46 protein-coding genes and 1 CRISPR repeat array are annotated in these 57,671 nt (G+C 39.0%); of the genes, 32 read left to right on the top strand and 14 right to left on the bottom strand.

What is annotated here, in order from left to right:
* Positions 1 to 23 precede the first annotated feature (23 nt).
* The gene (locus I8748_RS15160) at positions 24 to 743 is read right to left on the bottom strand and encodes a PP2C family protein-serine/threonine phosphatase (RefSeq protein WP_225896423.1); all 720 of its coding nucleotides are present in this window, start codon (positions 741 to 743) and stop codon (positions 24 to 26) included.
* Positions 706 to 1,962, bottom strand: a complete 1,257-nt coding sequence (locus tag I8748_RS35110; RefSeq protein ID WP_225896422.1) for a CHASE2 domain-containing protein — start codon at positions 1,960 to 1,962, stop codon at positions 706 to 708. Before I8748_RS35110 ends, I8748_RS15160 begins: the two co-directional genes overlap by 38 nt.
* Positions 1,963 to 2,551: 589 nt before the next feature.
* Here I8748_RS35110 and I8748_RS15155 point away from each other — a divergent pair.
* From I8748_RS15155 to I8748_RS15120, 8 genes are all read left to right on the top strand, one after another.
* On the top strand, positions 2,552 to 3,469 hold the full coding sequence (locus I8748_RS15155) for a protoglobin domain-containing protein (protein ID WP_198125405.1): 918 nt from the start codon (positions 2,552 to 2,554) through the stop codon (positions 3,467 to 3,469).
* A 4-nt stretch (positions 3,470 to 3,473) separates the two neighbouring features.
* Entirely contained in the window at positions 3,474 to 3,944 is a 471-nt protein-coding gene (locus tag I8748_RS15150; RefSeq protein ID WP_198125404.1) for an STAS domain-containing protein, read from the top strand.
* A complete protein-coding gene (locus I8748_RS15145) occupies positions 3,904 to 4,308 on the top strand; it encodes an anti-sigma regulatory factor (RefSeq protein ID WP_198125403.1) in 405 nt (134 codons plus the stop codon). Before I8748_RS15150 ends, I8748_RS15145 begins: the two co-directional genes overlap by 41 nt.
* 271 nt (positions 4,309 to 4,579) lie before the next feature.
* Positions 4,580 to 5,179 (top strand): SpoIIE family protein phosphatase, encoded by a 600-nt coding sequence (locus tag I8748_RS15140; RefSeq protein WP_198125402.1) that lies wholly within the window; start codon positions 4,580 to 4,582, stop codon positions 5,177 to 5,179.
* Entirely contained in the window at positions 5,176 to 6,483 is a 1,308-nt protein-coding gene (locus tag I8748_RS15135; protein WP_198125401.1) for a PP2C family protein-serine/threonine phosphatase, read from the top strand. The genes I8748_RS15140 and I8748_RS15135 overlap by 4 nt, the downstream gene beginning before the upstream one ends.
* 176 nt (positions 6,484 to 6,659) lie before the next feature.
* Positions 6,660 to 7,250: a DUF6272 family protein gene (locus I8748_RS15130; protein ID WP_198125400.1), complete on the top strand. Its 591-nt coding sequence runs from the start codon at positions 6,660 to 6,662 to the stop codon at positions 7,248 to 7,250.
* A 66-nt stretch (positions 7,251 to 7,316) separates the two neighbouring features.
* Positions 7,317 to 7,670 carry a slr1659 superfamily regulator gene (locus tag I8748_RS15125; RefSeq protein ID WP_198125399.1) on the top strand — a complete coding sequence of 118 codons (354 nt, stop codon included), beginning with the start codon at positions 7,317 to 7,319 and terminating at the stop codon, positions 7,668 to 7,670.
* A 115-nt stretch (positions 7,671 to 7,785) separates the two neighbouring features.
* On the top strand, positions 7,786 to 9,426 hold the full coding sequence (locus tag I8748_RS15120; RefSeq protein ID WP_198125398.1) for a mechanosensitive ion channel family protein: 1,641 nt from the start codon (positions 7,786 to 7,788) through the stop codon (positions 9,424 to 9,426).
* Here the strand turns inward: I8748_RS15120 and I8748_RS15115 are convergent.
* A complete protein-coding gene (locus I8748_RS15115) occupies positions 9,409 to 9,666 on the bottom strand; it encodes a hypothetical protein (protein ID WP_214662581.1) in 258 nt (85 codons plus the stop codon). The genes I8748_RS15120 and I8748_RS15115 overlap by 18 nt on opposite strands.
* A 479-nt stretch (positions 9,667 to 10,145) precedes the next feature.
* Here I8748_RS15115 and I8748_RS15110 point away from each other — a divergent pair, with 479 nt between their 5' ends.
* Positions 10,146 to 10,907 carry a phosphatase PAP2 family protein gene (locus tag I8748_RS15110; RefSeq protein ID WP_198125396.1) on the top strand — a complete coding sequence of 254 codons (762 nt, stop codon included), beginning with the start codon at positions 10,146 to 10,148 and terminating at the stop codon, positions 10,905 to 10,907.
* Positions 10,908 to 11,109: 202 nt separating this feature from the next.
* Here the strand turns inward: I8748_RS15110 and I8748_RS15105 are convergent, their stop codons facing one another.
* Positions 11,110 to 11,763 (bottom strand): hypothetical protein, encoded by a 654-nt coding sequence (locus tag I8748_RS15105; protein WP_198125395.1) that lies wholly within the window; start codon positions 11,761 to 11,763, stop codon positions 11,110 to 11,112.
* A gap of 511 nt (positions 11,764 to 12,274) precedes the next feature.
* Here I8748_RS15105 and I8748_RS15100 point away from each other — a divergent pair.
* Complete coding sequence (locus I8748_RS15100; RefSeq protein WP_198125394.1) at positions 12,275 to 13,111, top strand: sulfite exporter TauE/SafE family protein; 837 nt, start codon at positions 12,275 to 12,277, stop codon at positions 13,109 to 13,111.
* Between the two features lies 1 nt (position 13,112).
* Positions 13,113 to 13,679 carry a DUF1634 domain-containing protein gene (locus tag I8748_RS15095; RefSeq protein ID WP_198125393.1) on the top strand — a complete coding sequence of 189 codons (567 nt, stop codon included), beginning with the start codon at positions 13,113 to 13,115 and terminating at the stop codon, positions 13,677 to 13,679.
* A gap of 73 nt (positions 13,680 to 13,752) precedes the next feature.
* On the opposite strand, the gene I8748_RS15090 is transcribed toward I8748_RS15095, so the two are convergent.
* The 3 genes from I8748_RS15090 to I8748_RS15080 all read right to left on the bottom strand — a co-directional run bounded on the left by I8748_RS15090 (position 13,753) and on the right by I8748_RS15080 (position 15,038).
* Complete coding sequence (locus I8748_RS15090) at positions 13,753 to 14,022, bottom strand: hypothetical protein (protein WP_198125392.1); 270 nt, start codon at positions 14,020 to 14,022, stop codon at positions 13,753 to 13,755.
* A gap of 274 nt (positions 14,023 to 14,296) precedes the next feature.
* Positions 14,297 to 14,680: a hypothetical protein gene (locus tag I8748_RS15085; protein WP_214662580.1), complete on the bottom strand. Its 384-nt coding sequence runs from the start codon at positions 14,678 to 14,680 to the stop codon at positions 14,297 to 14,299.
* Between the two features lie 118 nt (positions 14,681 to 14,798).
* Positions 14,799 to 15,038, bottom strand: coding sequence for a hypothetical protein (locus I8748_RS15080; RefSeq protein WP_214662579.1), 240 nt, complete (start codon positions 15,036 to 15,038; stop codon positions 14,799 to 14,801).
* Between the two features lie 8 nt (positions 15,039 to 15,046).
* Positions 15,047 to 15,523: direct repeats of the CRISPR family, unit length 37 nt; unit sequence GTTTTAATCCCTTTACGGGGAGTTAGTAATTGGAAAC.
* 979 nt (positions 15,524 to 16,502) lie between these two features.
* Here I8748_RS15080 and I8748_RS15075 point away from each other — a divergent pair.
* Complete coding sequence (locus tag I8748_RS15075; protein WP_198125389.1) at positions 16,503 to 16,964, top strand: hypothetical protein; 462 nt, start codon at positions 16,503 to 16,505, stop codon at positions 16,962 to 16,964.
* 70 nt (positions 16,965 to 17,034) lie between these two features.
* On the opposite strand, the gene I8748_RS15070 is transcribed toward I8748_RS15075, so the two are convergent.
* Together I8748_RS15070 and I8748_RS15065 are read right to left on the bottom strand one after the other, a co-directional pair.
* On the bottom strand, positions 17,035 to 17,844 hold the full coding sequence (locus I8748_RS15070; RefSeq protein WP_198125388.1) for a prohibitin family protein: 810 nt from the start codon (positions 17,842 to 17,844) through the stop codon (positions 17,035 to 17,037).
* 361 nt (positions 17,845 to 18,205) lie between these two features.
* The gene (locus tag I8748_RS15065; protein ID WP_198125387.1) at positions 18,206 to 19,036 is read right to left on the bottom strand and encodes an ADP-ribosylglycohydrolase family protein; all 831 of its coding nucleotides are present in this window, start codon (positions 19,034 to 19,036) and stop codon (positions 18,206 to 18,208) included.
* Between the two features lie 418 nt (positions 19,037 to 19,454).
* Between I8748_RS15065 and I8748_RS15060 the strand changes: the two genes are divergently transcribed.
* On the top strand, positions 19,455 to 20,339 hold the full coding sequence (locus I8748_RS15060) for an SMP-30/gluconolactonase/LRE family protein (protein WP_198125386.1): 885 nt from the start codon (positions 19,455 to 19,457) through the stop codon (positions 20,337 to 20,339).
* 93 nt (positions 20,340 to 20,432) lie between these two features.
* Here the strand turns inward: I8748_RS15060 and I8748_RS15055 are convergent, their stop codons facing one another.
* Positions 20,433 to 21,251: an alpha/beta fold hydrolase gene (locus tag I8748_RS15055; protein WP_198125385.1), complete on the bottom strand. Its 819-nt coding sequence runs from the start codon at positions 21,249 to 21,251 to the stop codon at positions 20,433 to 20,435.
* Between the two features lie 549 nt (positions 21,252 to 21,800).
* Here I8748_RS15055 and I8748_RS15050 point away from each other — a divergent pair.
* The 4 genes from I8748_RS15050 to I8748_RS15035 all read left to right on the top strand — a co-directional run bounded on the left by I8748_RS15050 (position 21,801) and on the right by I8748_RS15035 (position 28,604).
* On the top strand, positions 21,801 to 22,520 hold the full coding sequence (locus tag I8748_RS15050; RefSeq protein WP_225896421.1) for a PEP-CTERM sorting domain-containing protein: 720 nt from the start codon (positions 21,801 to 21,803) through the stop codon (positions 22,518 to 22,520).
* A gap of 317 nt (positions 22,521 to 22,837) precedes the next feature.
* On the top strand, positions 22,838 to 24,670 hold the full coding sequence (locus I8748_RS15045; protein WP_214662577.1) for an ABC transporter substrate-binding protein: 1,833 nt from the start codon (positions 22,838 to 22,840) through the stop codon (positions 24,668 to 24,670).
* A 182-nt stretch (positions 24,671 to 24,852) separates the two neighbouring features.
* Positions 24,853 to 26,946, top strand: coding sequence for a hydantoinase/oxoprolinase family protein (locus tag I8748_RS15040; RefSeq protein WP_198125383.1), 2,094 nt, complete (start codon positions 24,853 to 24,855; stop codon positions 26,944 to 26,946).
* 101 nt (positions 26,947 to 27,047) lie between these two features.
* Entirely contained in the window at positions 27,048 to 28,604 is a 1,557-nt protein-coding gene (locus I8748_RS15035; protein WP_198125382.1) for a hydantoinase B/oxoprolinase family protein, read from the top strand.
* A 334-nt stretch (positions 28,605 to 28,938) separates the two neighbouring features.
* Here the strand turns inward: I8748_RS15035 and I8748_RS15030 are convergent, their stop codons facing one another.
* Positions 28,939 to 30,207: an NACHT domain-containing protein gene (locus tag I8748_RS15030; RefSeq protein ID WP_198125381.1), complete on the bottom strand. Its 1,269-nt coding sequence runs from the start codon at positions 30,205 to 30,207 to the stop codon at positions 28,939 to 28,941.
* Positions 30,208 to 31,155: 948 nt separating this feature from the next.
* Here I8748_RS15030 and I8748_RS15025 point away from each other — a divergent pair.
* The 14 genes from I8748_RS15025 to I8748_RS14960 all read left to right on the top strand — a co-directional run bounded on the left by I8748_RS15025 (position 31,156) and on the right by I8748_RS14960 (position 50,940).
* A complete protein-coding gene (locus tag I8748_RS15025; RefSeq protein ID WP_225896420.1) occupies positions 31,156 to 32,031 on the top strand; it encodes a helix-turn-helix domain-containing protein in 876 nt (291 codons plus the stop codon).
* Between the two features lie 370 nt (positions 32,032 to 32,401).
* Positions 32,402 to 33,817, top strand: coding sequence for a PDC sensor domain-containing protein (locus tag I8748_RS15020; protein ID WP_198125380.1), 1,416 nt, complete (start codon positions 32,402 to 32,404; stop codon positions 33,815 to 33,817).
* Positions 33,818 to 33,904: 87 nt separating this feature from the next.
* The gene (locus I8748_RS15015; protein WP_198125379.1) at positions 33,905 to 36,511 is read left to right on the top strand and encodes an amino acid permease; all 2,607 of its coding nucleotides are present in this window, start codon (positions 33,905 to 33,907) and stop codon (positions 36,509 to 36,511) included.
* Between the two features lie 88 nt (positions 36,512 to 36,599).
* A complete protein-coding gene (locus I8748_RS15010; protein ID WP_198125378.1) occupies positions 36,600 to 37,379 on the top strand; it encodes a MinD/ParA family ATP-binding protein in 780 nt (259 codons plus the stop codon).
* Positions 37,369 to 38,592 carry a DUF7005 family protein gene (locus I8748_RS15005; protein WP_225896419.1) on the top strand — a complete coding sequence of 408 codons (1,224 nt, stop codon included), beginning with the start codon at positions 37,369 to 37,371 and terminating at the stop codon, positions 38,590 to 38,592. Before I8748_RS15010 ends, I8748_RS15005 begins: the two co-directional genes overlap by 11 nt.
* A 3-nt stretch (positions 38,593 to 38,595) precedes the next feature.
* The gene (locus I8748_RS15000; RefSeq protein WP_198125377.1) at positions 38,596 to 39,696 is read left to right on the top strand and encodes a cyclic nucleotide-binding domain-containing protein; all 1,101 of its coding nucleotides are present in this window, start codon (positions 38,596 to 38,598) and stop codon (positions 39,694 to 39,696) included.
* Positions 39,697 to 39,948: 252 nt separating this feature from the next.
* A complete protein-coding gene (locus I8748_RS14995; protein ID WP_198125376.1) occupies positions 39,949 to 40,149 on the top strand; it encodes a type A2 lantipeptide in 201 nt (66 codons plus the stop codon).
* A 570-nt stretch (positions 40,150 to 40,719) separates the two neighbouring features.
* Positions 40,720 to 40,935, top strand: coding sequence for a type A2 lantipeptide (locus I8748_RS14990; RefSeq protein WP_198125375.1), 216 nt, complete (start codon positions 40,720 to 40,722; stop codon positions 40,933 to 40,935).
* A gap of 149 nt (positions 40,936 to 41,084) precedes the next feature.
* Positions 41,085 to 42,146: a radical SAM protein gene (locus I8748_RS14985; RefSeq protein WP_198125374.1), complete on the top strand. Its 1,062-nt coding sequence runs from the start codon at positions 41,085 to 41,087 to the stop codon at positions 42,144 to 42,146.
* Positions 42,147 to 42,196: 50 nt separating this feature from the next.
* Complete coding sequence (locus tag I8748_RS14980; RefSeq protein ID WP_198125373.1) at positions 42,197 to 43,222, top strand: hypothetical protein; 1,026 nt, start codon at positions 42,197 to 42,199, stop codon at positions 43,220 to 43,222.
* 51 nt (positions 43,223 to 43,273) lie between these two features.
* Positions 43,274 to 44,722 carry an NHLP bacteriocin system secretion protein gene (locus tag I8748_RS14975; RefSeq protein WP_198125372.1) on the top strand — a complete coding sequence of 483 codons (1,449 nt, stop codon included), beginning with the start codon at positions 43,274 to 43,276 and terminating at the stop codon, positions 44,720 to 44,722.
* The gene (locus I8748_RS14970) at positions 44,709 to 46,985 is read left to right on the top strand and encodes an NHLP family bacteriocin export ABC transporter peptidase/permease/ATPase subunit (RefSeq protein WP_198125371.1); all 2,277 of its coding nucleotides are present in this window, start codon (positions 44,709 to 44,711) and stop codon (positions 46,983 to 46,985) included. Before I8748_RS14975 ends, I8748_RS14970 begins: the two co-directional genes overlap by 14 nt.
* A gap of 161 nt (positions 46,986 to 47,146) precedes the next feature.
* Positions 47,147 to 50,026 carry an NHLP bacteriocin export ABC transporter permease/ATPase subunit gene (locus tag I8748_RS14965; protein ID WP_318781229.1) on the top strand — a complete coding sequence of 960 codons (2,880 nt, stop codon included), beginning with the start codon at positions 47,147 to 47,149 and terminating at the stop codon, positions 50,024 to 50,026.
* A gap of 128 nt (positions 50,027 to 50,154) precedes the next feature.
* The gene (locus tag I8748_RS14960) at positions 50,155 to 50,940 is read left to right on the top strand and encodes an IS4 family transposase (RefSeq protein WP_214662576.1); all 786 of its coding nucleotides are present in this window, start codon (positions 50,155 to 50,157) and stop codon (positions 50,938 to 50,940) included.
* Positions 50,941 to 52,290: 1,350 nt separating this feature from the next.
* Here I8748_RS14960 and I8748_RS14955 read toward each other — a convergent pair.
* Entirely contained in the window at positions 52,291 to 52,893 is a 603-nt protein-coding gene (locus tag I8748_RS14955) for a chromophore lyase CpcT/CpeT (protein WP_198125369.1), read from the bottom strand.
* Between the two features lie 254 nt (positions 52,894 to 53,147).
* On the opposite strand from I8748_RS14955, the gene I8748_RS14950 reads away from it, so the two are divergent.
* A complete protein-coding gene (locus I8748_RS14950) occupies positions 53,148 to 54,395 on the top strand; it encodes a tetratricopeptide repeat protein (protein ID WP_198125368.1) in 1,248 nt (415 codons plus the stop codon).
* A gap of 114 nt (positions 54,396 to 54,509) precedes the next feature.
* Here the strand turns inward: I8748_RS14950 and I8748_RS14945 are convergent, their stop codons facing one another.
* Positions 54,510 to 55,778: a glycosyltransferase gene (locus I8748_RS14945; RefSeq protein WP_198125367.1), complete on the bottom strand. Its 1,269-nt coding sequence runs from the start codon at positions 55,776 to 55,778 to the stop codon at positions 54,510 to 54,512.
* 580 nt (positions 55,779 to 56,358) lie between these two features.
* A complete protein-coding gene (locus I8748_RS14940) occupies positions 56,359 to 57,618 on the bottom strand; it encodes a glycosyltransferase (protein WP_198125366.1) in 1,260 nt (419 codons plus the stop codon).
* Positions 57,619 to 57,671: the final 53 nt, after the last annotated feature.

The raw sequence follows: 57,671 nt of genomic DNA, 5'->3' as shown, positions 1-57,671 counted from the left end.
GATGGGGATTGGGGACTTTGGTCTTAATTATCAGGAACTTCTTGCTGTCGCTTAAACACTAGCAATGTGATGTCATCAAATACTTTTTGTTTGCCAATGTGTCGCCGTACATCTGAAATTACCGCATCTTTAATTTCTGATGCTGATTGATGCCAGTTTTGGCTGATAATTTCACATAACTGTTCAATACCGTATTGATTCTTATTGATGTCTTTGGCTTCGGTAATGCCATCGGTGTAGAGGACAACCCCATCGCCAGGTTGTAATTCTAGGGTTGTGGAGCTAATAAAATCGGCAATGTCATCATCTAAAGCAATGGGGAAACCCAAGTCCATGGTGTCAATGCGCTCAATTTCTCCACCGTTGCGGACGATAATTGTTTCTTCGTGCTGTCCACTGATACTTATTTCTCCTTGAGTATAGTTAAGAATTACTAATGTCAAACTCTTGTCAGAGTTCATCCGTTGCACGTTTTTGTAGAGAGTGCGGTTGAGTGTGTCAAGGAAGCGCACTGAGTCAGATTCGCAGATTTCTCTGAGTAGGCGAACTGCGGTTTGCGTCATTAGCATTAATAATCCACTTTCTAGTCCATGTCCAGTCACGTCTCCAATGCCAAGAGTTACTACTCCATCGGTGTAGAGTACATCGTAGTAATCGCCGCCGACTTCATCGGCTGCTTCCATAAAGCCGGCAATATCCAATCCTTCAATGACTTCTAATTCTTCTGGTTTTGGTAGAATCATCTGCTGCATTTGCCGGAGTATATCGAGTTCGGCACTCATACGGAGAAAATCTCCGCATGAGTTTTTCATTGAGGAGACTAATTTCTTCGTTAGCTGTGGCGAGTTCAGCAGTGCGTTCTTGAACTTTAATTTCGAGATTGCGGGCATAATCTTCTAATTTTCGATAATAAATCATCAGATTTTGCCAAAGAACGTGAACAATAGTAACTATGGTTGCACTGACAACAGTTAATATAGGTGCAAACACAGGAATTATCCAGCCGCTAAGAAAGGCAATGTAAGCACTGCTAACAATAATGACTACAGCCAGGAATAAACCACCTATGGTCAGCCGACGTTTTTTGATATACATGGAGCCAAAGGTGGCGCTGTATCCAGACCAGAAGAAGATGAGCAACCAGTTGAAGGGTTTAACTGTGGCTTGCAACATCGGGCGGCCATCTATAGCGGCGCTAAGGATTTGGCTACTAATATTTGCGTGAACTACTACTCCAGGGATTAGCTCTGTGGGAACAAATAAATTGTTATTGTAAGGGGTACTATAGTTATCATTCAAACTGGGAGCTTTTGCACCGATCAAAACTAGGCGATCGCGCATAAAATCAGCAGGTATGCGATTTTCTAAAACATCGGTCATGGAAATATGCAAAAAGCTCTCTAGCCCACCTCGGTAATTGATTAAAACTTGGTATCCTCCCATATCAGCTTCGTTGTATTCTCCATCATTGCTAGATAGAGGTACAAACTTAGCTTTGCCTAAACCGTAGATTTGTTTACTGGCGTTGATTTCTTTTAATTCAATGCCTGCTTTTTCTAAATACATTAAGGCTAGGAGTGAAACTAGCCCTTGCGCCAAGCTTTGATCAGGTTTACCTAATAAAATAATCCCGCGCCGAATTTTACCATCTGTATCTAAGAGTAAGTCGTTGGCGGCTACTTGACCTTGTTTGGCTAGAGTTGGTGGTGGTGCAATTGGTTTGCCGGCAACTTTTTCAATACCGATAAAATTGGGAGTATTTTGAAATTCTTTGACGAGTTCTGCGTGTCCTGGTTCTACAGGTAAATCTCGATAGATATCGATGGCGATCGCTCTTGGTTGTTGTGCTTTGATGTTACGTATCATTTTAGCCATGACGCGATCGGCCATTGGCCATTGCTTGACATATTGAATATCTGGCTCATCAATTGCGACAAGCGATTTGTGCAAAGTGGTCAGCAATGGTAATTTTGGGCTTGACCTTCACGCCTTCCTTGGGCTTTACTCTACTTTTACTATGACTTTACCATTAATGCCCGATCGCTTATCCTTCATCCCACATGCCTTGGTATAAGCCTTGTCGCGCTTACATTGCTGCCAAAATACTTAATTTAGTATTTATGTACTATATTGAGATGCGTTTGCCCTGATATTTAGCAAGCTTTTTGGCTTTTTTTAACCGTCGAACTCACGTTAATTCAGAAAATATTAAATATTATTGTATTTTTTTTGAAATTGTATATAAATGTTTACTTAATTAATACCAATTTAAAAAATGATTGCGATAGATGGATTTACAGAACCTAAATACAGAAGGCAATTCCTAATCTAAAATCCAAAATAGTATAAGCAGTCTAGAGATTGAGAAAAGTAAAAAAAGTAAGAAAAGTAAGAAAAGTAGTTTTTAGAAAACGTTGACTAACTTGATAATATATTGTAAGTTGATGTCTTAAATAAGTAGGTAGGCACGATTAAACCGAACTATATCAACTTATATAAAGCACCACAAACGCTTAAAAAATTGAAATACGTAATTCAAGGGAAAATACAAATGAATTTTCAGGCAAACTATCTCAATACTGCTGGTGATGTCAGAGATGCCTTATCATTACGGCAGTTGTACGAGATTTCTGACAGAGATTTACAAGAAATCACATCTCTGGAACCCTTGATGCTGCCGCAGATGGATAAGATGGTGGATGGTTTTTATATATGGCTAAAAGAGCAGCCTGAGTACGAACAGTTTTTTTCTGATTCAAACCTGCTCAAGCATACTCAAAAAATGCAGCGCATCTACTGGGAAAAATTTTTAGCTGGCAAGATAGATGATGAATACGTCTATCATCGGCGAGTAATTGGGGAAACTCACGCCCGTATTGGACTCTCCATGACGATGTTTTTTGCCGGCATGACCATATTTAATAACCTGGTTTCTGAAATTATTCAAGAAAAAGATGCTAATGCTAAAAATCAGGTGGCAACAACAGATGCAGTAGCGAAAGTAATACATTTGGATACGGGCATAGTTTGTGAAGTTTACTCCATTATGTCCAACGAGATGATCGCCGTCCAAAGCAAATCATTGATGGAGATGTCTACTCCTGTTACCCAAATTTGGGACGATATTTTGCTGTTACCTTTGGTAGGAGTAGTAGACTCAAAACGGGCTTTAGATATTAGAAATGCTGTATTAAGTGCAATCTCTCGTACTCGCGCTCGTGTCTTTATTTTAGATATTAGTGGTGTAGCTGTGGTAGATACAGCTGTCGCCAATCACTTAATCAAAATTGCTAAAGCTACTCGTTTGATGGGTTGTGAATCAACTCTAAGTGGTATCTCTCCTTCCATTGCTGAAACTATGATTGAACTTGGTATTGATATTGGTACACTGAAGACTACAGCTACCATGATGGATGCATTGGAAGGAGCCTTCCAACGTTTAGGGCTGCGAATTACAAAGACGAATTAAAAATATGAATGTTAGTAATGTTCAGCGCATTCCCTTGCAATTATCGCAAGGTTGTATTTTCGCTTCTATCCAAATAGATTTGACTGCGGAGGTACTTCAGCAGTTCCGCCAAGATATCCTAGATTGGCTACATACTAACAGAGCCAGAGGTATCATTGTGGATCTCTCAGGTGTAGAGATTATGGATCTTCAAGACTTTGAAACTTTGCGGCGTACTTTATCAATGGCAGCAATGATGGGAGTTGAAACTATCCTCACAGGTTTTCAACCAGGGGTAGTATCTGCTTTAGTAGATTTAAATGCTAATGTTGATAGTATTTATGCTGCCTTAGATATTGACGATGCTTTGCAATTAATGAATAAACTGCGACCTTTAAATCAGGATGTAGAGTTATTACCTGAAACCTTTAATCAAGAATATTCACAGGAAATAAATGAATCATCCCAACTCAATTTGGATTCCGATCAAGAGTGAGTCAGATTTAGTGCGCTCAATTATAGATGCAAAAAGAATAGCTAACGAAATCGGCTTTGATAATAATGCTTGTCAAATGATTGCGACTGCTGTTTCGGAATTATCTCGCAATATTCTTAAATATGTAGGGAAAGGCGAAATTATTATCTCTTTTATACAACAAGGTTATCGGGTTGGGATTGAAATTACTGCCCAAGATCGAGGCCCTGGGATTGCTGATGTAGAGCAGGCAATGACTGATAATTTTAGCTCTAGCGGCACTTTGGGATTAGGATTACCAGGAGTGAAGCGAATGATGGATGAATTTGAAATCAATTCTGGACTGGGAAAAGGAACACGAGTGACCATTAAGAAATGGCGTTGAAGAATATTAATTATATATTAATAAAATTTTGATAAATATCAACAGCAAAAAGACGAAATTAGTAAGAAAATCAACGTGATTGGATTTAGTAATTTATTTAATAAGTTCTGTTATTCGTGCAATTTGCCGATGAGTATTAGCTACTTTAGTATTTGCTTTTCTAATTGCGATCGCTTATCACCAAACACTTGCCGTCAACCAACCTACTTTAGCTAGTTTAATTCCTGGAATTGTCCATCTTCTTCACTATAAAATCTATGGATAATCATAAATGTCTACAAAAATTTCTGATCATTTAGATTGTGCTTTCTTTGGTCGCCCTTGCTTTGGCGAACGCTTTAGTGGAGACACAGTAATTATTGACAAGCGAGAAGAACTATTTTTTGTAGCTATTGTTGATGTACTCGGACATGGATACGATGCTTACATTGTTGCTCGTCAAATTGAAGATTTTCTCAAAGAAAATTGGAGTAATGATGTATTGGCAACTCTACATCAACTCCACGCAGAAATTAGAGAAACTCGTGGTGCAGCCGCAGGTTTAAGTGTGCTAAATTTAGAAACGAGCGAGTTATCTTATACAGGAGTGGGCAATACAGTTTTTAGAGTTTTTGGTAGTCGCTCATTTCGACTCTGTTCCACAGAAGGCATAATTGGTAGCCATCTTCGCACACCTATAAAACAAAAAGTTGAGTTAACTAAATCAGATATTATTGTACTTTATACTGATGGCATTAAAGAGCATTTTGAAATAAATGATTATCCCCAGATTCTCTATGAAAGCTCTAACACAATTTCTAGAAACTTGGTGCGACGATTTGACAAACTCTATGATGATGCAACTTGTGTAGTTTTAAGGTATAAAAAATGATTACATTAGGTAGCATTTTTATTAATCAGCATTCGTCTCTAAATGAGGTACGCAAAAAAGTTCTTACTATCGTTAAGCTGCTATCAGAAGAAACTATTGTGGCTACGCGAGTAGCTACCGCAACTTCAGAAATGTGTCGTACTCTCTATAAATTATCTATTATCTTTGAAATTGAGTTTGCTCTGAACACAACTATTAATCATTCTGCATTGTGGTTAAATTTTACAGCTAATCAATCTTTGCCAGGAATCAATTTATTAACTCCTTTTTTTGATCAGGTTCAGGTCTTGACATTAGAAAACAATTTGTATAGGGTACAAGCTATGCTTAGTTTACGTGATCAGCAAATTTTTAGTAATGATGCGATCGCCCAAATTAAGTCTATCATCCAGCAAAAAAGCCGCAATGAATTAATGACAGAACTGGAAGATAAAAACCGCGAACTATATCAATCTCTGGAAGATTTAAAGCTAACAACCCTAATGAAAGAAAAACTGCAAGAGCAAAATCTGCGGATGGGAGCAGAATTGAATGTTTCCCGGATGCTCCAACAGATGATTCTCCCGAAACCAGAAGAATTAGTAATAGAAAAACTTGATATTGCAGGATTTATGGAACCTGCTGATGAAGTCGGTGGAGATTACTACGATGTCTTATACACAGATGGCGTAGTCACGTTAGGTATTGGAGATGTAACCGGACACGGATTAGAAAGTGGTATCTTAATGCTGATGGTTCAAACCGCCGTTCGTACTCTCAAGGAAATTCGGGAAGTTGATCCAGTCAAATTTTTAGATGCGCTAAATCGCACAATGTATAAAAATGTGCAGCGAATGAACTCTGAGAAAAGCTTAACCCTTGCAATTATCAACTATGCTGATGGAGAAATTAGTATTAGTGGACAGCATGAAGAAATTCTGATTATTCGCAATAACGGTAAAGTTGAACGAATTGACACAATGGACTTAGGTTTTCCAATTGGTTTAGATAGTGAAATTGCTGATTTTATCAATCATATTACATTGAATTTGCAGCCAGGTGATGGAGTAGTACTTTATACTGATGGTATTACAGAGGCAAAAGATATTAATAAAGTCCTATACGGAATAGAAAGACTTTGTGAAGTAATTAGCAAGAATTGGTACAAATCCGCCCAGGATGTCAAAGATGCAGTAATTACTGATGTACGGCGACATATTGGCAAGCAAAAAGTATTTGATGACTTTACATTACTAGTGCTTAAGCGTGAAAGTGATATTTATCAAGAAATGCCACAACACTCAGAACCAAAACTAAAAGCATGAGTTTTCTTCCTCATGAAAAATTAGTAAAATAAAACTAATTAAAAAATTTACATATCTAAAGTTAAAAATCGATTTAACAATTTTCGTTCTTTTCTGATAAAGCTGCGGTGTACAAAAAACTAAAAAATTACTTTCCGGGATAATTAATTATTTATTTACTTGAGAGGTCTATCAAAATGGCTGAATTATTTGGCGAGTTTATCAGCAACTTTTCTCTAGAGCAAGATTTTCTTCAATTAACTTTTACTCCTAGCTCTCGCCCAATTAAGCAACGCTGGAAAAATAATCGCCTTTCTGCTCACTTCGTTGCTGATTACATGGCTAACTTTATTCCAGTTGATGAAGAAGATCCAACTAGTGAAAGACGTATTAAAGAAAGTAAAAGTGCCGTTAGCTATGTGGCGAACGAGTTACTTGAGAATGCTATCAAGTTTAATGACGAAAATTTAAAATACAGAGTGAAATTTGGCATTTACTTTATAGAAAATTCAGATAACGTTACAGCTGTAATATTTGCTACTAATAGCATTAAGTCAGAAGGTGTAGATAAATTAAAAACATTTATCGAACAGTTGCTTTCCTCTGATCCCAATGATATGTATATTAGTCAAATCGAAAAAAGTGCTGAAGAAGATACTGAAGCTTCAGGCTTAGGTTTATTGACCATGATTAATGATTATGGTGCTGTACTAGGTTGGAACATAGACATAATTGAAGGTGATTTCCCAGTTGTTACTGTAACTACGATGGCTCAAATCAAAGTCTAATATTTATCACCCATCACAAATTCAACAATCAAATTCTTTACTTAAAATTAAAGGAATTGACAGAAAATGGTTAATCAAGAAATTAAGGCAGATGATTACATTGTACAATTTGATGCTGATTCAACAATAATTAATCTTAAAGGTGAGCTGAGTCTTGGTGGCCCTAGCGAGTATGAACCAATCACTAATTTACTTAACGAAGTTGCTGCAACTGATCCAGAAATAATAACTATAGATTTAAGAGAACTAGCATTTCTTAATAGTTCTGGTATCAGTATGCTATCAAAATTTGTGATGAGCTTACGTAAAAAGAAAGGAACTCAATTAGTTGTATTAGGATCAAATAATCAGCCTTGGCAAGGTAAATCATTGCAAAATCTAGTGAAATTATTGCCTGGATTACAACTAAAAATCCAATGAAATAATTAGTAATTTATGCGGCAAACATTGCAAATATTCAAAAAAGTTAGAAATTGGCTTGTAGGATCGCTGAACGATTCATGTTAATAATCAAACGATGCTAAAATAATTAACGATGCTAAAAGAATTATTGCTATTTAAAGTGAATACCTGGGCATTTTTTGCCAGTAGCCTGTTAATTACCATTACTGGAGTGAATACCTGGGCGTTTGTTGCCAGTAGGCTGTTAATTGGCATTACTGGGGCGATATTTATTTATTTCATTTTATTTTATCTTTTGCGTTCTATTTTCCGCAAATTTGAACGAGATATTGCCCTAGTTACCCTTAACGTTTCGGCTTATCCGGCTCTGGCTACTTTTATACTTAGTGTCCTCAAATTTACCTTTGAGAGTTTACCTTCAGTTAAAGTTATTGACAGCTTTGAAAATATTATTACAGCCGGACTGATTGCATCCATTAGCTATTGGATAGTACAACTTTTTATCCAAGTTTTTATCTACTATCTAAAAGAGTATACGCAGCAAACAGAAGCCATGTGGGATAACGTACTACTACCGCTTTTAGAAGCAGTAGTTCCTATTGTAATTTACCTAATAGCTATTGTTTTTATTTTACGTTCATTTGGAGTCGATCTTACTGGTATTTGGGTAGCGTTAGGTGGCGCAACATTTGTGATTGGTTTCGCGGCTCAAGGTATTCTGGCAAACTTTTTTAGTGGAGTTGTCCTGTTAATTGATACACCTTTTCAATTTGGTGATGTTTTGCGCCTTGAAGATGGCTCTATTGCCATGCTCAAGAAAATTGGTGTGCGGGTTACTCAACTTTATGTGCCTGATAAGCATTACAATATTTACATCCCTAACAGTAATTTACAAAGTCAAAATATTATTAATCTTAGCCGTCCTACAGCTTATTATCATCACTCTACTCAAGTAGAAGTATTAGTAGAGTATGATATATATGAGGCTAAACAAATAATAGAAAAAATTATTTTAGCTCATCCAGATACATTAGGAAGTATTGATAAAAAATTAGAAATAGTTGATAGTTACTATCAACTTGAAGAATTAAAAAAACAACAAGAAATTGGTAAGTTGCGTTTAGTTGCAGAGCAAGAAGTTAATTCTAAATTAGAAGAGATTCAAATAGGATTAGAAACACTAGCTGTTACACTACAATTTGCAGAAAAAGGTGGATTTTTCCAAGACGAAATTGATAATGTACAGCAGGAATATAGAAATATTTTAGCTTTGATTGGTTTAGAAGCGATTGTCGAAAATCAAAACAATCGTACTATTTTTAATCTGCAAGAAATCAAATTTCACGACTCGTTGATTGAGTTAGTCCGGAAATGGTATCGCATTTGGATTCGCGATCCTAATCTTTTAGATAATGATAGTTATATGATTTCTGAAGAGTGGGAGCGCAAGCTTAATCTCTTGAAACGAAGAGCGCAGCGTTTATACCAAAAAATTTCTAATCCCCAAAGTGAAGAAACCCGAATTGATGATTACGTGATGGAATTAAATAGATGGGTTCGGGAACGATTCAAAGAACCACGTCAAAAGTGGCAAGACCCACAAGTTTTAATCAAAGGTACAAATCATGGTGGTGATGGGAATACCTATGCTGAATTTAAGCTCAATTTCTTTGTTGATGATATCACACTAGAGAATGGTAGACGAGGTGAGCGCGTTAGTAGTCAAATATATCAAGAGGTTTTGCAATATCTCAAGTCAAAAAATGTGAGGTAAGGATTCAGGTAGCAGAGTATGCTGATTACCAACATTAAAATCTTGAAAGCTGTGGAACAGGTTACTACCTCGAATTGCTCCCCCATCTATCCGATCAATCTGACCTTTAGGACTTTGGACATTGGGTGTCAAGATAGAGTGTTCGGCTTTCAAGCTGTCATCAACAACTATCTGAGCTACAGCTGTTGTTGTTGAACTTAGAATACAAGCGATCGCAGCACTGCCTATTAAAATTCTCATCAGCATGATAACTCTATCGCTCTCCTCTTTTTACCTAAAATTAAAGATTTATATAAGTGAATCTAATTATGCTTGAATTTAGTTAAAAAAGGCACTTTTATCATAGAAATTTTATATAATTTTACTGCCTCCTTCATGAAAACTTTAATTTTAGATGAATTGAAATTAACTAAAACTGATACAAATCGACTTGTTTAAATCTAAACTATTCCGATATACAATCTGATGCTATCTGGTCATGCTTGAAACTGCTGGAATATTTGTGCAATATACATCTTGGCAGTTTGACCAAAGATACCTTGTAGGGGCGTACAACTGTACGCCCCTACAACCAAAGCATGTGTCGCAATCATTATCGAATTTGGTATAAATTTCGACGGAATCTAACCCCAACCTCTGACCTACGAGGTCAGGGGCAAAAAATCCACAACTTGGTACGATGCAGATAGGATAAGCTCCATAGCTCTAAAACCTCGTAAATGGAAAATGCAAAAAAAACTGACAAAAAGCGTCAGTCACCTTTTTATTTTCTCAAAAACCTGCTGCTTGCCCATTGGCGATCGCTGTTACTCTTGTTGATAGGAGTATATTTACCTTTGCAGGTATTTGAAATTCTGGCGGTGAAGATTTGGCAGAATCAAGTTGGCTTTCCGTGGGATGTGCCTATTTTGTTGGCGGTTCACTCAAGAGCTAAGCCAGAATTGGATGTATTGGCGGTAATGTTAGCTAAATTTGGCTCGTTTTGGACTGCCTTACCGATTTTGAGTGCGATCGCAGTTATATTACTATTAAGAAAACGCTGGCGATCGCTAGCCTATTTACTCACCACATCACTAGGAAGCGCCGTTATCAACCGGACAGCAAAAGAATTAATGCACAGAGTCCGTCCCCACCTTTGGCAATCTAGTGCGCCTGAGTTTGACTTTGCATTTCCCAGCGGTCATGCTATGACAAGCATGACATTAGTAGTAATTTTGTTAATTTTAACTTGGGCTAGTTCTTGGCGCTGGTTGCTTTTGATATTTGGCAGCTTGTATGTCATTGCTGTTGGTTGGTGTCGTCTCTATTTGGGCGTGCATTTTCCTAGTGACATTCTCGCCGGATGGATGGTTGCATTAGCTTGGGCAATTGGGGTAAGTCTAATTATCAAACCGTATTTAACTCAAACAACTCCTATCAGTAGCAATACACCGAAAGATGAAACTTCCTTACTTCCCGAAGAAAAACAGTTAGTAAAGTAATTAACATTCAAGCCACAAAGGAATTAGGAATTAGGAGTTATATCAAGTCCACTTAATTACTTATAAAAAGCGAAGAACCCCACCCCGCCTTTGACTTGCGTCAAAGTTTCCCCTCCCCGTTCACGGGGAGGGGTTAGGGGTGGGGTGCAATAACTGTGGAAATCATAACCAATTCCCAATTCCCCATACCCAATTCCAAAATTTAAGCCTTTTTCGTAGGTGCATTAGTAACTCGTGCATCTACAATTGCTTGCGACACATTAGGAATAAACCAGTTTGTTTCACTAGGTTTCACAATTGTAGTTCCAGCTTGATTAAATTCAATTACTCCAGTATCTGGATTTTTTTTCAGAACTAAATTTGTACCATTAGGAACCTTGATTACCACACCGCCAGTCACATCTTCACTTTGTCCATTTTGGCTGATAGCAACAGCTGTGACATCATTTGGTAGATAAACTCCCTTACAATTCCAATTGTTTTCAGTTGTCTGATTCTCACCTAAAAAATACAGCGCAGCCCCAGAGGAATATTCATCATCATCAATATCTGGTTCTGGGCCATAAATAGCTAGAGTTTTGCCTGTTTGGTTGCTGCACTGTCCCCAATCTATGCCTGACTCAAAAGCATATTTTTGCAGTTCTAATTCATTAATTTTTTGGTCAATTTGCTCTGCTGTGTAACCCTCTAATTGAGATTGTGTTTCTTTGACAGTTTGTAAGGTTTTCAGTTGTTGAATCAGTGTTTTGTAATCAGGATTTTTGGTATATTCTGGGCGGTCTGCTAATGAAGGTTGAGCAAATACCAGATTTACAAGTAATATTGCCACCATCAAAATATATTTGAATTTTTTCATAATTTATGTCCTAATTTTGACAAATCGCAACTGATGGTTATTTCAGACTTTTGTCAATATTATAACGAAACTCTCACATTGAAAAATTTTTCCACAATTCTTCTGTTGTGTTGTTTGCCTAACTTGCAGCTTCATTCAACCATTTAAATTCAAATACTTGATTGTCTTAGATACATGAGTTAGTATTAAATCTACCTTGAGAAATAGAACTAAAGATATACAAAACAAAGCCTCTAGATACATCAATATCTATACGTAAAAGTTATAGATTCTTGCCGAAAGAAAGCTAACTTTTAATTCTCCATATTCCCATCGAAATATGTGCCATTTAAACTATAAAAAATTGCAATATTAAACATCAAATAAAATTATCTTTTTGATCAAATTTGCCTTTACAGGTTATTTTTACAATAAATGCTGCTTTGTCAACAGTATAAAAATTATAAAATTAGTTTAAAAAAATACGAATACCACCTGAGTAACTTGGTTAAAAAATAAAGAGGAATAAAATTTGAGTATTCTGGAATTTTCATTATTAATTTGGATTGGCTCATTTTGCGCTGGCTTGATAGGAGCGCTAACTGGGTTAGGTGGTGGGGTAATAATTGTTCCGTTATTAACTTCAGTATTTGGTGTTGATATCCGATATGCTGTTGGTGCTTCACTGGTGTCTGTAATTGCTACTTCCCTTGGTGCAGCATCTACCTACATTAAACAAGGCTATACGAACTTGCGACTAGGAATGTTTTTGGAAGTAGCAACGACAATTGGGGCCATAGTCGGAGCGTTAATTGCTACTTTTGTATCTGTAAAAGCGCTGACTATTGTACTAGCGATCGTGCTTATTTATTCAGCATACCTTTCACAAAAACCTAGAGTAGAACACGCTGAAGATGAATCAACAGATCCTTTAGCAAACTATCTAAAACTGAATAGTACTTACCCAACCTCTGAGGGATTGGTATCTTATCAGGTTGGTTCTTTACCAACAGGGTTTGGTGTGATGTTAATAGCTGGGGTGCTTTCTGGTTTACTTGGTATTGGTTCTGGAGGTTTCAAGGTATTAGCAATGGATCAAGTCATGGGTGTACCTTTTAAAGTTTCTACTACCACTAGCAATTTCATGATTGGCGTGACAGCAGCAGCATCAGCAGGGGTTTACTTAACACGCGGCTACATCGATCCAGGACTATCAATGCCGGTGATGTTAGGAGTATTACCTGGTGCTTTTTTAGGTGCAAGAGTTCTTGTAGGTGCTAAAACGCAAATTTTAAGAATTGTTTTCGGTGTTGTACTGGTGGTGATGGCTATGAAGATGGTCTACAACAGTTTAATAGGGGGGCTGTAAAATGTATAAATTTAATTTGCATAATTTGAATTTTCGTTGGGACTCATCGGCACAGCCAGAGAGTAAAGCGGCTAAACTCAGCTTCCAGCAGAAAAATCCAATCTCTGATATCGAAAAATTAGAAGAAAAGCCTGCTGATACTGTAGAGCAAATATCTAATAGTTGTGAAATCGATACTAATAATAACCTAACCAAATCATTAAGTGAGCAGCAATTAGAACGTTTACTCAGCAACCTCCTGAAATATGGTGTTTTAACAGCTAGTGCTGTCGTTTTTTTAGGGGGAATACTGTACTTGATTCGCCACGGTGCTGAACCTGCTGGATACAAATTTTTTCAAGGAGAACCGTCTGAATTTCGTTCACCAGCAGGTGTAGTGAATGCAGTATTATCAGGTAGCCGTCGTGGGATTATTCAACTAGGATTGTTAATATTAATTGCCACTCCGGTTTTACGCGTTCTAATTTCTTTAATAGCTTTTCTACTCCAGCGAGAATTTATATATGTTCTTGTCACTTTGTTAGTGTTAGCTAGCCTGACTTACAGCCTCGTCGGAGCTTATTATTAATATGTTCAATAGGCAATTATCAATCAGGCATTGCTCATAATGTGTCGTCATCACCTCTTAAATATACACATTACTAACCTTGTAAAAGGTCGTTAATCCAGTTGAAATTCTCTTGAATTTGTCTTGCTAGATAAGTTCTGAATAATTCAAAGTTTTCTACTGGAAAATTCCCTAATCCAAAAGCAAATGCTAAACTCACAACTCCAATAAATAAAGCCAAAGTTCTGCCAAAACAACCAGGATTAATTTCAAGAAAAAGTAATTTAGATTGCCCGATTACAGCAATTGTAATAAAGATAATTCCAGCTATTAAAAGTGTGTTGTTTGAAGTTAAAGTTGCCATGTTCTTATTAAAGTGATTTCTCATTCTTATTGTAGCTATGATTTAGTTATTATTTCTATAATGTCCATACACAGAAACTATTAATTTAATAATTCTCAGCTGTCAAAATCTTGCATTTCAATCCCCTTACGGGGAGTTAGTGATTTGAAACCGGATTGTGTTGGCGATGTCTGCAGGTGTTGTGTATACGGCAGACAGTGAGCCAGTGGCGGTTGCGGTGTTTGATGCGGCGGTTTCCGGTACAGAGATGATGCCATTTCTAATTATCTTTTGATTATTCTTGCTTCCAAGGCAGACGCGGAACATCTCTTATTTCGTCTGGGTATACAGATTTGATTACTTGATGTAGATATCTTACAGCATAGAATTCATCAATAAAACCACAAATATCCATGTCCATATTTGGAGAAGTATAGGGGCTATGTGCAAGCCAAGTGTCATCTAAACATTTCTGTATGTAGCCCAAAACTATATTTTCAAAAAAAACATCTTTCCGAGGACATTCTTTAACTATTAAAGCTTTTTTACGAATTTCAGTAAGTTCTGGCTCTTCCCATTTACGCCCTTGCTCATCATATCCACAAGACAATTCTTTGCCTAAAGTAAAAGTATAGTCTTTGAGTGATACTAGCCCAAAATTATGATGATCAACATCCATAAGTTGTTTGATTTTTATTTTATAAACTGACAAGAATTTATCTTTATATAATTAGTTATGTATTTACTTTACTGAGTAGCTTGGTAAAGCAAATCATATTATTTGAGAGAGATTAATTTTAGTCAAACAAATTGGCAAGTATTAAAATTACTCCTTTCTCCAAAGCTTCTCTAGTCATATTTTGTCTATCCGTTTTAGATATACCACGACCACCCTCACCCACTGCCCCAGGAAAAGCTTCTAGTAATGAAATGTAAGAAACAAAAGGTAATTGTTGAAATCGGCGTGCGTAATTAGACATCGCTTGCCATTGATTGTCATTGCTGGTTATGTCATTATATGCAGCACGTTGTGTCAATTTTATATGTTTCAATCCCCTTACGGGGAGTTAGTAATTTGAAACAAAACGCTGTTGTGGCATTCAATGTGAGTATTTTGTCCGTTTCAATCCCCTTACGGGGAGTTAGTAATTTGAAACTTGTGAAGAGACAGGCGATCGCCCAACAAAGATTCATGTTTTAATCCCTTTACGGGGAGTTAGTAATTGGAAACTTGTTCCCGTCAAACAAAACCCCTCGGCTGTTAGTTTTAATCCCTTTACGGGGAGTTAGTAATTGGAAACATTCTGGCAACAAGCGAGTCTTCATAACGGTTGACACGTTTTAATCCCTTTACGGGGAGTTAGTAATTGGAAACTGCTTGATGTTGAGCTAAGTTGAAAGCAATATTTCCTAGTTTTAATCCCTTTACGGGGAGTTAGTAATTGGAAACTTCTTGCTGTTTTGCGGCTTCGGCTTCGGCTGCTGGTTTTAATCCCTTTACGGGGAGTTAGTAATTGGAAACTCTTTAGACTAAAACTTTTACTGAGCAAGGTTCCTATAAAGAATTTTGGCAGGAAAAAATGTTGGTCATTTTCAGCCGTTTTTATTGCAAATAATTTGCAACTTTTTCCATTGATCAAACGCTGTAACTATTTACTTGTCAAGGTTCTGGCGATTTTGGCGGGACTCCAGGGATTTTGCCCCCGCTTTGCCATGCCAAACATCAAGCTGATTACCACATCATAATATGTGTATCTAATATTGTCGAGTAGTTTTCTAGGACTTACGCACTTCTAAGTAGATTTTCGCCTTAAAACTGTAATTGTTGCTCTGTTTTTATCCAGCACAGCATCTGTAAACGCTCTTTTTAAAATGCTTTGCGCGCATCTTTTAGGCTTTTTGATAAATAATAAGCACTTAATAGACATCTAGCTTGAAATAATCTGCCATTGCTTACTCAAAAGTTTTTTGTCTTGTATATTCTCTATTTTACAGCTTTATGCATACTTATTTAAACTTAGTATAATTTGGTTATTTCTCAACAAACTACGGTTAAAGATACATGTTATCAACCCGATGGACTCACAACATCCTAGACTCGTATCGCAACATCGGTGATAGAAAAGCTGATCCTGTAATCGAGGATCTCTTTGCAACAAACCAGGTGGGGGCTGACAGAATAATTATCAGTAGACCGAAAACTTTTGCGATCGCGATATTGGGGATTTCCAGAAAATAAAAGCGCGATCACCGTATCAAATATATTAATGACGCTAGTTGCGCGGCTGTCGGCAAACCCACCCACGGCACTGGCTTCCTAATGCCCTAAGCGGCGGGGAGAGTAACCTTAACCACCTCCAAGGATATGAAGTTTCCCACCGCTTTCAATAAATTTCGTGACGAGAGATTAACAAAATTTAAAATTGTATCACCGCGGTACTAGACTTTTGCATAGCTACCAGATTAAACTACACTAAGCCGATAGAGTATTAGTGATTTTTATGGAAAGCATCCAAAAAGTGAGTCAAGACTTGAGTTTAGCAAATCAAACAATCTCTGAGCAGTTAGAACCTACTGTTTCAGAGGCTTTCAAACAAGACTTTTTCACAAAACTCAGAGGTGGATTCTTTCTAGTACTAGGATATCTGTTATCGCCACTATGTTGGTGGAATGATCTGTTATTTAATTTGCCAATTGCCTACGGTTTTGGGTATGTATGCAGTTTATTGTCACCTAAATTACTTGTACCCTGTTCAATTATAGGTTACTGGCTCACTAATATTGTGGGTATTTTGTTAATGCAGTTAGGCTCTGCTGATGTTTTTCAAAAGGAATCTAAACAACGTAACCTCAAAAAAGAATTACTTACAGGTCTAATTTCCTCAACTATTTTTACTGTTGTGGTGATCGTATTAATACAGTTGAAGATTCTTGATGCTCCTGTTTTATTTTCCAATAATTAGAGGAAATAATATCACTATTACTCAGCAGCGATCGCTGCTGGTAAATCTTCACAAGAAATATCAAAAAAGCTCAATTTTCACCAGCTTGTAATAATTCAGTCAAATTCAAGAATTTGGGTGCATCTTTACCAACTATTAAAGGCAACTTACCATTCCATTTTTCTATTGTTTGTCTTTGTAGTATTTCTGGAGTTAAGCCGTCACGTAGTAATCTATGTGCCTCAGCCTCTCCTTTTGCTAGATTGACTTTCGCCTCAGCCTCTTTTGTAGCCTTTAGTGCAATAAACTCTGCTTGTTTTGCTTCTTGTTCAGCAATCTGTTTTGCTTCTACCGCCTCACCAAACCTTTGTGAAAAATGAACGTGGACAAGGGAAATATCATCAACTGCAATATGATAGTTAGCCAGTCGTGTAGTTAATGTATCATCTACTGCTAATTTGACTTCTCCTCGTTTCGTAATAACTTCCTCGGCAGTATACTTGGCAACAACTGCTTTTAAGACTTCTTCAACTGCTGGGTTAATAATCCGCTCAATGACATTCTTTTCATTGCCAATTTGCTGGAAAATAGCATTAGCTTCTTCCGGAAGAATATGCCAATTCAGTGCTACATCAGTGAAAACATCTTGTAAATCTTTGGAAGAAGCTTCAGCCGAAATTTCCTGACTTTGTACACGAACACTCAGCTTTTCTACAGTATTAACTATAGGAATAATTACGTGAATTCCTTCTCCTAGAATTTCGTCTTGTACTTTTCCAAACTCCATCAAGACCCCGCGTTCTCCTGCATTGACAATTACAAAGGGTGTGAGGAATAGAGTTATTAAACATAAGAGTGCTGTCAGTTTACCAGCACTGTTAAGAGCTTTCTTTGTTTTCATCGCTGCTATGAAAAAAGGGAGTTGGGAGTAAGGAGTAGGCAAAGGATAACAAGATAACGTAGCCAATCAGTGGTGTATACATGGAACAGGTTTACAATATACTTCTATCAGCATTTAGCGCATTTAAGAAGATACATTTTTAACTTTATTTTGTGAAAGTTTTAAATACTATAAATCTACCAACTTACAGTATTTAACAGTTGTTGAATAGCAGTATGTCATAGCTGCGTCTGCTAAACAACCTTGTTAAAGGTAGATATTCATACCGAGTTGTATTCAAAGGTAGTAGGGAGATAAGGGAGATGAGGGGGATGAGGGAGATGTTACTTTCCCATGTCTAGATGCTATTTTTGAACGCAACTCATATCATGTCCATCAGCTGCTTGTCCAGTTGGATGAGATAGTCCCTGCCGTATGAACCATTTTCTAAGCCCGTGATCAGATGGTCGGGAATGTCTTGGCTAATTTCCTCGCTGCATGAACCAGCGGCTAGGGCGATCGCTGCTACTGTGTCCACATCGCCTGTAAAAGCTATACAATCTTGTAAAAGCTGGCTCATACTGTCGTTTCGCATCACCGCAGTAATTGCTGCGCTGACACTCATCCAACCTTTAGACTTAACTTTACCCTCCCAAGGCTGAGACCAATCCCCAGATACATAACCTTCTAGAAACTGTCCTAATTTGCGTTTTGGCCCCAGTCGATAGATAAAGTAGTGCGACATCAAAGCAGCTGCTACAGCAGCATTGATCCCATCAGGTGTATTGTGGGTAATTGCCGCTTGAATTGTTGTTGCCTCAATGACTTTTTCGGGTGTGGGATAAATGCCAATAGGTGCTGCACGCATTGCTGCGCCGCTTTTGTCACTATCAGGGCGAATTCTATCTAAAAATTCTTCTCCATCCTGGATTTCTACCAAAAAATCGTAAAAGCGGCTAGCATAACCTTCTCTAGGATCGCGTTTAAAGGCTCTAACAAAACTGTCAGCTAAAACTTCCGGTGTCCACGGTAGTTGAGCTACTATCACCTCTGCAATGGCAATGCTCATCTGTGTATCGTCTGTATAGCTGCCAGGTATGAGTCGATGGCGGGGATGTTGTAAGTATTTACTTAAATCGTTATAAGCGCCCATTTCATTGGCGTATTCAAAGCCAGCACCGTAAGCATCACCAATTGCCAACTCTAGTAACATAGTTTGTTTATTATGTCCGTTTGATTACTTAATTAAACCCGAATAACCCTACCAAAGCTATGCTTTGTTTTCATGCACCATTACCCTAAAGGGGGCCCTAGTTCCCCATCAACGGGGTGAGGTGCAATGACTGTGAAAATTATAACTAATTAAAGGGTTTTGGTATTAGCCCTAGTTTTGTGTTGGCGATCGCTTGACTTTTAAGACAGTTATTACCTGATATTAAATCTGCCTAATTACTGATTATCAAAAGTTTCTGTACCTACCGCAGTTCTGTCATTAGGTTGGTTTCAGATTGAGAAATGATAATTAAAATCTACTAAAAAATACTAAATAACTGACAAATAAAAAATATTTCATTGTAATATTTCGTTGCTGACAGTCAACAGTTATCAGTGATCAATTTCAAGAATGTCAAATGATTAAGACCCTACCATATCAACTTTATAACGTTCTAGAAGTACGTGCCCGCTTGGGTGAGGGGCCAATCTGGGATGCAAAAGAGAAATTGCTTTACTGGGTTGATATCTACAACCATCGAGTGCATCAATTCCATCCAGCCAGCGGCAAAAGTAGATTTTTTGAAGTTTGTGATGTAGTAGGAGCGATCGCCAAAGCAGGTGCAAATCGATTGATTATGGCGCAGCGCCATCGCTTAGCATTCCTGGACACTCAGACAGGTGTGATTACTCCAATTGTAGAGATTGAAACAGATCTACCAGATAACCGTTTTAATGATGGTAAATGTGATCAACAAGGTCGTTTTTGGTTTGGATCAATGTCTGCTTCTGGAAAACCTCAAGCTAGCCTCTACCGCTATGATCCTGACGGCTCATTACATGTAATGGAAACAGGATTAACTATCTCCAATGGTCTGGGATGGAGTCCCGACCAAAAGATATTTTACCTCACAGATTCTTCTCAACAAAAGGTCTTTGCTTACGACTTTGATGCAGTTACGGGTAGTATTAGCAACCGTCGCATTTTCATAGATTTCACTGGTGAATCTTTTTATCCTGATGGTTTGACCATAGATAATAAAGGATGTATTTGGTCAGCAATGTGGGATGGTTGGTGTGTGATTTGTTTCAGCCCATCCGGTGAAGAAATACTAAGGATACAGCTACCAGTTCAGATACCAACTAGTTGTACTTTTGGTGGTGATCATTTGCAGATACTTTACATTACTACTGCCTCTGTCGGACTCAGCCAAGGAGAGATAGAAAAAAGTTTTTACTCAGGCGATTTATTTGCTCTGGAAACTGATAGTACTGGATTACCTGCATATGATTTTCAGGGATAATTATTGCCAGTCTAAGTAGGGTAGTGCAATTAAAGATAACTGGCTGTGTTTTAGCTGACAATTCCTAATTTCCATAAGTTTATAGGTGCATCTTCAAAAAGAAATGGTATTAGATGGCTTTAACTGTCCTAAGAAATTGAACATGACTGAAACCACAGCATCCGGCGACTCAATTAAAAAGCCATGACCACCATGATTAAGCACCACAAGTTCAGCGTTGGGAATACTTTGTTGGAGTTGCTGGGAAAACTTAACTGGGGTGAGAATGTCCTGTTTACCTACTATCACTAATGTAGGACAATTAATATCTTTGAGACGCTCTGTTGTGTCACTGCTAAGAATAGCTCGACTCTGGTGATAAAGTCCATGAGTTGTTGGGCGGAAAGGATAGTTAATTGCAAATTCAATCAGCTGTTCTATCATTCCGGGTATAGAGTAGAACGCATCCGTAAATATCCAAGGTAATACGACTTTCTCATAAAGTTTAAAGTCTAAATGCCCAGGAAGCTCACCCCAAGTTTCGATGAGGCTATTGAATCGTTCATCGCCTTTTGCCAAAGATGACAGTAGCATCAGACTCTTAACCTTTTGCGGGTATGCTAACGCTAACTCTTGAGCAATTTGACCACCCATTGAATGACCTGCAACATGTATCTGTGCAATGCCAATGTGATCGAGCAATGCTGCAACATCATTTGCCATTTGTTGAATACTGTAGGGACTATCAGGAGCAGAACTTCGCCCTATCCCTCGGTTATCTAAGCGAATGACTTGATATCGGGAAATGAGTAATGGCATGATTAGTGACCAATAAGCATGATCGCACAAGAAACCGGCAATTAAAAGTAAAGGCTCACCTGTTCCTTTGATTTCGTAGAACAAATCAATCCCGTTAACATCAACTTTAGGCATAGTGACTAATACATCCTGTGAGCCAGCGTTCAAAATCTTATACCAACTGGCATTACTATAATATAAACAATAAATAAAAACCTGATTTTTAGAAAAAAACTGTAGTATTTTTGTGCGATTGAGTTTTTCTTTAAAAGAATATCAAAACAGCCCATAATTAATTATGGAGTCTCCGATTAAAATTCATCTAGTAATTCTGGGGTGGAATGGCATGACAGCCTAACGCACACTATATCTTGGGCAAAACGGAGTTATTCATAGAAGAAGAATATTCAGGGCGGTAAATTAATTATGAAATCCTGATTTATGACTCCAGAAGACTCAATTTTTTTTCTTTGAAGAAATTTAAATAAGGGCTTGCCCAATTGAATTATGCACTCAAGCCCAGCACATTCCAGAAATAACAAGAGCGCCACGTTTGACAATTACATTGATACCAAACGATACCAGAATCATTCCGATTAATACCTAAATTCTGGTATGATTTGCTTGAAAAATTTACCACAAGTAAACATGTATCAAACAATCAAACAAATAAGTCGAACCCTCATGACGACTTTAACAATTTCTTTATACTTAAGCGGAGTCTCACAAGCTCGTACCGTTACTGACATCAGTCCACCGATAGGAGCAGGTTTAGGTGATGTACTGTGTCCACAACTTCAAACTCCAGTGACAACGCCATTTCCAAATAACAACAATAGTGTATCTCCCAGCCCGAATCAAATCCTTAACTTTCCTGGCTTATCTTGTACTCCTAAAACTTTTCAAACTATAGCTCCCATCGATACCAAACTGTTCGTTGAACCTTCGGGAGGAACAACTGAGTATTTTTTTACTGAAACAGTTGTGAATAATACTAGTTCTATCTGGGATGGTTTTAACCTCAAAATTGGTTTTGGATTGAATGATGAGTTTGCACCACCTGAATTAATTTTAGTCCCCTTTGGCTTTGCAATTCCAGATTTCGACTTCAATGATTCTGGTTCTGACCCACAACCAACCTCATCTAAGTTTACGCAACTCATTCAGGATGGTTCTTTCAATCTTTTGTGGTCTGGGGGAAGTGTCGCTCCTGGGGAATCTATTGATTTTACATTTTCTGTTGATGTCCCTGATGATTTAGATGGCAACAATTTCTATAATTCCTTTACCATTCGTCAAGTTCCTATTGCTGCACCTGTTCCTGAGCATAATTCTACTAATGGTCTTCTAGGTTTACTAGGTCTATTCATCTCAAGTTTAGCTTTCAAACATAAACTGACATAATCCTGATCCAGTCTGCACTACCCCAATTAAGGTTGGGAAATTTTTTGCGCTTTTGTGTCTAGCGAAAACCCTTATTTTCACGTAGCAGCAATACCCTGCGGGAAGCTGCTTTGCATCTACATGAATTGCTGCTACAAGTTCTAGTTTTGTGTAAGTTCTATAGAATATAAGAGTTATTGATTTGCTCGACATTGCAATCTGTTGATACCAAGCTTTAGTATGTTCCTCATCTGTAGAAATTATTTCTACAAATGAGGATAACCTGATGTAAAAATTAGGCTATCATCTTTTTATGATGATATAGATGATATCTCAAGATGTGTCAAGCTTGTTTGGAAGTAATAGAAAAGCTAGCGATTAATATTGAACTTTTCTTGCATAATTTAAACGCTTTCGCAAATAAAAAGGCAATCCTCACTGAACTAGATAAACTAATTATTTGTCAATGTTTGCTAGGTTTTTCTCGGCAACAAATAGCAGAGATGAGCAAGCTGCGTCACCAAAATATTGGGGACAGACTGACTAATAATATTTATCCGAAAATAGCGGAGTTAATGAAGGTTGACCAAGAGGAAATAGCCGGGAATTGGGTCAAAATTATGAATTTTTTACTTGATCTACGCAATGGTTATAAATTGAATCCTGCCCCTCAATTAAACAGTGATAATTTTCAAGGAAGTTTTGGTAGGCAATTTTTTCTTTACCCACCTAATCAAGAAATTGTTCAATTTCAAATTGAAGCTACCAAGTTTTACCAATTAGGTCTTTATTATCAAGCTTTGCAATATTTTTTAATGGCATGGAATCAAGAAATAAAGCTTTATGGCAGTGGTAACCCCGAAGTCTTAATTTATATTAATAATTCTTTAATCGAATATAAAAAACTGCATTTACAAGAAAATGGCATTAAAATTTATACTTTAGCTGTCGTTGTACCGTTTTATCATAATCAAGGTAACATCGCTGCTGAAACTTTACGAGGGATAGCTCAAATACAATTACAAGTTAATTTCCTCAGCTTTGAAAAAATTGCTTTGGATCAAGAGATAAATTTAGATAATATTAAACCACAAATGTTTTTTAGTTTAATATCTACTAAAATAGCTTTACAAATTCTAATTGTTAATGACCCCAACAATTTATACAGTCCCTACAATCAAACAGCGGAAAAACTAGCTGAATTAGCACAACCATTAAATTTAATCGCTATTATCGGTCATTACTCAAGCGAAATGACCAAAAATGCATTACAATTTTATGCCCAAAAGGGGTTAGTTCTAGTAAATTCTAGTAGTACATCTAATGAACTTTCCAATTTATCTTTAGTCTCTTTTTTTAGATTGACTACTCCAGATATGATTAATGCTGATAAATTAGCTAATTATTTGATGCAAAAATATTCCTCTATTAGTCCATCAAAATTAGCAATTATTTATAATCAAAATAGCCTTTATAGTACTTCTTATAGAAACAGTATTAAAAAATATCTAGAACAATATAAAAATAACTTCATTTTTTTAGAAGAATGTAGTTATATTAGTGAATCCTATTATCAAGTACAAAAATATATAAAACATATTAAGCAAGAGGGTGCAGATATCATTATTGTAATTCCCGATGGAGGAATTGAACCTAATTCTCTCAATAATGCTGCACTCATTAGTAGATTAAATATTGATAATTGTTTAATAGCTGGGACGGCGACATTTTATCAAGAGAATGTTTTGCATTGGATTCATGAACACAGCCAATCTCATTCCATTAGTCCAGATAATTGTCAGATAATTGCTTGTGTTCCTTGGCATTGGCATAGTCAAGAAAATGGCTGCAATAGCTCTAAGAATCATGTAGCTCAAAGTTTTTGTCAAATAGGCGCTCAATTATGGGGAGAAGAAAATTTAAATTGGCGCAGTGCAACAGCTTTTGACTCGGTATTAATAATTTTGAAAACTCTAGAAAAATATCATAGTCAAGATAGCCAATCTTTACTTGCAGATATGAATTTATATTTCAAAAAAGATAAAAAACAAGTAAAGGGTGTTACAGGAAATATACAGTTTGATCAAAATGGCGATCGCCTGAATCCTCCAGCGGAGATAGTGGCTGTAAAATGGAATACACAACAGCAAAAATGGCAATGGACAATTTGACAAACTGCTAATTAGAGGAGTAGGGAGTAGGGAGTCGGGAATGGGGAAGAACCCTTTTTTATAGTTAGTGCGATATCAGTTATCTACACCTGTCGTCAAAATCTTCCACGCTTGAAGTAGAAATACTGTTTATCTCTCGGCTACTCTATTTATATACCAAACACCAATAAATAAATAGAAAAATGTTAAAGGTATTTGCTGACCGTGGTGGTACATTTACAGATATTGTTGCTGTGACTAATAATCAAGCAATTATAGATAGACTATCAAGCCATACCGAACGTTTTTTGATTGTTCCTCTTGCTAACAAAGAATGGGTAATAGTATATAAATTACTTTCCGAAAAACCTGAACAATATCAAGATGCAGTTATCCAAGGTATCCGAGATATCATTGGGCTTGCAAATGATGAAGTTATTCCTTATGAAGCAATAGAAGTAGTGAAAATGGGGACAACAGTGGCAACAAATGCACTGTTGGAAAGACATGGCGATCGCGTCGTTTTACTCATTACCAAAGGCTTTAAAGATGCGTTGCGAATTGGCTACCAAAATCGCCCACATATCTTTGCGCGTCATATCATTTTACCTACAATGCTTTATGAACAAGTCATTGAGGTAGATGAACGCTACGATGCTAATGGTCAAGAATTAATTCCTGTAAATATAGAGCAAGTAAAAAAAGACTTACAAGCAGTTTACCACACAGGAATTCGCAGTTGTGCAATTGTTTTAATGCACAGCGATCGCTATCCTAACCATGAACAACAAATAGCCCAAATTGCCCAAGAAATTGGCTTTACTCAAATCTCCATATCTCATCAAGTTAGCCCTTTAATGAAGTTGGTAAGTCGAGGAGATACAACAGTCGTAGATGCTTATCTGACTCCAATTTTGCGGCGCTATGTCAACGAAGTATCTAGTCAGTTACCAAATATCAGATTAATGTTTATGAAATCTGATGGTGGCTTAACTGATGCCGAACAATTTCAAGGAAAAGATAGTATTTTAAGTGGGCCTGCTGGTGGTATTGTTGGCGCAGTACAAACTAGCAAAAGAGCAGGTTTTGATTTAGTTATTACCTTCGATATGGGTGGAACAAGTACAGACGTTGCCCACTTTAAAGGAGAGTATGAACGCCAACTAGATTCCGAAATTGCTGGGGCGCGGATGCGAGTTCCCGTATTAGCAATTAACACTATTGCAGCGGGTGGTGGTTCAATTCTCTTTTTTGATGGTTCTAGTTATCGTGTTGGGCCAGAATCGGCTGGTTCAAATCCTGGCCCTGCTTGTTATCGTCGTGGTGGGCCATTAGCAGTGACAGATGCTAATGTGATGTTAGGTAAAATTTATCCTCAATATTTTCCTTCTGTCTTTGGAACTGATGGCAATTTACCCCTAGATAAAGATATTGTCATTCATAAATTTACTCAACTAGCCCAAGATATTGCAACTGTCACAGGAAATCATCGTACTCCTGAACAAGTAGCAGCGGGATTTATTGCCATTGCTGTCGAAAATATGGCAAATGCCATTAAAAAAATTAGTCTCCAACGAGGTTATGACGTTACCGAATATGTGCTTTGTTGTTTTGGCGGTGCAGGCGGGCAAGTTGCTTGTTTAATTGCCGATACATTAGGCATGAAAAAGATATTTCTTCACCCTTATGCTGGTGTTCTCTCAGCTTATGGTATGGGATTAGCTGATGTCCAGGCTACCAGAGTTACAGGAGTAGAACAACCTTTAACTGAAGAATTAATTCCTCAATTATTGCAGTTAATGGAGTTCTTAGAAACCGCAGCCAGAAGTGAAATTAGCAACAATCAAACAAGTCTTGAAGAAGTAGTCCAAAAAGTGAATTTAAAATATGAGGGTACGAATTCTACTTTGACAATTGATTTTTCTTCAAATCTAGCAGTAATGAAACACAAATTTGAAGTTGAACATCAATCTCGTTACGGTTTCATTCAATCAGCAAAAAAATTAATTGTTGAATCCGTCACAGTAGAAGTTATTCAAAAAATGGATACTCCTGAAGAACCAATTATTTCTCGTACCCGTCCTCTCAACCAAATACCCCAATCTGTTGAAACAGTAAGAATGTTTACGGCTGATCAATGGCATGATACTCCCGTTTATCGACGCGAAGATTTACAACCAGAAGATAGTATTAATGGGCCTGCCATCATCATCGAAAAAATCAGCACCATTGTAGTTGAACCTGACTGGATAGCAAAATTAACTGAACAAAATCATTTAGTTTTACAACGTCTGTAAACTGCTGATGGGTACTGGGAAAACATTCTAAAATTTGTTCTTAGCCACAGCAAATTCCATAATTTTTCCTTTCATGTAATCTCAAAAAGATATAATTCAAAATGTATACCACATCTCAACCCGACCCCGTTCGTTTAGAAATATTCAAAAATCTCTATCAATTCATTGCCGAACAAATGGGAATTGTTCTACAAAACACTGCCGCATCAGTCAATATTAAAGAAAGGCTAGATTTCTCCTGCGCCATTTTCGATTCTTCAGGCTTATTAGTCGCTAATGCTCCCCATATTCCCGTACATTTGGGGTCAATGAGTGAAAGCGTCCGCAGTTTAATTAATGACAAAGCCGACACCATAAAACCAGGCAATGTCTATCTATCCAACAATCCCTATAACGGTGGAACTCACCTTCCTGATGTTACAGCCATAACCCCCGTCTTCCTGGAAACTAGCAAAAATAATCCTACTCCCCTCTTCTACGTTGCTTCTCGCGGACATCAAGCCGATATTGGGGGTATCACTCCCGGTTCCATGCCTCCCCACAGTACCACAGTAGAAGAAGAAGGAATTCTTTTTGATAATTTTCTCTTGGTTAAACAGGGAAATTTTCAAGAGACTCAAGTCAGACATTTACTCGCAAATCATACTTATCCTGCACGTAATCCTGACCAAAATATAGCCGATTTCAAAGCACAAATTGCTGCTAATGAAAGAGGAGTTAAAGAACTGCTGAAAATGGTTGGTCAATATGGATCGGAAACAGTCCAAGCATATATGCAATTTGTGCAAGACAATGCTGAAGAATCAGTGAGGCAAGCAATTGATGTTCTCAAAGATGGTTCATTTATTTATCAAATGGATAGCGGGGCAAAAATTCAAGTTCAAGTGATTATTGACCGTGGAAAACGCAGTGCTACTATTGATTTTACTGGCACATCTGGTCAATTAAATAGTAACTTTAATGCTCCTAAAGCTGTTACTCAAGCAGCAGTTTTATATGTCTTCCGCACTTTGGTTGATGATAGTATTCCCTTGAATGCCGGATGTCTGAAACCTTTAGAAATTATTATTCCTGAAGGTTGTATGTTGAACCCAACCTACCCAGCCGCAGTAGTAGCTGGTAATGTGGAAACTTCCCAAACCATTGTCGATTCTTTATATGGAGCGTTGGGTGTGATGGCTGCTTCTCAGGGAACGATGAATAATTTTACCTTTGGTAATGAACGCTATCAATATTATGAAACCATCTGCGGTGGTTCAGGAGCAGGAGTTAATTTTGATGGTACCGATGCAGTTCATACTCACATGACTAACTCCCGCTTGACCGATCCAGAAGTATTAGAAACCCGCTACCCTGTACTCGTAGAAAGCTTTAGTTTGCGTTCTGATAGTGGAGGTAAAGGAGAACATTCAGGTGGTGATGGAGTTGTTCGCCGCATCCGCTTTTTAGAACCTATGACAGCTAATATTCTCTCTAACCATAGGTTAATTCCTCCCTTTGGGTTAAATGGTGCAGAACCGGGACAAGTTGGACGCAACTGGATACAACGTCACGATGGAACCCAAGAAAATTTAGACAGTATAGCCACAGTACAGATGAAACCTGGGGATGTTTTTGTGATAGAAACCCCTGGAGGCGGAGGGTTTGGTTCACCTTGAATCTTGTCTAAACTCATCATCAGTAAATACGCCAATAGTGCGATCGCTTTATTTTTAGTTTACTCAAATCTTGCACCTGCCCAATTGACCGCCAAGAAATAAATTTCACAGGCTCAAAGCCGAAGTTTGCGATTAGCTTACTAAACATAAATTTCAGTCTGTTTTAACGGACTTTAGCTATAAGCCTTGAACTTAAGTTCAAGGCGTACTCAAAATCAGGTGCAAGATTTGAGCCTCCCACGGGCGCGTTCTTCGCTCCCGCAAAATATAAAAGAAACACTTTCTTCCCCCACTCCCTACTCCCTACTCCCTACTCCCTGTGTTTCTTGAGAGTTTAGTGACAAGTGACAATGACTTTAGCACCAGGAACCGCGAGCTTTGTCAGTTCACAGAAATTGTTAGTTATTTGCTGCTTATCCATTCTGAGCGCCATTTCGTCGAATCCATCGAGAATTAACAGAAGTTTGCCCATGCGATTGAGTTGTTCAAATGCAGAATACCCTGGTAAAGGAATCTCGTGTTTGCGAAAGAAAAATTCACAAAATAAAGATTCCACACTTACTACTTTGGCAAAGTCTTGCAGTAGTATAATTAAGGGTAGGCGTGGACGTTCTAAGCCGTGTCTTTGAGCATTTTGATAGCGTTGCAGTGCAGTCCAAGCGTAGTGAAAGGCAAAATTAGTCTTGCCCATACCGAACTCTCCCAAAATTGAAATATGCTGTTTGCTTGGGTCATCAAGCCAGAGATCAATGTATTCGTCAAGCCAACCATTTTGTCGATTATGAGGACTTACTATCCTTTTGTGTTTGATTGGATCAAGTTCTTCACTAGTATTAAGTAAAGGAATATACATTTGATCAATGCATCGAAGTTTGACTTCATTTTCCAGCCAGTTAAAATAACGACTAAAATCAGCATCTTTATCGAGTAATTCGTCAAATGTATAGCAAAGGAGACGTTCTTTATTTTCTTGTTTTTTCACTTCTATTCGCGCTGCTTGGCTAATACGGCGAAGAGATATTAACCATCCTTGGTCGGTGTTTTGTTTATTTAAAGTCTGCTTTAAAGCCATCACATCACTAATTTGTGCTTCTCCCTCTATTCCTCTTACCAAAATACGTATATATCCCCGCGATGCTGGCACGTTAATTAGCCATTCAAAATAGTTTTCTTGTTCTACCTGATACCTCTCGAAATGATAGCCCAAAGTATCAAACCAGGCTCTCATCTGCTGAGCTAGCTTTTGTAGATCACTTTCTGGTAGAGCAATAAGTTGTACTTGTTGAGATATTGGCTGTCTTGGTTTAATTATTCTTGTAGGTACAGAAATAGTAAAATCTGATTTTAATTGAGATTGTTGTTGGGATTTAGCAATCAGCAAGTCTCGTAGCTGTTGCTCTTTTCCTCGGTTTTGCCCATTAATCTTAAATTTCTTGTAAACCTCACTCATTCTCTTGAGATAGGCATCTCTCTTGATGCTCAGTTGTTTGGTAATCTCCTCATTAGGCTTGTTTTCCCCAAACTTCAATAGGAATACTTCCATCTGTTGGGCAGAAAGTCCGTAGCTATTGGCTACTTGAACTAAAAAGTTATATGTCAACATAACTAAATTTGTTAATTGAAGCAATTTAGAAGGGTTAAGGCTAAGAACTCAAGTCTAGATTTATTTGCGTCAACTACAAGACTCATAACTTAGCAGTATGCCTTAGAGTACGGAAAGCTACTTTTGTGTTTACACTGACGCCAGGGCCTAGTTCCTTTACCTGGCGTTCCAAAACATTCTGAAATACCTAAATTGCCCAATTTGACAGTTAGTCCTCAACCTATGGAAAACTGCTTTTATCCTTCACAAAAAGAAAAAACTATCTGCTTTTCAATAGACCCACTTAATTAAGTTAAAAACTGTTGCCTTTTCTACTTTAGTGGGCATTTTACCCCTGCCAAATTCCTACCGCAAGTATACAATACTCGTCTGAAAGTGGTTTTTAAAGCTATATTTACATTTCTCTACAAAAATTGTGAGCCTATACTGTATTTAAGAAAATTTTCAACATTAGTTATTGTAAGATTCGGAGCTTATATGGTAATTTTATCGTAAAAGTCATCAAAAGGCGGTTTCAACTTACACAAGTAATTTAGAGAAAGTTAATCAAAACTAAAGATTTGTGCAATGCTTGTCTTTTGCCAATTTAAATCTCTGCAAAAGCCAAGTAATGTTTAGAAATATTTTTTGAAAACCATCACATTTTGCATTAAGATTTTCTGGAATTAGATATAAATTCCGATAGTGTATATTTTCAAAAATGATTGTCTGAGATATCCATTAGCTATTTGTAGAATATTCCAAATAAATAAAAATAATCTTTTGATTGATAATAGCTGAGTGGACAGGCAAAAATTTTCATGACTTCCGCGTGCTTGAATGCCCAATAAACAACTCATCTGTCTCATATCTGGAGTTGACTGATGTCCTCAATTTGATTTTTTGATGGGCAGAAGTCTCTTTGGCTCATATTTCTCAACAATAATCAATAAATATTGGTAAAAGAAGATGACAAGGATTTTTATCATTGAAGATGAGGTAAAAGCAAACAAATCGTCTTTGAAAAAAATCGAAGCAACAGTATTTGATAGCCTCGATTCCAAAGATAATTTTTTCAGCATCAAACAAGCAGCAGAACCATTCTGTAATGATTGTATGATTTACGAAATACAAATACCTGAAGTTAATGCTTGCGGTTTCATACGAGTACTCCATCAGGGTTCTATCGCTGTAACTATTCCCTTCAGTTTTCTTGAACAACAACTCAGCAAGCTTGAGCAGTGTAAAGACGTTGAAACAGATAAACACTTAAATGAGTTCTATAATTTCAAAGAATTAGTCAAAAATTTATCTGTTCTCAAACAATTCTGTCTTCACAATTTTCAACAAAAGAAACAAAGTATTTTCAGCAATCAGTGGGGTGCTACTCAGTCTGAGGAAATACTTGAGCCACTCCCTACCAAAACTACAAAATCGACAGATGATAATTCGAGCTTTTCTCATGATCCCCTACTGAATCAAGTGTTTCAATTTATTGATAATAATTATCATCTCACAATTACACTTTGTGATGTAGCTCTGGCAGTTGGTTACTCCGCAGCTTACTTAACAGACCTAGTGCGTCGTCAGACAGGGAAAACAGTGAATCATTGGATTATTGATCGCCGAATGGCAGCAGCACGTTACTTATTGCTAAAAACCAACCAAAGTGCAAATCAGGTTGCTTTAGCTGTCGGCTATCAACATGAGGGCCATTTCTTTCGGCAGTTTCGACAGCACCACGGAACTACTCCCCAAGCATGGAGAAAAATCCAGCGTTCTGGAGGCCAGCTGCAAATAGAAGCGAAAGAATTGCGAGTCTCACAAAAAGATTGTGCATTGTAGTCAGAGCCTGCTTTTCTTAAGCTGCTAAATATTAACTAGAACGAAACTATATGTCTATTGAAAGTACAAAAACCTTTTGTCAGAGACTAACGATAAATCAAGCTTTTCGCTTAAATAGAGGCAAATTACGATCGCCTCCAAGGGCGAAAAGACTCTTGCAACTCTAGATAAAAAATCGTAACCTACCTCCAGAAATACAGTATTGCCTTCGGCTGCAATATCCAAATCAACTGTCTGTCTACCCCTAAATTGCCTCTAATCTAGAATTATACTGCTTTGCATATATATGAACATGGCTAATACAGCTAACTGTTCCTATGAAACATGCAGACATTCTTTTCAACCTTCTTGCAAATTTATGTAACTTGAAATGAAGGGTTTACATCGGTTAGTTTACCCACCTGCTTGGTCTATTGCTGCCAAAATTTCAGCTGCATTGTTTGCAACTGCAATTATACCAATGGGCTTTACTGCCTGCTACAACCTACGACAAAGCCTAGCAAGTCTGGAAGCTGGCGAATACCGCAAACTAGAGCTATTAGCCGCCAGTACTGCTAGTCGGCTTGACCAATTGATTATCGATATTCAGCGTCTGATCGTCCAAGTCAGCAGCGATCGCAATGTAGTTGGATTTCTGACTGCAACCATACCCAGAAAGCGAGAAGCCTTACTTCCTAACTTGCAACGTACACTGGAGAATGTCTTTCATTCTAACCCAGACTTTGATGCTGTCTTTCTCATGGATGCACAAGGTAAATGTCTTGCTGCCACCGATCCCAAATTCGTTGGTAAAAACTATGCTTTCCGTGAATACTTTCGTGTCAGCATCCAAGGACGACCTTACATTTCCAGCATATTAGTTGGTCAAACTACTAAACGACCTGGGCTTTTCCTTGCCTACCCCGTGCGTTCTGATGACGGAAAAATTGTCGGGGTGACAGTAGTCAAAATTAGAGGGGAAAATATCTGGGCAATTGTGAATGCTTTGCAGGTAGGCTCTCAAAGCTATGCCTTTCTGATTGACCAACAGGGGATTGTCATCAGTCACCCCAATCAATCTCTGCTTTACCATAGTCTGATTCCTTTGTCGCCCAACATCCAAAAGCAAGTCATGACCGATAGAGATTACGGTCTGAAAAAAATTACAAGCTTAGACATTTCGGAATTGGCAGTGATGGTGAAGGCAAAAGAGCCTGGTCACGCTAGCTATCGCTCTGAACAGGAGCAGATATCTAGAATAGTTGGCTTTGCACCCTTGCAAGTGCAACCTTGGGTATTAGGCATCAGTCAACCTAAAACACAGTTTGTTGCTCCTTTGAACCACCTAATTTGGCAGCATGGCAGTAGCGTATTGGTAGTGGGAGGAATTACAGCAATCATCGCGCTGTTATTAGCCCGAAGTATTTCCCGACCAATTCATAGCCTCACAGCCGCAGCCCAAGCACTAGAGCAAGATAATTTCCATCCAAAAATTTTGGCTGATGCGTCTAGAACTCAAGATGATATCGGACGCTTAGTTCGTGTCTTTCTCAATATGGCTGGTGAGGTAAAAGCTAGAGAGCAAAAGTTAAAGCGACAAGTAATCGACCTCCGGGTTGAAATTGATGAAACTAAAAGAGTTAGTCAGGTTGCGGAAATTACGGAGAACGAACACTTTAGACAGTTGGAGCAAAAAATTCAAAAGCTCAGACAGCAAGTGGTAAGTTCAGATGAAACTGAAACAGATTACTTCGAGCGATTACACAGTAAAGTCGAATCTCTCAAGCAGCGATCGCTAAACAATTAAAAATTCAAAATCCCATTATTTTTAATGTCATAAATAATACAAATAGTATTTGAATCCAAAATCCAAAATCTAAAATCTAAAATTGGTATGACAGATGACGAACTAATCTCCCGTGAAGAGGTATTGGCTGGTTTACCCGCCAGACGAGCAAATACATTGCTGTTTTTGATTGAAAGTCGAACAGCGCAGATAGTGGCGCGATCGCGTGTAGAGTTTTCGTTGACAGAACAAGCAACACACGAGCGGGATATGGCTTTTTTGGAAGCTTTTGCCCTGGGAAATGCACCACCACTCCATCCGACAATTCAACACTTAGAACGCCATGCTGATAACTGGGCATCGCTGATTCCCTCTAATCCGAGATTAAAAGCTGCTATTGCTCATGCTCTCTCCCAAAAATATACATTCACCTATAATTTAGTACCGAACATTCGAGCCGCTTTGGGGTTAGATGAAAAAGCCATACAGGTAGCTTACTCCCGTCTCTACAGGACACAATTAGCCAAAATTTTTGCACCCAAACTGTCACTTATCGAACAGTTACGTTGGACTTTATCGGCGATCGCGCAAAAATTAGAGTCACTACCACCATTCTGGCTCGCATCTTTGCTGACAATTGCTCTTGGTCTTCCCCAAGCATTTCTAGCCTTACCTATTGCTGTTGCCAATATCGGCCCCCTACCGACAGTAGCCTTTTTAATTATCATCGGCATCATCAATATATTCACTATGGTTTGCATGGCTGAAGCTATTGGGCGCAGCGGCGATTTTCGTTATGGTAATGCTTTTATCAAACAATTAGTATCTAACTATTTAGGAAATATAGGTTCTTCTATACTTTCTGTTGCTGTAGGCATCCGTGTCTTTTTGATTGCCTTAGCTTGTTACATCGGCTTATCAGTTACTATGGCGAACTTCACCCAGATTAGTGCTGCACTGTGGGCGGCAGTACTTTTCTGTGTAGGGTTATACTTGCTAACACGTAAATCGCTTAACTTCACCGTTGCTGTAATGCTATTTCTTGCAGGCATCAACGTCAGCTTACTTTTATTTCTTTCACTTTTGGCACTCCGTCACATAGAAATAGACAATCTTTTATATATCAACTTGCCTTTTCTCAAAGGCGAAACTTTTCAGCCTTTAATGTTACAGCAGTTTCTGGGTGTGAGCCTGATGCTCTACTTCGGACATATATATGTAGGTGAATGTGCAAAACTGGTACTTCCTCGTGACCCAAGCGCTTCATCACTGATTTGGGGTACTGCAATGGGAACAGCTGTTTTAACAGTTCTGTTTTGTCTGTGGGTGATCGCAGTTAATGGAGCTATTTCACCGCAGTTACTGTTTGGACAGTCAGGGACAGCCTTAGAGCCGTTGGCTGTGCAAGTCGGCCCCATTGTCAAAGTTTTAGGAGCAATCTTAGTCACTTTACTGTTGGGAATGGCCTGGCTGCGTAGTTCCAGCCTGCTGCTCAATTTAGCACGAGAATGGTTTCCTACCCAGCCTCGACCAGTGTTGATGCTACCTCGTCAGAAAGGGACAGTGATATTACACCCCCGCAGTAATTCCAGCGACATTCCTTATATTGGTTTAACTTACTTAGGAATGGAAGTAAATGAGCCAAAGTTCCGTTTAGATATTCAATTTAGGGGAAATATACATCATTTAGAGATCGTAGCTGCCCAACGTTGGGAAATGAAAGAGCTAATCAAACAGTTCCCGGAACTACGCAAGTGGGACACTTCTTTAACCCTAGAGGTGCGATCGGCCGATCTGGATGCTGCTTGTATACGAATCACCTCAACGATGGTTTTGGTTTACGAAGGAGGCTTAAAAGCAGATATCAGTAATGCAACTCCTCTTGAGAATTCTCAGTTGAGTAAGCTGAATATTAAAACCAACACACAACGACTTTGGACAAATCTACTTTCCCAACGCCGTTTCTTATTATCTATCAGTCCCTTAGTTCTAGTCTTCTTACTAACAGAATGGCTATGTCTGGCTGGTACGCAATCTTTTAGCAATATACTAGCATTTGCTGGTGTACTTGGTAACACAATCGTCGGGGGGATTTTTCCCGTTCTCATGCTAATTTCTAGCCGACGCAAAGGAGAGTTAATACCAGGAGTAGTTTTTCGACTTCTCAACCACCCAATTTTAATTGTAGGCATATATAGCCTTTTTTTAAGTATCTTGTTGATCCACGGTTTGTTTATCTGGGAAAATCCATTGGCACGTCTTTTTGCATTAGGTATTGCTGTACTATCACTATTAGCAACTTTTGTTATGAAGCGCTATGGAGCCTTTGCTTCTCGTGTAGTAGTAGAACTGCGAGAAGAACAGCAACTAGGAGGACGTTCTATTTTCAAAATTACTGCTGGCGGAAGACCACAGATGGCAGAAATACGGTTGGGATATGTTGAGGGTGAACAATATCATCAGGCTTCAACAGTTGAAATTCCATCCCTTGAATCGCTCAAGTATGCCATCTTCCACCTCCCAATCAAACGAGAAAAAGAACTGAGGGTGTGGACACACAGAAATAATTCCCAACTAGAATCCAAGAGTTTACCTGCTTTTGTGGAATTAGAAAATGGCAATAAAAAAATGCAGTTTGATTTAAAACTATCAAGCGGAAGAGTTTTGTTACCCATCACAAACAATGACTGTTTATTAAAATTTACATTCCCATAATTAGCAACTAAAACTCCTTATTCTCTCCGCGCCTCTGCGCCTCTGCGTGAAAAAAATCATCCAAATCACAAATTATTAGAGGTAAATTATGGCACAAATCGTCTCCGTCCACTCCTTTCGTGGTGGAACTGGTAAATCAAACTTAATTGCCAATCTTGCTGCCACTATGGCGCGTCAAGGTCAAAAAGTTGGGATTGTTGATGCTGATATTCAGTCACCGGGAATTCACGTACTTTTTGGACTCAATGAGGGAAAAATTAACTACTCACTCAATGACTATTTATGGGGACGCTGTAGCATCAAAGATACTGCCTATGACGTTAGCCATACTTTATTAGCAGAGATGGGAGAGACAGGTAATATTAACGGCAAACTTTACCTGATTCCCTCTAGTATTAAAGCTGGTGAGATTGCCAGGGTACTGCGTGAGGGGTACGACGTAGTTAGGCTTAATGATGGCTTCCAAGAACTGATACGTTGTTTGAATTTAGACTATCTGTTAATTGACACTCATCCTGGCTTGAATGAAGAAACCTTACTTTCCATTGGGATCTCTAGTGTTCTAGTTATTATCCTGCGTCCAGACAGCCAAGATTTCCAAGGAACTGCGGTGACAGTGGATGTGGCTCGGAAACTGAAAGTGCCGAAAATGCTGTTGGTGGTAAATAAGGTGTTACCAGCATTTGATTTTGCTGACTTGCAAAAACAGGTAGAGACTGCTTATAACGCGCCAGTAGCTGGAGTTATGCCACTTTCTGAAGAGATGATGGAATTAGGTAGTAAGGGAATTTTTTGTTTGCGCCACTCTGAACATCCCATAAATCAGACAGTGAAAGGAATTGCTCAGCAAATTGCTAATGCAGCTTGATAGTTTGGTTATGTTGAAATTGCGATCGCTTCGTGCTGATGTCCTTACCTACTTCAAAGCCAATGCTTCTGAAGTAGAGGAACTATTGGCATACAACGACAACGTTTTTCATCACAGCAGTTTCAGTGATTCCCTGAAATTTCCCCTTGCACCCGAACCCCATGTTAGTGCTTGGGAAGAGTATGCGATCGCATCTCAAAAAGTAGGAGTCTTTGAAGCGCTATCAAGTAAACTTGTACAGTTGCAGTTTTCCATCCAGGAAGGCATTAGCCAAACCGAGGCTTATCTTGCTGCTACTCGCAGAGGTCTTCCAGTGGATGGTATCACAGAGGCGAGTGGTTTGATGTTAAAGCAACCAGAGAAACTCCAATTGATAATGCATCAAAGCCTCGCTGGAACTATCCCAGTTTTGCTAGCTGGAAATCGAGAGGATTTTGTATCTCTGGTACAAGCGTTAACCAAACGCAATGAACCACTACTACTCCCTGAATCTATGGGTGCCTGCATAGTCAGTGGGTTCAACAACTGGGATCGGATTCGTCGCTATCGCCAACAATGGGAAGTGCAAAATTCTGGTAATTGCTCTGAAAGTAGTTGGAAGGCGGAATTTCAGCGAATTATCCCGCAAAAGCAACTTTATCAAGATAAGTTCATTATTTTGAGTCCTGGTTTCTATAGCAATATTTCAGCTAGAGATATGGGACTAGAAGAATCAGAATGGTTGCGATTATCCCTAATAATTCGCTTGGAACATGAATGTACCCACTACTTCACATACCGCCTATTTAACTCAATGCGTAACAATCTGCTTGATGAATTGATTGCTGATTACAGAGGCATTGTAACCGCTTGTGGGTATTATCGGGCAGACTGGTTTTTGCGCTTTCTGGGGTTAGAGTCGTTTCCAGCTTATCGCGTTGGAGGTAGGTTAGAAAACTATCGAGGTCAACCGCCTCTTTCTGATGGAGCTTTTAAGATTCTACAGGCATTGGTGAAGGCAGCCGCAGAAAATTTACAACGCTTTCATGTTGAGTATGCAAGTGAGTCAAGAGATAGCAATATTCAACCTCTGATGTTGATGGCATTAACTTACTTGACATTAGAAGAATTAGCTTCAAGTGAGGCAATATTTTTTATCAAAGAAGCATTAAAAGCATTGCAGAAAACCTTTAATTTTCCTATTCCCTATTCCCTAAAAAACATAAGGATTTAAGTGATGACAGAAGTTCTACTTAAAGAATTAAGCAAAAGTGACATTGATTGGATAATTTCTACAGGTCGTCGTAAAGAAATAGCTCCTGGAACTATACTCATGCAAGAAAAAAAAGCACTCGATGCCTTGCATATTCTCTTAGATGGAATTTTAAAAGTTACTGTCTCAGAACCTGAGCAGAATCCTTTGGCGCGTGCTTTTGCTGTCATGGAAGATATTGAACCTTTAGGCAGAGAGATTGCTAGATTATCAAGCGGTGAAGTAGTTGGCGAAATTCCATTTATCAGTAATCGTTCAACTACGACAACTGTTAGTGCTGTTGAAAAGTCTCTCGTAATATCTATTCCCCAGCAGCAATTAGCAACAAAATTGCAGCAAGATGTTGGTTTTGCAGCACGATTTTATCGAGCCATTGCCATTATATTTTCCGACAGACTCCAAGGCGTGATTAACCAACTTGGTCGAAAAAACTTTGGTAAAAGCCAGCCAGTTAGGGATGTTTTGTGTGTTTTAGGAGAATTACATGATAGTGACATTGATTGGCTGATGGCTGCGGGAATTCCTGAGAAAATTGCTGCTAATACAGTACTCATTCATCAAGGAGGAGCTGTGGATGCACTCTATATCCTCCTAAATGGAACAATGTCACTGTCTATTTCTGATGATGAGCGTAATCCCTTGGCTCGTGCTTTTGCTGCGATAGAGGGTAATGAAATTTTGGGTAGAGAGATAGGGAGATTATCGAAAGGCGAAATTATCGGAGAAACACCTTTTATTGATGGTCGGCTACCTTTGGCAAATGTCAAGGCTATTGAAGACTGCTTAGTGTTGTCAATTTCTCGACAAAAATTAGCAGCAAAATTACAGCAAGATATGGGTTTTGCATCGCGGTTTTATCGAGCGATCGCTACTCTACTTTCTCATAGATTGCAAGGAATGTATACTCAGCTTAGTTATGGTAGGCAGGTTTATAGCAGAAGTCAGCCTCTAGATGAAATGGTTGAGTATGAAGATGAACTAGAACTTAATGTTTTAGATAGAATCGCTTTCGCGGGTAAAAGATTTGATTGGATGCAGGGAAAGTTAACTAACTATTCAGTGTAAGTTGTAGGTTTATCATCTACATCTTAATTTTTCTTAATTTCATCATAAAAATCTCCATTGAGTTTGAAGCTTTTAATATTTAGCTCAATCTCCTTAATTTTCATTTTTCAACAGTTAAGAATAAGTTGGTTTTATGTACTCTAAAGAAAATCTAGTCTTACCTAAAAATTTTGTATTGTGTTCATAATTGGCTTTGCACTAAAATTCTAGTATGACAAAGAAAATTGTTTTTCAAACACCTGTGGAGGAATTATGTCTAACCAAAACGAAAACTTAGAGCCGAAAGAAAATAGCGAACAGATTGAAATTAATGAAAATGGAGAATTAGTAATTAACGAGCCACAGTTAGAACAAGCACTTCAAGAGTTAAGCCCTGAAGAGCTTGAGGAAATAGCTGGTGGACTCAGGGCGAACGCATCTAACGGTGCTTGTGGAAATAACGTGAATTGTTAACAGACAGAGACATTATAGTATAAAGGGTTGACGAAGAAACATATTTACAGTGCGATTGCACTGAGGACTGAAGAGTCAATTATTTATATAATTGCAAATTGTGAATGAAATGAAATTTAGCAATAAATCACTAAACCTTATATAAATTTGTTAGTTTCGCTGCATTCGCAATGGCAAATTTTATTTGATTGACTCTTCAATACTTTAAATATTAAATTTGCAGTGTTTCGGCTAACGAGAATAACACTTCTACAAACAGCGCTCGTTAAGCTTGGTAGATGCAATCTTGATTGTAGCGTTCGCACTTTTTGCCAAAGATTTAAAATTACCTAAAAAATAAAAACACTGCTTTTGAACTTGGATGCCTATGACTATGACAGAAGCTGTTTTCAAATAAGCTAGTGTTATTAATTGAAATGTTTGGAAAGTTATAAGTAACTTGAATTTATGAAGTCTACCGAAAAAATTATAGTCTTATATAAAAATAGTGCATTGTGTTCAAAAGTCACTTAGTGGCAAAATTTTAGTAAGACAAAGGAAATTGTTTTTTGAATCACTGTGGAGAAATTTATGTCTAACCAAAACGAAAAATTAGACCCGAAAGAAAATAGCGAACAGATTGGAATTAATGAAAATGGAGAATTAGTGGTTAACGACCCACAGTTAGAACAAGCACTTCAAGAATTAACTACTGAAGAACTTGAGGAAATTGCAGGAGGAGGGGTAAACGGTTCCTGCCCACAAATTAACGGTAAATGTGCAGTGCAGGATTTAACAGATTCTTAAACGAAGCCATAGAATAACATTCCTATGGAAAACGATCGCTACACCTAGTCTTACATAAACCTAGATTGTAGCGATCGCACTTTTCGGGTTAAAGATTTTGAATTTTCTGAAAAACTAACAGTACTATTTTCAATTTAGAGGTTTGTATTATGACTGGAACAGTTTTAAAACAAGCTAGTAGTATTGACTCTGATAATTTCAAGCGTGCGCGATTAATATCGGATAAAGCTTTTGAATTAATTATTTTACCAACAGAGCAGTGTAATTTACGTTGTATTTATTGCTATGAAGATTTTTCAATAGGTCGGATGAAGCCTGAGATTATTTCAGGTATTAAAGCTCTCCTTGAAAAACGATGCCCAAATTTGAGTTATTTAAATCTATCATGGTTTGGTGGAGAACCTCTTGTTGCTAAAGACATTGTTTTAAATATTTCTGAATATGCCATGTCTTTGGCTGATAAATATTCACATTTGAATTATTCAGGTTCCATGACAACCAATGCTTACTTATTGGATCTCAATACTGCTTCGGCTTTAGCCAATGTAGGAGTTAAACATTACCAAATTTCTCTTGATGGGCCTCGTGAAATTCACGATAAAAGCCGTATTCGTGCAGACGGCAAAAGTACATTTGACAAAATCTGGAATAATTTACTAGCAATAAGAGATAGTTTATTACCAGTAAATATTTTACTGCGTATTCATTTTACTCCAGATACAGTTAACTACCTCGATCCGTTGCTAGAAGATATCAAAAGGGAATTTTTACCTGATTCAAGGTTCTCTGTTTTTTTCAAAGGAATTGAACATCTTGGTGGCCCTAATGATGCTTCAATCAAAGTTTTTTCAGAGGCTGATAAAAACGCAGCTATTAAAATCTTAGAAGCTAAATTATTTGGTAATAATTTAAAATCTCCACAGAATGCTGCTGTGCCAGACAACCCCGTTTGTTATGCTGCACGTCCCAACTCATTAGTCATTCGTGCAAACGGAAAAGTTGGTAAGTGTACAGTAGCGCTTACTGATGAACGTAATCATATTGGTACTTTACAGCCAGACGGCAAACTTAAACTCATACCAGGTCGTTTTGCTCCTTGGATTCGTGGAATAGAAACCCTAGATCCTGATACCTTAGCTTGTCCTCTTGTTTCTTTACCAACAAGTGATGAAATAGCTATTAATTTGCAAAGAAAAGCACTTGCCGTCTAGCCAAGAATAGCAGTACCAAAAAGTCAATTTAAATCATATCTTCATAAAATATGCAATGCTATTCATCTGTCGATTCTTGTAAAAATTATCTTCAGGCAAGCCTTAAATCTTATCGTCTAGGTAATGCTAAGACTATTGGCTCTCAATTAAAATTATCCGGTGATTCAATAGATGAGTCTTTGTCAATGTTGATGCGTACTCGCTTATCATCTACAGACAGATTGCTTATTAGCAAGTTTAGTAACGCTAGGCAACGTGGTTTACTTGCCGCTCGTCGGGGAGATTTTAATGCAGCTGAAAGTGCATTTACAGCAGCTCGTTTACTACTGAAATTAAAACAACTTTCAGATGAAGGAAGTTTGCTTTACCAATCTTTCTTAGAACAAGCAGAAGCTTACTTAGATTATCGACGTGGTGAGTTTGAACAAGCTCGTAACCGAATTTATCAGGCTCTAGAAATTGACATGATTTTAGAGGAAAAATACGGTTATGAAATTGTACTTTTTGGTCGTATTCAATTAGTGCATAATCTTGTACGTATTGATGCTGGTTGCATGGAGTTGCATCGATCAACTAAGCTTGCTTTTCAGATTCTTGGTTATCTTGATGGAATATTAGATACCTTACCTATTCCTGGCTTATGGGGTTATGAGCGTGTAAAACGTCAACGTGCAGAGTTTGTCGCTGCAATGTTTGCTCAAGTCACAGGTGAGATTGCTACTATTTTAGCTGGTAAAGATCGTCAGTTTGTCTCTGATTTACTGACAGTTGGCTCAAATTATATGCCAATATGCCCTGATGAGACTTATCATTGTCATCCTCAAGCGTATGCTTGGTTACTAGTTAAGCAGGCATTTATCAATCATGAAGTTGCTACTTTTTTAGAACGAGCATCTGAATTTCTCGCTAAGGGAAGCAATGATACACCATTGCTCTGGTATGCAACACTTGCTGATTTAGTTGCTCTGTGTGATGAACTTGCGCTTCCAGAGTCTAATTTACTCAAGCAAGAGATAGTCAAAGATGCAGCTACTTGGAAGGGTATCCCACAAAGGCTTTTGTCTCTATTTCATTAGTTTGATTTGAACAATTATAAACATGGCAAAATATTGTCAAATTAATAGAAAATGCTCCACCAAAAGCGCACTATATTCCGCAAACAATCCCTAGAACGTCTATCCTCCCCTGAAAGAATAGACCAACTGATGCAGGTAGTTAGCCCCAAAAGCTGGCTACCTCTTGTTGCTTTGGGTTCCTTGGTAGGAGTCGCTGTTATTTGGAGTATTTATGGACGCATCCCTATTACTGTTGAAGGGCAAGGCGTACTGATTTACCCTAGCAAAGTTCTACCTCTACAATCAAAAAGCGCAGGACAGATACTTGCTCTCAATGTCAAAGTTGGAGATGTCGTCAAAAAAGGACAAGTTCTAGCAGCCATCGATCAAGCTGAACTCCGCAAGCAATTGCAACAACAACGAGCTAAACTCATAGAATTGCAATCACTAGACGAAGCTACCAGTTCCCTGCAAGGACAAAGGCTGGAACAGGAAAGAGGGTCTATGCAGCAACAACGCCTGTATCTCCAGCAACGCATCCGCGAACTTCAAGCTTTGTCACCTCTCCTCAAAACTACAAGCAACGTCTCTATTGGCCAGCAACGCCAAGGCTTGGAACAACGCCTTAAAGAAAGCCAAGCTTTAACTCCCGTTCTCAAGCAGAGAATGGAAATCCGTAAACAGATGCATCAGCAACAAGGAGCTATTTCTGCTGATGAAGCTTTAACAGCAGAACAAGAATATTTGCAAAACCTAGAGAAAATTTCTGACCTCAAAGCCCAATTAAAAGAACTTGATTATAAAAAGACAGAACAAGAAAAAGCTAATCGTGAAAACCTCAGTACTATTTCTGACTTGCAAGCTCAGCTAAAAGAACTGGATAGCAAAGCAGCTTCTGTAGCTCAACAAGACTTAGAAAATGCTAATACCCGCAACAAAGAAATTCAAGAAGTCAAGCGGGAGATTGCCAAACTCGAATTGCAACTAGGAGATAGCAGCCAAATCATCAGTCAACATTCAGGACGCATTCTAGAATTAACCGTGACATCAGGGCAAGTTGTCAATGCTGGAACTCGTCTTGGCACGATAGAAGCAGAGGACTCATCTCACAAATTGGTTGGTGTTACCTATTTTCCGGTTGGGGATGGTAAGAAAATTCAACCAGGGATGACAATTCAAATTACACCCCAAACCGTCAAGCGACAACGCTTTGGCGGTATTGTAGGTACGGTGAGTAAGGTTTCACAGTTTCCTATTACAAAAGAGGCAGCTGCATCGGAGGTGGGTAATGCAGATATAGTAGAAAGTTTGGTATCTCAAAGACAAGAAGGTCTAATGCAAGTATTTGCTGACCTAGAATTGGATGCTACAACTCCAAGTGGTTACAAGTGGTCTTCTTCTACTGGGCCGCAAACCAAAATTTCCCCTGGAACTACTACTATTGTGCGAGTCAAGGTAGAAGAACGCGCTCCCATCACTTTTGTTTTACCAATCTTGAGGGAATACAGTGGTATCTACTAATTCGACCTTAGCAACACCGATTAATCCTTGGCAATACCTGCAAAAATTACTCTTGAGTACAAGCAGGCGGCGCGTTAAAACCCCCACTGTCTTACAAATGGAGGCTGTGGAATGTGGTGCTGCTGCTTTGGGAATTATTCTTGGTTACTACGATCGCATTGTACCCCTACCTGAACTACGACGAGAGTGTGGCGTTTCCCGTGATGGCAGCAAAGCATCTAACATGGTAAAAGCTGCCAGAAGGTACGGACTCGAAGCCAAAGGCTTTAAAAAAGAACTCAAACAACTACAAGACCTGCGCCCCCCTTATATTATCTTCTGGAACTTTAACCACTTCCTAGTTGTGGAGGGATTTGGCAAACAACGAGTTTATCTCAACGACCCCGCCACCGGGCCGCGTACCGTGTCCCTGCAAGAATTTGACGAGGGATATACCGGAGTGGTGCTGGTGATGGAACCAAGCCCGGAGTTTGTCAAAGGTGGTCGCAAACCCAGCATGATTGTATCCTTGTGGTCAAGATTACAGGGGGCTTTTAGTGCTTTAGTTTACTGTTTAATCGGAGGTTTTTTCTTAGCCCTTGTGGGATTGCTGATACCTGTGTTTAGCCAGGTATTTGTAGACGAAATCCTCATCGAACAAAGGCAAGATTGGTTGCGGCCGTTGCTTTTGGCAATGGCTATTACAGCTATATTTCAAGCATTGTTAACCCTACTGCGATTGAGATATCTGCGTCGGCTAAAAATTAAGCTGTCTGTTGGGATGTCCAGTCGCTTTCTCTGGCATATTCTGCGTTTACCTGTAAGCTTTTACGCCCAACGCTTTGCAGGAGAAATTAGCGATCGCACCACTATCAACGACGAAGTTGCAAATATCCTTTCGGGACGATTGGCAACTACGGTAATTGATGCAGTTATGGTAATTTTTTATGCCTTAGTCATGGTGCAATATGACTGGGTATTGACATTAATTATAGTTATTTTTGCTGCTATAAATATCTTAGTTTTACAGTGGATTTCCCGACGGCGTGTAGATGCCAATCAACGATTGATCCAAGAGTATGGCAAAGCTGCTGGTACTTCCATTGCTGCTCTCCAAAGTATAGAAACCTTAAAAGCATCTGGTTTAGAGTCAGATTTCTTTTCGCGGTGGTCTGGTTATTACACCAAGGCGATTAATTCTCAGCAGGAATTGGGTGCGACAAATCAAATATTTTCTGTATTACCCTTGCTCCTGTCGGCTATTTCTTCGGTGATGTTATTAGTTGTTGGTGGTTTACGAGTGATGGATGGACACCTCAGTATTGGAATGCTCGTAGCTTTTCAAGGTTTGATGTACAGTTTTCAATCACCTGTGAACAATTTGGTCAACTTCGGTACTACACTGCAAGAGTTAGAAGGAAATTTGCTCCGCCTAGATGATGTGCTGGATAACCCGGCTTCTGAAATGGGGAGCGGGGGAGCAGAGGAGCAGAGGGGCAGGGGAGCAGGGGAGAAACTTTTGTCCGATTATCCTTCTACATTTGTTCCCAAATTACAGGGGTATGTTGAATTACGAAATGTGACATTTGGTTATAGCCGCCTAGAGCCTCCACTGATTGAAAATTTTCACCTCTCAATTAAACCGGGACAGCGAGTGGCGTTAGTAGGTGGGAGTGGTTCTGGTAAATCTACAATTGCCAAACTAATCAGCGGACTTTATCAACCTTGGACGGGGGAAATACTATTTGATGATACATCCAGAGAGCAGATTCCCCAGCAAATACTCACTAACTCCGTGGCGATGGTGGAGCAAGATATTCTGCTGTTTGGCGGCACTGTCAGGGATAATTTAACTTTATGGGATTCTACCATACCCGACAAAAGCTTAATCCGAGCTTGTGAAGATGCTGCGATCGCCGATGTTATCCTTTCAATGACTGGAGGGTTGGATGCAGAACTCATAGAAGGTGCTGCTAATTTAAGCGGTGGACAACGACAGCGGTTAGAAATTGCTCGTGCTTTGGTAAATAATCCTTCTATCCTGGTGATGGATGAAGCTACCAGCGCCTTAGATGCAGAGACGGAAAAAATTATTGACGAAAATCTGCGGCGACGGGGTTGCACCTGCATTATTGTGGCACACCGCTTAAGCACTATCCGAGACTGCGATGAAATCATCGTTTTAGAACAGGGTAAGGTAGTACAGCGCGGTACTCATCAACAATTGTGGCACGTCGATGGTGCGTACTCACGATTAATTCGGATGGAAGGAGAAGCACTGTAAGTAATTACTAATTCGTAATTCGTAATTCGTAATTTTTGAGTTTAATTTTCCTTAGTTTATATGTGGATTTGTTTGAATTAAGTTCTCAGATGCCATATTTAACAGTCTTTCATGAGTAATTACTTTAAAAATTCCAAAATTTCAATGCAAGTGAGGCGACCGTGGGGCAACTTTACCAAATTCAGGGGAATGAACCGATACTGTTAAATGACCCATTACGGGTTTTGGTAATTCAATCTGGCTCTGTGGCATTGTTTGCCGTCACGGTGAAAGATGGTGTCATAGAAGGTACTCGCCATTATCTCTGTAGTATGAATCAGGGTGAGGCACTTTTCGGAACTGCTGCTAGTTCTGGCCATAGCCAACGCCAAATTTTAGCCGTGCCGATGGGTGAGATAGAATTACTACAAGTACATCATGAATCTTTCCGTGAGTTAATAGCCAATGGAGATGTTAGGGCGATCGCTTTGGTAGAATCTTGGCTCAAGCAACTTAGTACTGCACTCTCCCCTATTCCCACTCCAGCAATTCAAATTAAAACTGACGGAAGCAGACGATTTTCCTTAAGTAATGGTCAAACTTTCCAACCAGAACCAGGTGTTGTCTGTTGGGTACAAATCAATGAAGGGACTGTCAACTTTCTAGGATTTGACGAACTGACTCTAGGAAGTTCAACAGTCACTTTTCCTCTCAACGAAAAAATGTGGCTAGAAGCTGGAGATACAGTTCAACTTGCCACTATTACAACTTCGGAAATTGACAATCCAAATATTATTCTGACAGGGCTATCCCAGCTGAATACTCAACTTCTGCGCTGCATTGACATTCTAGAGCATCAAGAAGCCCAAGAAGAACTGATGCGATTGCGCGATCGCCAACGTCTCAATCGTCAAGTTACAGCTGAAGCTTTAGGGGAGTTAGCATCAACCCTAAATTACCAAGATGGCGATTTTTTCATCGAAGGTACGCCTTTACTAGTTGCGGCTGGTGCAGTCGGCAGAGCTATGGGGGTGAAAATTAAACCCCCGGCTCGTTCTGAGAACCTCAAGCGACTCAAGGAGCCACTAGAAGCGATCGTTCGGGCTTCGCGGATTAGAATGCGGCGAGTGCTGCTGCGAGACAATTGGTGGGAAAAAGATTGTGGTTCGCTCCTTGCTTACACTCAAGATAATCGACCAGTGGCGCTGCTACCAGTTTCAGCAAATCATTATGAAATCTTTGACCCCGTTGAACGCACCCGCGCACGGGTGGATGAGCGCGTAGCCTCTACACTAGCTCCCGTCGCCTATATGTTTTATCGGTCTTTGCCCGATCAGGTACTGGGAGCTTTAACTCTACTGCAATTTGCACTCAAAGGGCATGTTAGGGATATACTAACAATTTTCTTGACTGGTATTGCTGTAACATTGCTGGGGATGCTTACTCCCCAAGCCACGGCTATTATTATGGACAATGCCATACCAGATAGCGATCGCGGGTTATTGCTGCAAATTGGTTTGGGGTTGCTGGTTGCTGCTTTGGGTACAGCCTTATTTCAGATGGCTCAAGGATTTGCAATTCTGCGAACAGAAACCGCAACAGACGCTACTACTCAGGCTGCTACTTGGGATAGGCTGTTAAACTTACCAATATCTTTTTTCCGTCAATATACTACAGGCGACTTACTATCGCGCGTAACTTCAATAAGTACAATCCGTCGCCAATTAGGTGGCAGAATCTTAATAAATCTCTTTAGCAGTCTGTTTACACTGTTTTATTTGGGTCAGTTATTTTATTACAACTATAAATTAGCTTTTGTTGCTGTTGCTGTTGCTGTAATAGCGATCGCAGTCACTACAATCTTTGGTTTACTTCTGCTGCGTAAGGTGCTACCCCTGTTGGAATTACGGGGCAAAATTTTTGGACAAACAGTGCAGCTAATCAATGGCATTTCTAAATTGCATATTGCTGGCGCCCAAGAACGCGCCTTTGCTTCTTGGAGTAAAAACTATAGTCAGCAAATCAAGTTAGAACTAAGCACGCAACAAGTAGAAGACGCTGTAGTGCTTTTCAATACAGTGATGCCTATACTGACTAATGGAGTTTTGTTCTGGTTTACTATTAAACTGCTTGAAGAAGCAAATAATGCTGGAGCTATTGGTCTATCCCTTGGTACTTTTTTAGCCTTTAACACAGCCTATGGAAACTTTATCAAAGGAACCACAGACCTGAGCAACACGGTGACTGAAGTTTTACATATAATCCCTCAGTGGAAACGCACCCAGCCAATTTTAGCAAGCATACCAGAAGTGGTTGCCAGCAAAGCTGATCCTGGTAGGTTACTCGGCAGAATTGTTGTGGATCGTCTCACTTTCCGCTACCGCAAAGATGGCTCACTAATACTCGACAATCTTAGTATTTCTGCGGAGCCAGGAGAGTTTATTGCTCTTGTTGGGAGTTCTGGAAGTGGTAAATCGACGATATTCCGATTACTGCTGGGGTTTGAAACTCCAGAAGCAGGTAGTATATACTACGACGGTCAAGACTTGTCTGGCTTGGATGTAGAAGCAGTGCGCCGACAGTTAGGCGTAGTCTTGCAAAACAGCCGACTAATGTCAGCTTCGATTTTTGAGAATATTGCTGCTGGCGCTCAGATTACTTTGGAGGAAGCCTGGGAAGCAGCTAAAGCATCAGGTTTGGCTGAAGATATCACTGCCATGCCAATGCAAATGCATACTGTAGTTAGTGAAGCCGGAGGTAATCTTTCTGGGGGACAGCGACAGCGATTGCTAATTGCTCGCGCACTGGCATTGAAACCTCGTATTTTACTCTTCGATGAGGCAACCAGTGCGTTAGATAATAGAACCCAGGCAATTGTGAGTGAAAGTTTGGATAAACTACAAGTTACCAGAATAGCGATCGCCCATCGACTAAGCACAATCCGCAACGCTCATCGTATCTATGTACTGCAAGCAGGACGGGTTATGCAACAAGGAACTTTTGACCAGCTAGCTGCTCAAGAAGGACTATTTGCCCAGCTAATGGCTCGACAAATGACTTAGCTACTGCTTGAACGCACCACCAACTAAGCCTTCGGCTTTAGTTGGGGATTCTTTCGCGCTTGAAACTGACGGTAAAACTTTTACCCAAGTTCAAAATTTAGAAATTCCCGAATCTGGTTTATCGAAATGTGAAAGTAATAGACGGTTCAACTGTCTCTATGCCCGACACACAAGAAAATCAAAAAGAATACCCTCAACCTAGTACTCAAAAAGAGGGATGTGGCTTTCCAATTGCGAAAATTGGTGTAATATTCAGTTTGGTGACAGGAGCCGCTGTTGCTTTGTGCATAGATGTTTTGAACACCCATGATATTAAGTTAGCAAGGAAATTGTACAGTTTTCTCAAACCTAATGATGTGCTATTAGGGGATAGAGCATTTTGTGCCTATGCCGACATGGTTGCTATTAAAAAAAATGATTGCGATGCTGTATTTCGTAAGCACCAAGCGCGCACAACAACCATGCGAAAAGGTAAAATTTTCGGAGATTCTGACAAACTTGTTACTTGGAATAAACCTCAAAGATGCCCAAAGGGATTAAATAAAGATGAATTTGACACTCTACCTGACTCTATAACTGTACGAGAAATTTACTACTATATTGAGATTCCTGGTTTTCGGACTAGCAGAATTAGCTTAATCACGACTTTATTAGATCAAGAAATCTACCCTCGCTTAAAAATAGTTTGGCTTTACTATCAACGTTGGCAGATTGAACTCGATCTAAAACATTTGAAAACTACTTTGGGTATGGATGTTTTAAGATGTAAAACTCCTTCAATGGTACGCAAAGAAATTCATGTTTATTTACTTGCTTACAATTTACTGAGGAGTTTAATGTGGACAGCTGGGACTACTTACAATACTCCTCCAAATCGTTTATCGCGCGCTTGCTACTCGCCATCATTTAATTAACTTTCTTCCAAAATTAGAGGCTGCTGGCTCTAAAAAACGCCTTAGACTTTACTGCACTTTGCTTAAAATTATCGTTCACAAGGTGATTCCCGTAGACGCGAAGCGGCTTGTCATCAGACATCGCCCCGCTAGAAACGAACCACGAGCTACCAAACGTCGCCCCAAAGCTTACCCCAGATTGAACCAGAAGAGGCAAGAATTACGTAAACAATTGCAGACTGCTTAAACGGCAAGTGTTTCGGCTTTTCTTAGTGCCATTCTTATATAGTCAATAATCAGACTAAGAGCTGATTCGTAAAGAAAATCTTAAGGAGACTCAACTCATTACTAGGTTTAAGTTTCAGCGAATAAGTGCTGTATTAACTCAAATTCCTGAAACCCTTACAAGGTAAGTATTTTACTTGAGTTTACAAATTAGCTCTAATGATGCTCGTAATATTACTATGAAATAAGCACATTTTGACGATATTTATAAAAGCTTTACTGTATAAGGGTTTGAAAATGTGCAAGTTGAGAGGTGAGAGAAACTATATAAACAAAGTTGACGGTTAGTAGACCGAAAATTTTTGCGATCGCTCTCAGGTAGTGAATTCAAAAACCAGATTTTTTTCTAAAAAACTGTATTTTACATTACATTTTTTGTGTCAATTTGCTTGAACTTAGCTCAGAACTAAAGATTATGAATTAACGGCATAAGCAACACCAAAACTCTTCACGGAAGCTTCTTCTGAGCGTTAGAACTTGATATAAATTTAAAGATGAGATTTTTAAATCTTAAAAGTTTTAATTTTAGCTGTAACTGCAACTACTCCAGTTTTAACTAATGGTAAAACGTGAGAGGAAGTGGTTAATTGTTGAAGTGAATTTGATGAACCTCATACCGTTTCACTTTAAAGTTGATACATTTAGGAGGCAGTGCGGTCTTGGGGTGTCACGCCACGTGCTTCAAGTCGGCATAGCCGCCCAACGCAGTGGCTCCCCAAGTCGAGCAACTGCCGTGCAAGCAGAGGGGCAGGGGAACTCGGGGCCCCCACGACCGGAGGGAGTGGGGATTAGGGGTAACAGAGGAGCAGAGGAGAAATTATTTGTATCATTAATTTAGTGAAATAGTATCACTCCCTAAACCCAGTCGTCTTTTAAGAGATTGTTTAAAAAGTATCAATAATTTTGATTTGAGGTACAATCAACCTCGAACAAAGCCAAAAACATCAAATTTTTCGTTTTACTCTACTTCCCACTTCCCTAAAGCCAGGATTTAACAATCCCCACTTTGGTCAAGTGGGGGTTTAGCATCAGGCGCAGTGCAGTTTCTTTTGGTGGGAAACCTCGTGGGAACTTTTCCCTGCCTACTCAAGACTCAGAAGTGACTATCACCTCGTCGGCAAAACTGTGCCAACGCAGAAAATGAAATGGCCCTGCAATAGAACCCCATAAACGCTCATCACTTTCTAGATCTCTTCCCCGATCAAGACTGAGAAATTTCTCAGCGTCAATCTCAAATTCATTATCAAGATAGGTGTTTTTACCGTTGCGAACCACAATGCAGCCTTTACCAGGTTCAACCCTGCCTTTAAAGCTACTGCCTGTCCACTCTACAACCATGTTACAACCTGGCATTTTCTCCAGTTGGTCAATAGTTAAGGTTTTCAGTCGTTCGAGGTCGCGGGATGCACCGTAAAACTTTTGTTCTTCCTTAACATTGTAGTGTTCAATGACAATGTTGTTTTCTGTCTCAATCAAGTGCATGACGCGCATCCGGTACGGTTGAGTAAGCATATAGTCATAAGCTTGTTCGAGAAACAAGCTCATTCCAGAGAACAGTTCTAAAGGAAGAGGACGGATACACACACGAATGTGGGCAAAAAAAGGCGGATTTTCAAAAGCTTGTTCTTGATTGCTAAAATCTGCTGCCATCCAGCGAGCTAAAGTGGCAATATCTGTAGAATGAGTCATTTAAAGATGATCAACCAGTTGCTTGAATATTATCTGGAAGTATTGTAAAGCTTGGGAATGGTAATAGGGAATCGGGAATTGGGAATGGGGATAATTATGAATATTTTATGCGTCACACCAAATGGCACAGTTGGGAGAGAAGACTGGGGAATGGGAATAAGGGGGATAAGGGAAATGCCCGATTCCCGATTCCCGATTCCCAATTTCCAATTCCCAATTCCCAATGCCCAATTCCCGATATAGGTAAAGTACCAATGCTCCGACGCTTAAGTGTTATTATAACTGTCGCTATACTTTTTAGCAGTTCTTTGGCTCTAGCACAGAGTAAAAACCCTGAAGAACTCGATAAATTTCCTCCTAGCCCGCTAGAAATTACTACCTCCGATCCGCTGCTGCCAAATTTGAGCAAAAAACGGGAGTTAACTCTTGAAGAACAGCAAAACCTGGAGGTGGCGCTGGATGAGTTGAATCAGCAAGCTACACAGAAACTGCAAGCAGGAGATAAGGTAGCAGCGTTTGAAATTTGGAACCGGGAACTACGTTTGCGGCGGTTTTTAGGTTCATTAGCAGAAGTGCAAGCACTGTCACGGGTGGGTGCTTACGCTTGGAATGAAAGCGATCGCCAAGAGATATACTACATTACTCAGCGATTGCAAGCTATTCAAAAACAACTACAATCCCCTAAAAAGGTTGCCAAAAAAAATGTACCACCAAAAACTGTTGACCTGGAACTTTTGCGATCGCTAGGTCAAGCTTACCAAAACGTGCGATCGCTCAAACCTGCCCTAGAAGTTTATAACCAAGTTTTGACAGCAGTACGACAGCAACAAGATACAACAGCAGTAGTACAAACCCTCAACATTATTGGTCAACTGCATTTAAATTGGTTTGATTATCCCAAAGCTGCTACCACCTACGAAGAATTGTTGAGTTTAGCTACCCAAGCAGGCGATCGCACCAATGAACTAGCATACATACAACAGCTTGCTTATATTTACGAGCAGGGAAAACAACCACAGCAAGCAATAAATATGCTAGATAAGCTAGTAAAAATTGATGTTGATGAAAATAATCTGACTGAAATACCAAAATTGAAACTCACAATTGCTGCAAATTATCAAACTCTAGCACGAGAAAATCCCAGTTTACTATCAGAAGCTTTTAACAATTATCAAGAAGCCTACACCACAGCTTGGCAATTGCAGCAGTTTACTCGTGCAGGTGAAGCTTTGCAAAAGTTAATAGCGCTATATCGCTCTCAAGGACAAATAGACGAGGCTTTACAAACTAGTCAAATTCTGATAGTTACACAAGAGCAAGCTGCTAATTTCTACGGTTTGATGGAAGCATATGATCAAATCGGGCAAATATATTTACAACGCAAAGACTATCCTCAAGCACTAACAGCCTTTCAAAAAGGTTTAGAACTGGCAAAACAACTCAAACACCAGGAAACATACTTTACTCAGCAAATTGCAAAAGTACCCAAAGGCAATTTTTAAATTGGGGAATTGGGAATGGGGAATTGGGATTAGGGGCAATGGGGAATGGGGAATTGGAAATTAGTTATTCTCCTCCTCATCCCCCTCATCTCCCCCTGCTCCCCTGCTCAATAGCTACTCAGCTGTTACTAAATCTACCTGCTCTCCTGCTTCCACAAGTTGGTAGAGTTTGTCCTCAAATTTTTCCATACATGCTGACCAATCGAATTCTAATACCGAGGGGCGAGCCTGCCTAGACAAATCTGCTTTCAAGTCAGGATTTTCTAGAATTGCAATCACCTTTTGAGCAAAGTCTGTTGAATTGTTGGGTTCAGCTAATAATCCATTGATAAGTGGAATAACTTGCTCTGGGTTTCCGCCAGCATTGGCTGCAACAACAGGGGTTCCAGATGCTAAAGCTTCCATGTTGGTTGTACAGAAGTTCTCAGTGACAGAGGGGTTCACAAATACATCTGCTCTAGCAAACCAACCCAAAAGTTCTGTGCCGTGAGATTCACCCCAAATGGTAATGTTGGATTTAAATTTTTGGGACTGCTGACGAAGTTCTTCCTGTTTGGCACCGCTACCAACAATCACTAGATGAACGTCTGGAATTTTAGCAGCAATGATGGGAAATATCTCTAGCAGTTGGGTGACATTCTTTTCTGCACTCACTCGTCCGACGAACAGGAGAATGGGTCGATGGTCGTTAGGAATCGGATTATAACAAATATTTCGGGGGTGAAATCTTTCGCAATCAATTCCTTGATAGGGTAGGTATTCACTACGTTGAGATTTCATGCTCTTGTACTTAGCAAGCAGTTCTTGGGAGGGAAAATAATTAGCACTATAAGCCTCGCTGAACTGTTTGATGAAAATGGGAATGATGGGACGAATCAAGTTAAAAAACTTATCGCCTAAGTAATATCGAATATAGGCAACGATGTCTGTATGGAATACCGAGATGATGGGAGTACTGGTTTGCTTAGCGTATTTTATGCCTACAGGGCGACCATAACCTTGTAAGAAACATGAGTAGAAACCTCTCATTTGTGGTGCTTCTTCAACTACCACAATGTCGGGTTTAAAACTCGATAATACCTCAGTATCGTTCCAATGCCGATAGTGTAATGGTTCAGGGAGAGACTTGTAAAATATTAGAGGCTTTGTAGGATAGGCATAAGAAGAAAAGTTAGAAAAAGACTGAGCCTCTTTCAATCCTGCCACAGGGCGATCGCGTACTTCTATGGGAAATTTATCATTAATTTCTGGGTGAATTAGAAAAACTTCATGTCCCTGTTGTAACAACCAACGAACTCGTTGATGTACTGCAACTCCAACCCCTGATAAAAAAGGTGCATAAACACCCGTCATAATTGCAATGCGAAGTGGTTGTTTTTTCATAATTCGAGGAAATCTTTCATGAAAATGCTGGTTTGCGATTTAGGACTTACGCAGCAAATCTTTCATGAAAATCCTGATTTTTATATCTGTTGTGAACTGCTGGCGGTTAAAAAACCTCGTACAGTTTTCCAAAGATACAGTTGGATTTAAGACTTACGCATTGACAAATGGTCTAAATTGTAGATAACAGAGTGTGCGTTTATTGTTTTGATTCAAGATGCAATTCCCCTTAATAAATTCCCCTTCATAAATTTTTATAAATCCTTTGTTGAGGGATATAAAATTGTGACGTAATTACTTAAAAAAATAAATTTTTATATGTAAAAGTTGTATATATATAAAACTTACACAACAACTGTCTGAAACTCTTATTCCTTCGTGTCCTTTGTGTCCTTTGTGGTTCGTTTTTTCATAATTTTGCGTAAGTCCTGTATATAATCTAGTTGACTGATGACAGTCAACATACCATTTCACGAAATACCTGATACTGTAGAGGCGTACAGCTGTACGCCCCTACAGCCGATTCATGTGTTACAAATATTTTTGGAAATGGTATCAGTACCCCACACCTTAGTTTTCGTCAAAGAGAAATTCTGTGATCAATAGGTTGATCCAACAAATCATAAGGGTGGTATTCAACTAGTCGGATGTTCCAAGGGCCTTGAACCCGATAGACAATACCACGCCATTTAACTGTTGACATCCAAAAAGATGATAGCATTGCTAACCCATATACCCACTGTGTTAAGGGAATTGCTAGCAACATTCTCACTATCGTAGTCGCTGATAATTTTGTGACTAGCTGACCTTGAGAGCGAATTACTGGCTGTATTCCATACTCCACGATGAGCATGATCAAGAATAATCCCAGAGTATAGATGCTGTAACTCCTCAACAATAAAGCCGCAGCTTCCCATAGTGCATCTCCCAACGACAAGAAAAACAATACTATAACTGCTGTCGGAAAGAGGATGCTAGAAATCGCTTCACTAACTAAAGCTAGCCAACGGGGATGATACAGTCGAGAATAAAATATTTGGCGTTTGAGAGAGTCTATAAAGCCAAGCAAATCGCATTCTTCACGATTTAGCATAATCAAAGAAGGCACCAACTTGACCTGCATCCCATGTTTTTTCAGGATGTTGTGCATCATCATATCTTCGCCGAAAGCTTGTCCCCACATATCTAGCAGTCCTGTTTGGTGAAGCACTTCTTTTTTAACTGCTAAAGTTCCACCCCAAGGAATGCCGAATAAGTACATCTGCACGACTGTAGCAACATTACCTGCATACCGTACTAAAGACCCCCAATAACTACCTGTTGGTACATACCAACGATTACCCGTTGTCGCCCCAACTTTGGGATTAGTTAAAGGACTAACTAATTCGCGTAGCCAATTAGGATGGACTATTGTATCAGCATCTACTAAAGCAACTACCTGATAAGAATCATCCAAGTCGGAAACAGCTTGTATTAAAGAACTACATTTGAGACTACAGTTGTGGCGTATTATCCTCAAATGGTTGATTTGGACATTGGTTGCTTTTAGTTCATTGATAGTCTCGCTGGCTATTTGCCAAGCAGGATCTTCTTGACTATCAATAATTAGCTTTAAATCGTAGTGTGGGTAGTTTTGCTTTAATAGTGCCTGCAAACAATTGGGTAAAAATGGGTCGGCTCCACGTAGACAAAGAATCACCGCCGTTTTCGGTAACTGTTCGTCGGGTAATATAGTTTTGGGACGCGATCGCACATACAACAAAAACATCAGTGTAATACACGCCTGAATAGCCAGCCAACCCAGCAAAGACTTAGATAGGAATATCGCCAACTCTTTCATGAAATCCTAATCTCCGGCAAATGGAATTGGGCATGGGGAATTGGGAATTGGGA

This window comes from Amazonocrinis nigriterrae CENA67 (assembly GCF_016056305.1).
GTDB classification, from domain to species: domain Bacteria; phylum Cyanobacteriota; class Cyanobacteriia; order Cyanobacteriales; family Nostocaceae; genus Amazonocrinis; species Amazonocrinis nigriterrae.
The sequence above is the reverse complement of the archived record's forward strand: the minus strand, read 5'-3'. Positions and strand labels throughout refer to the sequence as shown.

Excerpts from the sequence above, each read along its gene's own strand:
- I8748_RS15075 (WP_198125389.1), top strand. The coding sequence starts at position 16,503 with ATGGAAAGCATCCAAAAAGTGAGTCAAGACTTGAGTTTAGCAAATCAA.
- I8748_RS15095 (WP_198125393.1), top strand. The coding sequence starts at position 13,113 with ATGTATAAATTTAATTTGCATAATTTGAATTTTCGTTGGGACTCATCG.
- I8748_RS14995 (WP_198125376.1), top strand. The coding sequence starts at position 39,949 with ATGTCTAACCAAAACGAAAACTTAGAGCCGAAAGAAAATAGCGAACAG.
- I8748_RS15010 (WP_198125378.1), top strand. The coding sequence starts at position 36,600 with ATGGCACAAATCGTCTCCGTCCACTCCTTTCGTGGTGGAACTGGTAAA.
- I8748_RS15050 (WP_225896421.1), top strand. The coding sequence starts at position 21,801 with ATGACGACTTTAACAATTTCTTTATACTTAAGCGGAGTCTCACAAGCT.
- I8748_RS14940 (WP_198125366.1), bottom strand. The coding sequence starts at position 57,618 with ATGAAAGAGTTGGCGATATTCCTATCTAAGTCTTTGCTGGGTTGGCTG.
- I8748_RS15005 (WP_225896419.1), top strand. The coding sequence starts at position 37,369 with ATGCAGCTTGATAGTTTGGTTATGTTGAAATTGCGATCGCTTCGTGCT.
- I8748_RS15060 (WP_198125386.1), top strand. The coding sequence starts at position 19,455 with ATGATTAAGACCCTACCATATCAACTTTATAACGTTCTAGAAGTACGT.
- I8748_RS15090 (WP_198125392.1), bottom strand. The coding sequence starts at position 14,022 with ATGGCAACTTTAACTTCAAACAACACACTTTTAATAGCTGGAATTATC.
- I8748_RS15055 (WP_198125385.1), bottom strand. The coding sequence starts at position 21,251 with ATGCCTAAAGTTGATGTTAACGGGATTGATTTGTTCTACGAAATCAAA.
- I8748_RS15155 (WP_198125405.1), top strand. The coding sequence starts at position 2,552 with ATGAATTTTCAGGCAAACTATCTCAATACTGCTGGTGATGTCAGAGAT.
- I8748_RS15085 (WP_214662580.1), bottom strand. The coding sequence starts at position 14,680 with ATGGATGTTGATCATCATAATTTTGGGCTAGTATCACTCAAAGACTAT.
- I8748_RS15110 (WP_198125396.1), top strand. The coding sequence starts at position 10,146 with ATGGAAAATGCAAAAAAAACTGACAAAAAGCGTCAGTCACCTTTTTAT.
- I8748_RS14955 (WP_198125369.1), bottom strand. The coding sequence starts at position 52,893 with ATGACTCATTCTACAGATATTGCCACTTTAGCTCGCTGGATGGCAGCA.
- I8748_RS15120 (WP_198125398.1), top strand. The coding sequence starts at position 7,786 with ATGCTAAAAGAATTATTGCTATTTAAAGTGAATACCTGGGCATTTTTT.
- I8748_RS15115 (WP_214662581.1), bottom strand. The coding sequence starts at position 9,666 with ATGAGAATTTTAATAGGCAGTGCTGCGATCGCTTGTATTCTAAGTTCA.
- I8748_RS15020 (WP_198125380.1), top strand. The coding sequence starts at position 32,402 with ATGAAGGGTTTACATCGGTTAGTTTACCCACCTGCTTGGTCTATTGCT.
- I8748_RS15030 (WP_198125381.1), bottom strand. The coding sequence starts at position 30,207 with ATGTTGACATATAACTTTTTAGTTCAAGTAGCCAATAGCTACGGACTT.
- I8748_RS14945 (WP_198125367.1), bottom strand. The coding sequence starts at position 55,778 with ATGAAAAAACAACCACTTCGCATTGCAATTATGACGGGTGTTTATGCA.
- I8748_RS15105 (WP_198125395.1), bottom strand. The coding sequence starts at position 11,763 with ATGAAAAAATTCAAATATATTTTGATGGTGGCAATATTACTTGTAAAT.
- I8748_RS14985 (WP_198125374.1), top strand. The coding sequence starts at position 41,085 with ATGACTGGAACAGTTTTAAAACAAGCTAGTAGTATTGACTCTGATAAT.
- I8748_RS14980 (WP_198125373.1), top strand. The coding sequence starts at position 42,197 with ATGCAATGCTATTCATCTGTCGATTCTTGTAAAAATTATCTTCAGGCA.
- I8748_RS14990 (WP_198125375.1), top strand. The coding sequence starts at position 40,720 with ATGTCTAACCAAAACGAAAAATTAGACCCGAAAGAAAATAGCGAACAG.
- I8748_RS15135 (WP_198125401.1), top strand. The coding sequence starts at position 5,176 with ATGATTACATTAGGTAGCATTTTTATTAATCAGCATTCGTCTCTAAAT.
- I8748_RS15025 (WP_225896420.1), top strand. The coding sequence starts at position 31,156 with ATGACAAGGATTTTTATCATTGAAGATGAGGTAAAAGCAAACAAATCG.
- I8748_RS15125 (WP_198125399.1), top strand. The coding sequence starts at position 7,317 with ATGGTTAATCAAGAAATTAAGGCAGATGATTACATTGTACAATTTGAT.
- I8748_RS15150 (WP_198125404.1), top strand. The coding sequence starts at position 3,474 with ATGAATGTTAGTAATGTTCAGCGCATTCCCTTGCAATTATCGCAAGGT.
- I8748_RS15145 (WP_198125403.1), top strand. The coding sequence starts at position 3,904 with ATGAATCATCCCAACTCAATTTGGATTCCGATCAAGAGTGAGTCAGAT.
- I8748_RS15015 (WP_198125379.1), top strand. The coding sequence starts at position 33,905 with ATGACAGATGACGAACTAATCTCCCGTGAAGAGGTATTGGCTGGTTTA.
- I8748_RS15040 (WP_198125383.1), top strand. The coding sequence starts at position 24,853 with ATGTTAAAGGTATTTGCTGACCGTGGTGGTACATTTACAGATATTGTT.
- I8748_RS15045 (WP_214662577.1), top strand. The coding sequence starts at position 22,838 with ATGTGTCAAGCTTGTTTGGAAGTAATAGAAAAGCTAGCGATTAATATT.
- I8748_RS15140 (WP_198125402.1), top strand. The coding sequence starts at position 4,580 with ATGTCTACAAAAATTTCTGATCATTTAGATTGTGCTTTCTTTGGTCGC.
- I8748_RS15130 (WP_198125400.1), top strand. The coding sequence starts at position 6,660 with ATGGCTGAATTATTTGGCGAGTTTATCAGCAACTTTTCTCTAGAGCAA.
- I8748_RS14975 (WP_198125372.1), top strand. The coding sequence starts at position 43,274 with ATGCTCCACCAAAAGCGCACTATATTCCGCAAACAATCCCTAGAACGT.
- I8748_RS15065 (WP_198125387.1), bottom strand. The coding sequence starts at position 19,036 with ATGTTACTAGAGTTGGCAATTGGTGATGCTTACGGTGCTGGCTTTGAA.
- I8748_RS15070 (WP_198125388.1), bottom strand. The coding sequence starts at position 17,844 with ATGAAAACAAAGAAAGCTCTTAACAGTGCTGGTAAACTGACAGCACTC.
- I8748_RS15160 (WP_225896423.1), bottom strand. The coding sequence starts at position 743 with ATGATTCTACCAAAACCAGAAGAATTAGAAGTCATTGAAGGATTGGAT.
- I8748_RS15035 (WP_198125382.1), top strand. The coding sequence starts at position 27,048 with ATGTATACCACATCTCAACCCGACCCCGTTCGTTTAGAAATATTCAAA.
- I8748_RS14950 (WP_198125368.1), top strand. The coding sequence starts at position 53,148 with ATGCTCCGACGCTTAAGTGTTATTATAACTGTCGCTATACTTTTTAGC.
- I8748_RS15000 (WP_198125377.1), top strand. The coding sequence starts at position 38,596 with ATGACAGAAGTTCTACTTAAAGAATTAAGCAAAAGTGACATTGATTGG.